Here is a 57,671-nt window from a genome sequence, read left to right as displayed (position 1 = left end):
TAACGAGGTAATAATAGGCTCAAAAGTTGTAGAAGTATGGGTAACGGTCATGTTACAGCCTTAAATACAAAAATGAAAAATCGCTAAACAAAGCCAGCGATAAAATAGGTGGACATCACGATATGTACTGCTGATGGAACAATTATAAGCGTTCGAGTATAACGAAATTTAGCGTATTTTTCAGAGTTGACTATCGATTGCAGCAAAATTACTACGAATCATTAGGCTAGCCACTACATTATTAACCGCATTAACCGCCTACCACCTACAAAAAAGACGCTAAGAATAGTCTTGGCGTCTTTTTATAAGGCTCCTAAACCATATTGTCTACTAAGGGTTTGCAGGTTTAATCAACTTTACGAGTGGCGCATAGCCTGACTGCGGCATCACACTGACAGGGATAAACTGCAATGCGCCGCCATTGATGCAATAACGCAGACCGCCGCGGTCCTTTGGACCATCAGGGAACACATGACCCAGATGCGAATCTGCGACCCGTGAACGAATCTCGGTACGTACCATGTTAAATGCCCTATCATCATGCTGCGTAATCACTTGCTTATCGATTGGCTTGGTAAAACTTGGCCAACCACAGCCTGAGGCATATTTATCAGTTGATAAGAATAATGGCTCACCGCTGACCACATCGACATAGACACCGGGTGCAAACAAGTTATCATATTCATGACTAAACGCCCGCTCAGTGCCGGCCTCTTGCGTAATATCATATTGTGCTTTGGTCAAGGTATTTTTTAGCGCGCCTTTATCAAACCCAGCATAACGCTTAGGATCTAAAGTCTCAGCGACCGTCTTTACCGGTGCAAGCTTAGTACGTGCTGTGTCTTCAGGCTTGTCATCAGCAAGGCTTAAATCAACATGACAATAGCCATTTGGATTTTTCGCTAGATAATCTTGATGGTACATCTCAGCCAAGTAAAAGTTGTCCAATACTTTGTTTTCAACGACTACCTTTTGCTTATATTGGCTTTGTACCCGCTTGAGTGCGGTATCAATTACCGCTTTATCTGCTTTGTCGGTGTAATAAACGCCAGATCGGTACTGAACGCCGCGGTCATTACCTTGTTTATTAACACTGGTTGGATCAATTACACGGAAATAATATTTTAAAATGGTATCAAGGTCGGTTTTATCCGCATCATAAGTGACTTTGACCGCTTCAGCATGCCCTGAACCACGGATGACTTGCTCATAGCTTGGATTAGCCGTATCGCCATTGGCATAGCCTGATACCGCATCGACAACACCTTCAACGCGCTCCATATAGGCTTCTACGCCCCAGAAACAGCCACCTGCCAGATAGATTGAGCGGGTATTAATCGCCTTACCTTGGTCATTATAATAAACGCCGTCTTTTTGCTTGATGGTTTCAATTTTACTGTTGTTATCCAATGCTTGCGCGTTTGCTGGTTTCGCGCTGCCAGCCTTTAGCTCGGCAAAATCATTATTGGCATTTTCAGCAAGGGCATAAGCTTGCTCTGCCGATATATTGCCTTTAACCAGATGTACCAAATTACCGTTTTTATCAAGTATGGCCCAGCTTGGATAAACCTGCACGCCAAGCTTATTAATCAGCTCGCCTGATGCATCAATCAATACGGGCAGCGTAGGATAATCGGCTTGCACGCCCGCATACCAAGTGCTGAACTCTCCATCTGCTTTTTCATTTAGATGACCGGGACTTGCTACAGTGACAACATTTAAATCAGCAAATTTAGGGTCCATGCGCCATGCTTCAGTTTCTGCTAGCGTCCCTAAACACAGTGGGCACCAGCTCGCCCAAAACTTAACCAAGGTAGGTTTATTAGGGCCAATCACCGCAGCGCCATTTTTACCCAGACCTTTAGTTAGCTGCGGCAATGCTTGCATAGTTTTGAGCATGTCGGATGGCAACATATCACGTGAGCTTTTCACGCCACTATTTTGCTTATTTGTGCTACTACTGACATTATTTCCTGCACTACTCACCTGCCCGCACGCGACCAATATACCGGCACTTAAGACCGTTGTGACACCCAACGCACTGATATTCTTGAGCCAACGTGATGCCTTATATGATGACTCTAATGCTGAATGGTTAGTATTTTTATTTGCCTGACTATTAGCATGATCATTATTGGTGTTATGAGAGCTTTTTTTATGTGGCATGAGCGATCCTTTTGACGAAGTCTTACGACCATAAGCTAGAGGTTATAAGGCAGCTTATGGTCTTCTTGCGCTATCAATTAAAGTGAATACGTAAAGGTTTTGGCGCGATAAACATACTATAAAAGGGGCAGCCAAACTTAGTAAAAGCCATCAGACAAAATATAAATAGAATGTGAAGATAAAGTGAAAACCCAATGCTGTATCTGTACCTATCATAGTGGCTTTAATTTAGGTAACTTTAACTTAGGTGGCTTTAACTTAGACAAGGTAGCTTTGGCTTAATAAAAATAAGGCATGCTTTAAGCATGACTACCATATTAGAGTATCTTAATAGTATATACCGTTAATGGAGTTTATTTTAATAGTAAAAGAGTGGCTGCTACACTTTTTTAACAGCATGGAAATAATATAGTGACAGAAGAATTTGGTAACGCTGTTTTTTGAATAAAATAATGATGATGATATAAGTCGCCATATAAACCTAATGCTTAACTATAGTGAATTCAGTATTAAAACGATACAGCGGGACGGGGATAAATTTTACGCAGCCTCTGTCGGCGTAGGCACAGCAAGCCAGAAAAATTCATCCCCGTCCCGCGTTACCATATGGCGTATCTATTTTATTTAGAATCGACTATATAGTAATGAAACCAAGCCCTTACACTTAGTACTTAAATCTAGCTCTTAGCACCCATAAATCTTGCAACATATTCGTCAGCGGGATTATGGCGTAAATCGCTTGGTGTACCTGTTTGCACCAAACGTCCACCATTCAAAATACTAATACGCTGACCTAGCTTGATAGCTTCATCAATATCGTGGGTGATAAACACAATCGTCTTATGCAATCGTGCTTGTAGCTCTAACAATTGATCCTGTAGTTGAGCGCGAATCAAAGGATCGAGCGCCGAAAATGCCTCATCCATAAGCAAGATAGGATTGTCCATTGCCAAAGCACGTGCCAGCCCAACGCGCTGCTGCATACCACCTGACAGCTCATCAGGATAGCTACGCTCTAGATTGGACAGACCAACTTCATTGAGCCAGTGCCGAGCTACCTCATGACGCGCTTTGAGACTCATTTTTCGTACCCGCAAGCCGTAGGCGACGTTTTGAATGACGGTCAGATGAGGTACCAGACCAAAATGCTGAAACACCATACTGACGGTTTGCTGACGATAGTGCTGCAGCTCTTTATCATTGAGCGCTAAGATATTGATAGCGGAAGCGGCTTTTCCCTTTTCTATCGGCAGTGCCTCATTGTTTTTAACCACTAAGCTAGGCGTTAGTTTGGCAGCAGATTCTTTAGCATTAATCGCCGTATCTACCCATATTTTGCCACTGGTTGGATCAATCAGACGATTGATATGACGTATCAAGGTTGATTTTCCGGAGCCTGACAATCCCATAATACAATGCAGCTCGCCCGCTTTGACCGCCAAATTAATATCATAAAGCCCGACCGAATAGCCTGTTTGCTCCTTTACCGCAATACTATCCATGCCCTCAGCCAGCAATGCCAATGCTGTTTTTGCTTGTGCGTGACTGGCGTTATATATCTTACTGATATTTTCAAGCTGAATATGATTCATGGTCGGTCTCTTTGTTGTTATTTTTAGAATGGCTATTTATTCAGATTAACTCATGTGGTTAAGTAGCGTTAAAACCGATATAAAACATTATTGCGCCCATCCATACTTACTTATTAACCAATCGGGCGTCTACCGGCTTCAATGGTTTTTTGACGCGCACGCTTACCTTGCCCAAACGCTTGAGTAATGCGGTCGATGATAATCGCCACGATGACAATCGCCGTACCCGCTTGTAGACCTTGACCAATATTGAGCGTCTGAATAGATTGTAATACGTCTTCACCCAGACCTGGCGCTCCAATCATGGATGCCAATACCACCATCGACAGCGACATCATGACGGCTTGATTTACCCCTGCCATGATACTGGGCAGCGCTTGTGGCAGCTTAATCCAAATGAGCAATTGCAGATGTGTACTGCCAAACGAGCGTCCGGCTTCTACCATTTCATGATTCACTTGCGTGATACCCAAGGTCGTCAGGCGAATCAGCGGCGGTAATGCATAGATAATCGTCGCAAACAGCGCTGGTACTTTGCCGATACCAAATAACATCAGTACGGGTATCAGATATACAAAGCTTGGCATGGTTTGCATCACATCTAATACAGGCGTCACAATCTTACGCAATAGCTTACTTCCTGACATAGCAATGCCGATAGGAATCCCAATCACCACCGTCACCCATACCGAAACGATGAGCAGTGCCAAGGTATCAATCAACGCACCCCATAAACCAAATGCCCCAACTAAAAACAGACCAGCACCGCAGGCTAAGGCAAACCAAATCTTGCGTACAGCAAACCATGCTAGCACCGTCACAAGTGCAATGATGAGCCATGGCGGTATGAGCGTTAATAAACGTTCAATAGGAAGCAATAAATAGGTTAAGGCGACGGTACTGATGGTGCGAAAGACATCGCCATGATTGCGAACGACGCGGGCTAAAGTGTTATTTAGGGGAGATTCTAGTGACCATGAAGGGAAGATAGATGATGCGCCTGCTAGGTTCGTACTAGAGGTTGTTGTATCCGTCGCAGCACCTGATAAGCCAATACCTAATTTGGCTGCAAGATTGGTAGCCGCCTCATCCGATAGCCACTTTTGCCAAACTTGAGGGTTATCGCGCAGAAAAATAAATGCTTGCTCATCCCCACTACGCTTGCTTTCTGTCATCTCTAAAATAGCACCATTCAGCTCAGCGGGGCTAAATTGCACCTTTTTAAAAACATTGGCAAGCTTAGGATTGGCATCGATAAATGGGGTAGATACGGCGATCCCCAAAGGCGATACAGGGAATCCAGAGACACAGTCTGATGTGCCATCAGCCAGTAATAAGTCTTGCCAGCAGGCATCATCATGAGCTGGAAACTCTAATGCGGCAAAATCGTATTTTGCCATCAGACCGGTCGGCTGCCAGTAATAAAATAAGAGCGGCTTGTGCTGCTCAAATGCAGAAGCAATCTCGGCATCGAGTGCGGCACCCGTGCCGGGATGGACATTATTAAATCTACTCTCTAAGCCCGTATTTTTGAGCAATCGCGTATTAAAAATCTCACATGTCCAACCAGATGGGCAGTTCATAAAGCGTGATTTACTGGGGTTTTCGGGGTCTTTAAACAGCTCAGCGTATTTAGGAAGATCTTGATAATGACGTAGACCTGGGTTTTCGTCCAGTACATATTTAGGTACATACCAGCCTTGGGTTGCACCGCCCTTAAGTGTATCACCGATGACAGCGACTTTATTTTGCTCAATAGCCTGTGTCATGATGGGCGAGCGCCCTATCCACTGCTCTCCAATGACTTGGATATCATCTTGCGACAATGCCGTTTCAAGTGCAGGACCTGCGCCTGGCACCTCCTCTACCTGACAACCGTAGCCGCTCTCAGTGATGTACTTTAAAACACCACTTGTAAACTGACCACTCTCCCATGTCAGTGCCCCAAATTTAATCGGTGCTTGGCAAGCTGGCACGGCAGCTGATACTGGCAGCGATACTAAGAGCGAGCTTATAAGCCATAAGCTCATTGCAATCCATTGGCGCACGGTATGCTCCTATTTATTATTTTTATGAAGACACTTGTCTTTTGGCTGCTATGAGCACGTAATAAACCCAACATCCATGGTGAGGTTATTATCCGTTGTCATCTAACACTTATAAAACTATTGTTTAACATTATTATAAAGTGTAGCGATTTATAGCACTGATAACAAATGATTCTTTGGACAAAAAAATAGCACCTACCCTAGTAGATGCTATTGATAAAAATCAGTAAATATTATCCATTGAGTACGGGCGTTATTTTAAGAATAGCGCCATCGCCTTTTTAAACAAACCACCATAGGGCGGTAATAATATGTTTAGCCCATTTAATTTGGACTGTACGAAGATAGGCTTCATATGACTTAAGCGATCAAAGCCAGCTTTACCATGGTAAGCACCTGTACCTGAATCGCCAACACCGCCAAACGGCAAGTCATGCTGCGCCACATGCATAATCACCTCGTTGATACATAGTCCGCCCGATACGGTATTGGTGCGAACTTTATCAATATCGCGGTTATTATCACCAAAGACATATAGCGCAAGCGGTCGTGGACGCCCATTGATAAATGCAATGGCTTGATCAAGAGTGTCATAGTGCATGAGTGGCAAAACAGGTGCAAATATCTCATTTTGCATCAAATCGCTCTCAGGCGCAGGCTCGCTAACAATAACCGGTGGCATAAGACGCGTTTCAACATTAGAGATCGCATCAGTGAGCCTATAGACGCCTTCACTGGATAAGTTCTCTAAATACCCTTTTACACGCTTAAACTGCTGAGCATTGATAATACGCGAGTAATCAGGATTGTTTTCGATATTGGGATAGTGCTTCTCCATCCACTCTCTTGCCAGACGCACAAACTCATCATGATGTTGACGCTGGATCAGTACATAGTCAGGGGCGATACACGTTTGGCCTGCGTTTAAAGTCTTGCCCATCATCACACGATTGACGGCATTTTCTAGGTTAGCTCCCTCCAATACTATGACTGGCGACTTACCGCCAAGCTCAAGGGTGACCGGGGTTAGATTGGGTGCTGCTGCTGCCATTACCTTTTTACCAACAGCCGTAGAGCCAGTATAAAGCAGGTGATCAAAAGGCAGCTCACTAAAAGCCGCTGCAATCTCAACTTCACCGATGACCACACAAACCATATCTGGTGAAAAATAACGTGAAATGGTTTCTGCAAACGTTTGCGCAAATTGCGGCGCTGCCTCACTCATTTTAATCATGATACGGTTGCCAGCGGTAATCGCGTCAATCATCGGTCCTATCGCCAAAAACAAAGGATAGTTCCACGGTACCATGATACCGACTACCCCTAATGGCTGTGGCAAAATCTCATTATGGGCTGGCATATATAGTGCCGAAATCGAGACACGCTGTGCCTTCATCCATCTTTTACCGTGTTTTTTGGCATGACTGATCCCTGTAAAACTCGGAAACAGCTCGGCAAACTGAGTTTCTGATTCACTACGATAGCCAAAATCTGCACTGATAGCATTAGCAAGCAGTTGTTGATTGTCACTTAGCATCAGCTCTAGATTCTCGAGTTGGTCTCTACGGGTTGCCCAGTCATTGATCGGCTGACTACGGCTGAGCTGTTGCATGCGCGCAAACTGTGACTGCATATCTGCCACATTCTTAATGATACTCAGACCTTCGTGCTCATCGTATCGAGTATGTATTGCTTGAACCTGAGTGTTTTGATCGCTGTCTGTCATATATCTTCCTTGTCATATACGTGAGAGTCAGCACGTTTTTTTAAATTTAAGACTCTATAGCTATTATTAGGCACTAAAAAACACTCTATTATCCTTATAAACGCATTATCTGTGCAATAAAGCCTAATAGCAAATACGACTAAAAATTATTTTCTTCGATATTACTTTTGTTTAGTACTAGTCAATGTAGCCCATTGATTCTTGAATGAACAGCTCCGTTAATGCACCCATGGGTTTGTATACGATACGTATCTGCCTAGGACGATATGGTCTTTTACGGTTACTTTATGCCTTTATTACTTTATGCCCTTATATAGCCAAGGCTACATAAGTTCATTCCAGATGCTCTATGCGTTCTTTATATTAAACTGACCATACCTTTATAGCTCAATATAATTAAAATTAAAATTTGGGCGACAATATGAAAACTGCTACACTCCATGACAATAATAGGAATAATAGACAGCCCTTTTTATATAACAAAAATATAAGACAGCCACTCTCATGCCAAATACTATACAGGCGCCTAATACGCAGCCTCTTAATGACACCCTCATCACAAAGTCAATCATTGCTGCTGACTACGTGCCTACCCTTGATGCCATGCTATCTCGCACCCTAGCGCGTATTGCTATTAAAAAAGAGCAAGGGCTGCGTACGCCTGACGAGTTATGGATTGTCGATCACAACGACGTTTACACCCTTGGGCAAGCAGGTAAAGAAGAGCATATCTTACAGCGTACCAACACCCCTATCATCAAAACGGATCGCGGTGGTCAGGTGACATGGCACGGACATGGTCAACTGGTCATGTACTGGCTGTTTGATCTAGACAGTATCGGCTGGAGCGTGCGCAATATGGTCTCTCACGCTGAGCAAGCGATTGAGGATGTGGTCAATGACTGTCTCAAGAGCCCAGCATCGACTGACGCCAACCTTATCAGCGCCCGTGCCCGCCGTGATGCCCCTGGTGTCTATCTATATGCTGATATGGTTACAGAACTGGATAGCGCTGATAATAGTGATGAGACAGAAGCTGATAATAGCATTATGATTGGTAAAATCGCATCACTTGGCTTTAAAATCAAACATGGTTTTAGCTATCATGGTATCGCTATCAATTTAGATTGTGACTTATCAGCATTTAATGCCATCAACCCTTGTGGTTATGCTGGCATGCAAATGTTGCGTTTGGCAGATTTTGTTCATATGAACCAAGCGACCCATATACAGCCCAATCACTTGCCGCTTGCCGCTGACCAAAAAACCCTGAGCTATGAGCAGTTTACCCAACAGCTCATCGACAATATCGCACAGCGTCATGCAGGACAGATACCCCTACGTGAATCAGCGCCAAAATAAGCATTTTTTGCATAATCTTTTTTTGCATAATATCGTGCGCGCTTAGACTTAAGCATTGTGAGAAAATTTGATTCAAACTTGTTATAATCGCACACGGCACAAATTGGGCGCAGTAACGAACCTTGGACGCCAATTTTAACCCTTTACGATTCAAACATTCATAACAAAAGCACATTGGAGTATTTTATGGCAGATTTTAATAAAATTTTGGACGCAGGCGACGTCGACGGCGGTATTATTAATGTCGTAGTAGAAATCCCAACCGGTAGTAGCCATAAAATTGAGTGGAATCGCGAGTTGGCCGTATTTGAGCTTGATCGTGTTGACCCACAGATCTTTGCCAAGCCTTGTAACTATGGCTTTATCCCTCAGACCCTTGATGAAGATGGCGATGAGTTAGATGCGCTTATTATCACTGAGCAGCCTTTGCCTACTGGTATTTTCTTAAAAGCAAAAGTCATCGGTGTGATGAAATTCGTTGATGATGGCGAAGTTGATGACAAAATCGTCGTGGTACCTGCTGACGACCGTGATACAGGCAATGCTTATAACAGCTTAGAAGATCTGCCAAAGCAGCTGATTAACCAGCTACAGTTCCATTTTAGCCACTATAAAGACCTCAAAAAAGCAGGTACGACAGTGGTTGAGTCTTGGGGTGACGTGGAAGAAGCCAAAGAAGTGATCAAAGAATCTATCCAACGCTGGAAAGATCTATAAGTTAATAAGAAGTACAATTGATAAAAATACCGCAGATATGATGATAACTGCGGTATTTTTTTGCTTGAATTTTGCCAGTATAACGAGGGTATAATACCCCCTCTACTTACTCATCATACTCAAATAGGGACAGTCATGTTTGATTCTGATTCAGGCTCAAAACCTGCCAAAGTAAAATTACCGAAGACGGTTATTATGATGGTCGAAAAAGGCAATCTGGTTATGGCTATTAAGACGTTAGCCGCTGATGAAAATATCAGTATGGATGCTGCAAAATCTCGCATCGATGCTTACGAGCTTGCTCTCAAAAACGAACAGCAGCAAAAACTTAACAGTATCGCCAATAAGCAAGGGATTCCTAGTAAAGCCTTTAGTTTCGATAGAGAGCAAGCTGAGGACGACACTGAACACTTAATCAAGCGTAAAGTCAAAAGTACACCGTCTGAACAAGGCTTTCAAACTTTGCAAGATGGTCTTAACAATCAGCTTAACGATTTGGGCTATAAAAAACCCTTACTGCCCTATTGGGTCAAGCGACTACTTATTATTGCTATCATTATGGCAGGGTTATTTTGGATAATGTGGCGCGTGTTTAGCTAGTCTGTATTAAGTGGTCTGTTAATAGGTTTGAAGGGTGAAACAGCTGGTTCTCTTGGGATATAACCAAACTTTCAAGCCCTTACTAGGATACCGTCATTATAATAGGAGTAAACCTAACGGCATATTCTGTTAACTTCTCTATATCCCTATTTTATATACTTTAAGTGCCAGATTATGAAGATGTTCACTACTTAGCCATCAACAACTCTACCGCAACCTCAAAAGCATACTTATCTTTAATGGTGATACTTACGTGACCTTTATGAGCATTAGCGATGGCCTGCACGATAGATAATCCTAACCCTGTACCTGCATACTGATGGCTAGTCTTATCATGCCGATAGAATCGCTCGAATAATTTATCAGCCTCACTCTGATCTAACGGCTTGTCTAAACGATTGGTGATGGTTATTCTTAACCACGATTGCCTTGAGGGTTGAATATGATCTTTGGCTACATGACGTGAGGTGGTTGAGGTAAGGACGCTAGCGGATATCATTATAGTGCTGTCACTAGCAGCATAATAAATGGCATTTGACATAAGATTGGCAAACAGCCGCTGCAATAAGCCTTCATCCCCTAGCACCATTTTGAAATCACCCGATTTCTCAAACGTTATCTCACGATCCTCAGCAATTATTTCATAATAGTCTACCAGCTTTGTGATCAAGCTCTCGGTATTAACAGGACTTATCTGCGAAGCACTCAGCTCTTTTTGGGTTTTTGCCAGTAACAGCATATTGTTAATCATAGCGGATAACTGCTCTAACGTGTCATGCTGATGGTGCAGTTGTTCAACATATTCACTGCTTGCTCTAGGCTTACTTAACATCACTTGGGTTTGAGTGCCAAGCGTCGCAAGCGGCGTGCGTAATTCGTGAGCGATATTGTCCGAAAAGCGTGATAGCGATTCAAAATTACTTTCCAGCTTCTCCATCATCAAGTTATAAGACTCAGCCAGTGGCCGTAGTTCTATGGGCATATGACCAACCACTACTCTTTCGTGTAGTTTTTCAGGATTAATGCTCTTCATTTTTTGGACGATAGTCGCTAATGGCGCAAAACCCCAATAAACACTTAATGCGGCGATTGATACCAGCAATAGTGTGATCGCAATCAGTATCATACTCAGATGACGGTTAAACTGCATAAGATACTGATGATGAACATCGATGGGCAGCGCAATAAGCGCTAAAACCTCATGATTTGCAATGATCATTGCTCGGTAATGTCTATTATTGATTTTGATCGTAAACTGCTGCTCGTGATAGTTCTGTTGTAATTGCAACAAACTAAAGTCACGGGGTAGATCATTGATGAAATTACTGGGATCGCTGGACAATAAATTGCCCTTTTTATCTGATATTAGGGTTTTTAAATCATAGTCTAACCAAGAAGAATGCAGATGATTGTCATCGATAATTGATTGAGACTTTGACACTGTAAAGGGCTCTACTTGCTCATTAAAATTCGCCATGCGTTTACGCAGGTTAAAAGCTGCATGGGTAATAATCTCTGAGTCCATTTGCTCAAAGTGCTCGTTAACAGAGCGCTGAACCCATATATAAATGACAACTTGAGAGACAACAACAAATATGGTCAGTAAAAAAACAGTACGCCATAACAAAGGCCAGCGTCGATTCTTAAATTTATCTCTCATTTTATTTTAGATCGTCTTTGTTGGTGTCAGCATCGCCCATGCTACTGTCTGCGCCGACATCGAGTGGCTCTAATCGGTAGCCCATACCGCGTACCGTATGAATAAGCTTGGTATCAAAACCATCATCGATTTTGATTCGTAGCCGTCTGATAGCGACGTCAATGACATTGGTATCACTGTCAAAATTTATGTCCCATACTTGTGAGGCAATCACAGTGCGTGGTAGTACTTCACCTTGACGCTCTAGGAACAGCTGCAATAAAGCAAATTCTTTGGCCGTTAACTTGATGGGGGTATCGCCTCTATATACACTACGTTTAGCAATATCCATTTTTAGATCCGCGATATGTATGACCGTGCTTTTATAGTCTGATTGATTAGCACGGCGCAGTAGGCTTTTTATTCTGACTATCAGCTCAGCAAAAGCAAAAGGCTTGGTCAAATAATCATCACCACCAATTTCAATGCCCTTAATCCGATCGCTTAAATCATCTTTAGCGGTTAAAAATAACACCGGCGTATGCTTGCCAGCGGCACGGTAGCGCTGCACTAGCTCAAAGCCACTGACATCAGGTAGCATTACATCCATCAGTACCACACTGAATTCCTCAGTCATTAGCGCATGATAGCCATCTAGACCGGTCATATAATGATCGACAATAAAGCCCGCCTCCGTTAAGCCTTACTTAATATATTCTCCAAGCTTTTCCTCGTCTTCTACTAACAGCACTTTCATCGTTACTCACCTTCTTCCTAGCATTATGGTTGTCAACAGCATAGCACTAACGTTATTAAATTATCATTTATATGGATAGCAAACGCCCCTCTTACTACAGCGCTCTATAAATAGATATGAGTGCTAATATTTGGCTCTCATGACAAGCAGATGACAATATTGTTGTATTTCAAACAAAAACGTCATGTCCGTGTCATCTAGCTGTCAGCCTCTATTTAGTATTCTAAATCAACGCCACATAGAAGCTTATGTCAGATACAGAGCACTTCTATGCGTTAAGCGATTGTCTTACTTAAATGGTTTATTCATCAATAATATGTAAAGGGTTTTAAATGAAAAAATATAGCAAATCAACAAAAGCAGCTTTACTGTCAGTATCAATGTTAGTTGGTATGTCGGCGGCCAATGCACACACCGAAAACCTAGATGCATCCGTTGTTAGTAATTGCGATGCGGTCACTACTTTTGCCAAGAACGCAGATCATAATGATGCACAGATGTCTGATGCCCAAATGAAAGTCTTTGTTGATGCTAGAGTTGCTTGTCAGGTTCAGCACCAAGACCAACATTTGCAGTCGGAAAAATATTTTGTAAAAAACTATAATAGTGAGAAGTAATACTAAAAGATTACTTGAGATATTGAAATCTTAATATTTGAAGATGACAATATTGTAATCTTAATGTCATGTGCCAGTCAGAATGAATAAGGTATCATTAAGACTGGCTTAACGGCTCTACCCTTAATAAACAGCTTTTAATCCAATCAATAGGAATGAATTATGTCAAATTTTAAATCACTGTCGAAATCAATCGCCATGACTGCCATCGCTCTTGTGGTATCAACGTCAGCTCTGGCACACGATCCTAAAATGCATGCTGAAAAAGATCAGATGAACTGTGAAAAAATGCAAAAGCATATGCAGATGATGCAAAAAATGGATCATAGCAAAATGGACATGAATGATCCTGCCATGAAAGCCATGATGACTAATATGAGTAAAATGAAACAGATGTATCAAAAGCATTGTGTGACTACTGAGACCAAGTCTTAGAAATCTTAGCTCTGTTAAATAATAGCGCTTCTCTGACAACAGAGATAAATTAACGGAAATAAGTTTTTAGGAAAGCATATGAAATTTTTATTGGGTGTGCTCTTTACTGTATTTGTGGCAATCGTTGGTATGTTTGCGGTTGTCAGCAGTGGTATTGTCAATGTGGGTGCAGATCAAGAGCATAGCCCAATGATGTATAGCCTTTTAGAAACTGCGCGCAATCGCTCCATAGAACATGCCAGTAAAGATATCAAAGTACCTGACTTAGAGCAGGTCGATATGATTAGCTCAGGTGGCGCTGATTACAAAGATATGTGTGCAGGCTGTCACTTGTCTCCCGGTGTAGAAAAAACCGATCTTAGCGCAAGCCTATATCCCAAGCCGCCTAACTTTACCAAGGCTGATATTGTCAAACGTTATCAAACTGAGGATGGGGCAAAGCAAAGTTTTTGGGTCATCAAACACGGGATTATGGCATCGGGAATGCCCGCATGGGGCGCCTCCCATGATGACGATAGAATGTGGGCGATGGTTGCCTTTATCAGATCGTTACCTGAACTTAATGAAAACCAATACACTATGTTAACGACGAGATTAGACGATGATATGTTGGACATGTCGTTTGATGGTGAGATGGATATGACAGGTGATGGGTCAGAAATGCAACATTGATTTTTCGTAAAAAAGGCAGTGCTAAATAGTGCTGCCTTTTACAATGTAAAGTGCAACAGCACCGCGGTATTCGATGGTCATGCTGAGACTTTTAGAATTTCTAATGAATAAACAGACGCTCAGGAGTGGTTTTATGAGACGCTATAGTAATAAATTTATTGATCAACGTAATCTGACATCTGGTCGAGCTCTCTCAGCGATTTTGCTATTGCCATTATCGCTAACGATCGCGGCTTGTAGTCAGCCTAACGCCACTGCTACTGACTCAAAGCCAGCTACTGAGCCAACTATTGCTACGCAGAACGTCGAAACCACGAAAACAGAGCAACCACAAACTGAAGTAAAGGCGGTCAGTACTCCTTTAGATACTCAGTCAGATACTCAATCAAACATCCTGAAAAATATCTCAGCCACGGTTTATAAAGATGCCAACTGCGGCTGCTGTAAAGAATGGGTAAGCTATGCTGAAGACCATGGCGTCAATGCAACCGCGCAAGATGTGGCAGATGTGTCTTTATTCAAGGATCGCTATGGCGTACCACAGCAGATGCGCTCTTGTCATACCACTGTGACCACTGACGGTTTTGTCTTTGAAGGACATGTTCCTGCTAAGCACATGGCTCAATTCTTAAAAAACCCTCCTGTACAAGCCATTGGTCTTGCCGTACCTAGTATGCCTGTCGGTAGCCCTGGTATGGAATATCAAGATAAATTCATGCCCTATAAAGTGATGCAGCTTAATAAGGATGGCACGACAGAAGCATACGCCGCTATTGAGTCGCCTCAGCAGCAACTATAGTGCTGACCTAGATGTGAATAGATTCTGTTAACTATCGAAAATATTATAACAATAAGCTTAAAAACCATTTCATCAATTAAATTAGGTCATCATTATGAATAAAAAGAACATATTGAACCGCCGACGTTTTTTAACCGGATCCTCCGCTGTCCTTGGCGCCTCTTTAATGCCGACCATTGCCAGTAGTGCATTGGGACATTCGAGTCGCTCAGGTGCTCAAGGCGCTACCATCAATAGTGATCAAAACGTTCATAAAGTACCTATATTGACTGGTAAAGAGTTTGATTTATACGTTAGTAAACAGTCCGCTATTGTCAACGGTAAAAAGAGCATGGCAACGCTCATCAATAATTCACTACCAGCGCCGACGTTAAAGATGCGTGAAGGTGATACGGTGGTGATACGTGTTCACAATCAGATGGATGAATCAACCTCTATTCATTGGCATGGACTACTAGTACCGTTTGAGATGGACGGGGTGCCGGGTATTAGCTTTGATGGCATTCCTGCAAACAGTACCTTTACCTATAAGTTTGAGCTCAAGCAGTCAGGCACCTATTGGTATCACTCACACAGTGGCTTCCAAGAACAAACCGGCATGCTAGGCGCTATTGTCATTGAACCCAAAGGTCGTGAGCGTCATCCTATCGATGAAGACCACGTGATCGTGCTTAGTGACTGGACCAGTCGCAACCCGCACAATCTCTTAAAGCTGCTCAAACAGCGCGCCGACTTTGACAACTATCATCTGCCAGACTTCAAGAAGCTACTGTCTGATATCGCTGAAACGGATATGAAAACCGCGTTTGATAAACGCAAAATGTGGAATCAGATGCGCATGATGCCCACTGATTTTACTGACTTGTCGGGTGAGACTACCTTTACCTATCTTATCAATGGCAAAACCACCGCGGCTAATTGGGCACAAATCGTTAAAGCAGGACAGCGCGTTAAGTTACGCTTTATCAATGCCTCAGCGCAAACCATCTTTGATGTGCGTATACCCGGTCTCAAAATGGCTGTGGTGGCAACTGATGGCATTGATGTCGCACCCGTTGCGATTGATGATTTTCGTATTGGCGTGGCTGAGACCTACGATGTCATCGTTACCCCGACCAAAGAGGCGCATACCATATTTGCCCAAAACATAGACCGTTCAGGCTATGTCGCCGCAATGCTTGCCACCAAAGAAGGCGCTCGTGCCCCAACGCCTTCTATGGACAAAATCGAGTGGCTCACCATGGCAGATATGATGGGCGCTATGGGTGCGAATGGTTATAAGGCCAAGCATGCCAAAACAGAATACGATTTTAAGAGTGATATGCGTGTGGACAGTCCACGTATGAACCTTGATGATCCCGGTATCAACCTGCGCAATATCAATAGGGATGTACTGAATTATAGTCAGCTGCGCTCTGTCGATGAGGCTATATTTGCAGAGCAGCGCAAACCTACCCGAGAGATCGAGCTACATTTAACTGGTAATATGGAGCGCTATATCTGGGCGTTTGATGGGGTTAAATTTAGCGATGCGACACCGGTCAATATTAAGCCGGGTGAGCGCGTGCGCATTACCTTAGTTAATGACACGATGATGAATCACCCGATGCATTTACATGGTATGTGGAGCGATTTGCGCATGCCTAACGGTGAGTTTCAGGTGCGCAAGCATACTATTATGGTGCAACCAGCACAAAAAATCAGCTTTGATGTCACAGGAGAAGCGGGTCGATGGGCATGGCATTGTCATCTGCTCTATCACATGGAAGCCGGTATGTTTAGAGAAGTGGCGGTCATTTAAGCAAATCTTTGATTGATAGGTGAGAGATGAGATGAAAATACATAAAGTAGGTTTACGGTTCGCTGGGGCATCATCATTGGTATTGCTAGCATCATTTGCTAATGCTGCTGATCCGTCCACTACTAAAAAAGCCATGACTATGCCAAGTATGGATCATAGTAATATGGATATGTCGGACATGGATCATAGCGGTATGGATATGTCAGGTATGGATCATAGCAGTATGAACATGTCAGATATGGATCACAGCGGTATGGATATGTCTGGCATGAACCATAGCAATATGGATATGTCCGGTATGGATCACAGCAGTATGGATATGTCAGGCATGGATCATAGCAATATGGATATGTCGGGTATGGATCACAGCGGTATGGATATGTCAGGCATGGATCACAGCGGCATGGATCATGGCAGTATGGACATGTCAGGTATGCAAGGTGGTAAGGCTCCAGCTGATGCTCGTAGTGCTGACTATTCAAATGGTGTCCCCTATGGACAGTATGGTAAGCCTATGATGATGGGTGATATGCCATTATGGGGCGTTTCTGTAGATGATTTAGGCTATCAGTTTGATGACGATCAGATTAATTATGAGGTTAGTGCTTGGTATGGCGTAGATGAGCGCCGTCTTTCTTTGCGTAGTGAAGGTAGTATTCAGACCGAAGGTGATAAAGAAATCGATAGCCTGACCTCACTATCTTACTGGAAGCCGCTAAGCATTTTCTGGAATGGATTGGCCGGAGTGGCTTACGATACCGAGAATGATAAGCCTGCCATTATGGCGGGTATTGAGGGCACAGCACCTTATTTTATTGAAACCGATGCAATGGCTTATCTGTATTCTGATGGACAAGTCCGATTGGACCTTGGCGCAGAATACGAGTGGCGTTTGAGCCAGCACTGGGTTGTGATACCGGAAGTTGGTCTGTCAGCTTTTAGTAAAGACGATATTGACAACCATATTACTAAGGGTTTCAATGAATTAGAGACTGAAGTTAGGTTGACTTATGAAACCTTAAGTCGCCAACTTGCGCCTTATGTGGGTGTGAGCTATGAGACAGCGCTTGGCAGTGCGCGTGGTCAACGACGTCAGCATAATGAATCAGTTGATAGCAGTAGTTTGACTGCGGGGGTTAAATTCTGGTTCTAATATTATTAATATAATAGGAGATATACTATGAATGCTTCAGATCAAAACAACATGAATCATCAACAGGGCATGAACCCGTATGTCAAGTTCACCTTGATGATTGTGACGTCTACGGTTGTGATGTACATCATGATGTATTTCAATACTTATGAGTGGGATCATATTTACTTTAGTGAAACCCGAGCTTATATGGCGCTCTACATGGGTGCGGGTATGGCGGTCATTATGCTGGCCTTTATGGGTAATATGTATAAAAAAACCAAAGTTAACTTGATGGTTTATGGGCTAAGTGTGCTGATGTTCGCCATCGGTATTTGGGGCGTACGCTCTCAAGCAACCGTCGATCAAGTCGATTGGATGCAAGCGATGATACCGCATCACTCGATTGCTATTTTGACCAGTTCTAGAGCAGATATTGAAGACCCACGTGTGCAACAGCTCGCTGACGATATTATTAAAGCGCAAAAGCGTGAGATCGCTGAGATGCAGGCGCTTATTAAAGATCTAGAATAAACAATAAACAATAAACAATAAACAATAAACAATAAACAATAAAACAACTAAAGGATGAGAGATTAGACGGGAGGGGTCGTTATGAAAACAGCAATGGTTTATCGTATGGTCAAACCTGATCATGTTTGTCCATTTGGTTTAAAAGCACTCGATCTTTTAGAGCGCAATGGGTATCAGATCGAAGACAAGCATTTGACTAATGATGCTGAAACCCAAGCGCTAAAAGACAAATTCAATGTCAAAACCACACCGCAGATTTTTATCAATGATGAGCGCATCGGTGGCTATGATGATTTGCAAGCGTTTTTTGGCAAAGAGGTTTCTCAAAGCGCTGAGGTAAGCTATACGCCGGTGATTGCGATATTTGCCACTACCGCGCTCGCTAGTATTGCACTCACTTGGGGTTTTAGCGGCACATTGTTTTCGCCTCAAACCCTAATCTGGTTTATTGCCTTATCCATGCTCGTACTTGCTATCCAAAAACTGCAAGACTTAGAGAGCTTTACCAATCAGTTTTTGGGCTATGACTTATTAGCGCGTAAGGTCGTTCGTTACGCTTACGTCTATCCTTTTGCTGAGGCTTTTGTCGGTATCGCGATGTTGGCTGGTGTTGCATGGCTAAGTTTGGTAGCGGCTGTGGTCGCGATATTTATAGGTACTGTCAACGGTGTGTCAGTATTTAAAGCCGTCTATATAGATAAGCGTGAGCTAAAATGCGCCTGCGTTGGGGGCAACTCAAATGTACCGCTTGGTTTTGTGTCTTTGACTGAAAACATCATGATGGTTGGTATGGGTATCTATATGCTGATTAGATTTTCAGGCCTATTATAGTTCTGATAGCAACTTACTTTAGGGCATAAATAACTGTAGAGATAAATCACACTATATTGTTAATTTGGCTATATAATTGATGCTATCAACAGTCAGTAGAACAAAGCCATGGCACCGCTTAAATCTTCTATCGTAAATAAAGCAATCATTTTTTTAACAGTGGCGATGTGCTCTATGTCAGCCATGTCTTTAGAGGTTTACCAAACAAAACGGTTGGCTTATCAAGGTTATGCTATACCGCAGTCAACCCCTGAGGTAACTTCCTATCAAGAACAGGGCACACGTGATGTTGAACGAGGTCAATCTTATCAAAGAAATTTTGACAAGGGTGAGGTTCGATCTCACACGGTCTTTGCAATAAACATAACCATAGACAAAATATGCGTCAAAATTATATCAAGAAAAGCGAGTTGTATTAAAAATTAGCCTTTAAAGCATCAAAAAAGGATACCGAGGTATCCTTTTTGCTTATAAATAATAACTACTAATAGCTATCGTCTAGTGATGCTCACCCGGTAAGATTCTGGCAAAGGCGCGCTGAGCAAGATTTGGTTTTTTATCGGTAGTCTGAGCGATGCGAGTGCTTGGAAAAATACGATAACCCATTGATTGGATACCAACGTTAATCGCTGGTGCTAATGAGTAAGTAGCCGATGCAAATTTTCCCATACCGCTGGCAATGCTGTTTGGCTTATGAACAATTGCTTTGGCGACCATCATAGCCGCCTCATCTGGCATAAGCGCTGGCATATAACGATACAGCTTGGTTGGCTCAATCATCGGCGTGCGTACCAATGGCATAAAGATATTGGTGATTGTCACATTGTCGCCTTTGACTTCGGCAGCGAGGCAACGACTAAAGGCATCCAAGGCCGATTTTGAGGCGACATAGGCGGCAAAACGCGGACTGTTTGCCAAAACACCAATCGATGAGATATTTACTATTTGACCTGTTTTACGCTCAATCATCGTTGGCAAAACCCCAAGGATAATTTTGACCGCGCCAAAGTAATTGATGTCCATGGTGCGCTCAAAATCATGGAAACGCTCTGTAGATTCGTGAACTGAGCGACGAATCGAGCGCCCAGCATTATTGACCAATACATCAACGTGACCAAAGTCTGCCAAAATTTGCGTGCTGACGTTTTCAATAGCTTCCATATCAGTCAAGTCACAAGGATAATAACTTGCCTTGCCGCCTAGCTCTTCGATACTTTCTTTAACCGCTTTTAGCTTCTCTTCAGTACGTGCCAACAAAATAACATGAGCACCGCATTCACTAAGCAAAAAAGCAGTGCGCTCACCAATACCGCTTGATGCCCCTGTTATAATAATATTCTTGTTTTGAACTGCTTTGCTGATTGCTTTTTTTGAGGGGTTGGCCATGAAACGTCCTTTTAAAAATTAGACTTCCGTTAATATTTCCCTAAATCATAGCAAAGAAATATGCTTTAAAGGAAATAAATCCGCAATAAAGCCAGTTTAACGGCATATCGCTGATTATTAGATAAAAGATCGATTACTTTGTGCTTAGCATATGCTCTTTGTTCTTTACTGCTTATTCATGAGCATGCAAAAACGCTTCTACCACTCGGAACTGTCCGGCGGTACTTTCTTCACCATACATGGCTTGGCGAAACGCGTTAGAGTTCGGAATACCGGTGGTATACCAAGCGATATGCTTGCGAGCAATTCGGCAGCCTGAGTATTCCCCATAAAAACCGTATAGCTCTTCTAAATGCGCCAGTACAATCTTTTTGATATCGCTCACTGTAGGTGCATCAAGGCTCTGACCAGTACGTAAAAAATGCTCGATATCACGAAATATCCATGGCTGTCCTTGAGCGGCGCGTCCAATCATCACCGCATCACAGCCCGTCAGCTCATAGACACGCTGCGCTTTTTCTGCGCTATCGATATCGCCATTGGCAATCACTGGGATACTGATGCTTTCTTTGACCTCACGGATGAGCTCATAACGTGCCTCGCCAGTATACATGTCCTCACGCGTACGTCCATGGATAGCAATAGCAGCTATGCCCGCCTGCTCTGCTCGCTTTGCCACACGCAGAATATTCTCGCGCCCATTCTCATAGCCCAAGCGCGTTTTTAAAGTGACAGGCGCATTAACACTATTTACCGCAGCATCTAAAAGACGCGCAACCAAATCTTCATCTTGCAGTAATGCTGAGCCTGCCAGCTTACGGCAGACCTTTTTGGCAGGGCAGCCCATATTAATATCAATAATCTGCGCGCCGTTATCAATCTGGTACTGTGCCGCTTGCGCCAATTTATCCGGTTCAGCACCGGCAATTTGTGCTGAAATGGGTGCGATTTCGTTATCAAAATTGGCGCGATACAAAGATTTTTTGCGCGCATAAAGGGCGGTATCGGCGATAATCATCTCACTGACGGCGTGACCTGCGCCAAAGGATTTGCATAACCTGCGAAAAGGATTGTCTGTCACGCCAGCCATCGGCGCCACCATCAGACGGTTTTCAATCGTCAAGCCACCAATCATAAGAGGCTGTAATAAAGGATGGTCATTAGCAATTTGTGCTGACGACTCAGAAGCAACTGGATTATTTATAGGCATAAAAAACGGCTTGATTCATGGTAAAAACAAGCCGTTATTCTAAGGGTTCGTGCGCATATTGCAAGTTATTCACGTGAATAACTTGCCCTAATACATATTAAATATTCATAGCCAAACCGTCTATTTATCAAACACACTACCCTGCTCCAAGGTAATATCTTCATCATGCTCTTGCATACGCCAAGGCAAGCTATTAGGTGATTCATCTAAAAAGTATAGATATTTTTCGAATTGATCGATGATATCGTTAATGACTGACTCAGATTGATAGCCGTACAAGTCATAAGTTTGACCGCCCCGGCGCAGATACACTTGCGCGCGGTAAGAATGTTCCTGCGCTGTATTGGTAGTTGTGCCTTTTTTATAGTAGTCAGGGGTATCGCGATGCGTTAAGCGTACCTCATACCAGAATTCTACGTCATCGCCACGTTGTAGCTCCAATACCGCACGGTTATTGGTGACATCATAGTTTACTTCAGGTAGCCAGCCTGTCTCTTTAAACTTTTCGGCCACTTCAGTCATCGACGACATAACCGTGCCTTTAATATAGCCTAAAACATCCTCACGGCTCGGCTGCTCAGTGATGTAATCGATTCGATCACGCCAAGCATCAAGCTTAAGCAGATGCGGCGGCAAATGATTTTCGTTCGCCAAACTCTCATTACGGTGACCTTCGATACGTAGCGCGCGCCACATACCAAACATCGCTATAAGTATGATCATCGTAAACGGCAAGGCGCTGACGATAGCGGCGGTTTGTAGCGCCTGTAGCCCCCCTGCTAGCAACAGCACAGAAGCAACAACGCCTAGTATCACCACCCAAAACGTGCGCTGCCATGCTGGCGTATCACTGCGCCCACCAGCTGCCAATGAGTCAATAACCAGCGACCCTGAATCAGATGAAGTAATAAAAAAGGTAATAATAAGCACCACTGCCAGTGCCGACACCACTTGCGTAAAAGGCAGATTCTCAAGTAACTTAAATAATGCAATGGCTTGATTGTTCTGTACTTCGCTAATTAATGATTCATAGCCTTGTACCATAATCATATGCAGCGCCGTATCACCGAACACAGCGAACCAAAAGAAAGTAAAAATTGTCGGTACTAGCATCACGCCCGCAATAAACTCACGAATGGTGCGACCACGACTGATTTTAGCAATAAATATGCCGACAAACGGTGACCACGAAATCGTCCACGCAAATATAAACAGCGTCCAACTGGTAATCCAATCGCCATGTTGATAGGCCTGCAAGCTAAAGGTACGCTCAACGATATTGCCCAGATAGCTACCAGTATTTTCCATAAAGGCATTTAAGATAAATACTGAAGGTCCAACGACAAACACAAATAGCATCAGCGCTGTGGCTAGTATCATATTCAAGATAGACAGTCTTTTTACCCCTTTGTCCATCCCGGCCAATACTGATATCAGTGCCAAACCCGTAATCAAAGTAATGGCAATGACCTGTACGGTGCTATTGACTGGGATACTAGGGACTAAGTAATTTAAGCCGGTGTTAATTTGTGAGACTGAAATACCCAAACTGGTTGCCAGTCCAAACAAGGTGCCCAAGATGGCGAACACATCAACCGCGTGCCCGATAGGGCCATATATTTTGTCACCGATCATAGGATAAAGTGTGGAGCGCATTGATAAAGGCAAACCTTGACGATAAGCAAAGTAAGCCAATGTTAAGGCAACAACGCCGTTGATTGCCCAAATATGAAATCCCCAGTGAAAATAAGCAATCTGCATCGCTTCTTTGGCAGCAGCAATGGTTTGAGGCTCTGACAGCGGCGGTGTTGCAAAATGTAGGACTGGTTCAGCGACACCATAAAACAGCAACGCAATGCCGTACCCTGCCGAAAATAGCATCGCAAACCATTCAATGAAGTTGTATTGCGCAGCGCCATGATCAGGACCAAGTTTGATACTGCCATAAGAAGAAAACGCCAGCACTACGATAAATATCAAAAATAGCGCTGTTGCCAGCATATAAAACCAACCAAACGTCTCAGTGGTAAAATTCAATACTTGCTCGAACAGACTACTGGCCAGTTGTGGGTTGACTGAAGCGCCTATCACTAGCAATATCATGACAATTGCCGTCGGTATAAATACTGGCATCAAGATGGTAGAGCGAGATAACTTACTCATGGGAAGTGATATCCTCAAAAGATTAACAAGACACAATAACAGTGCGGCAGTGCATTGTAGGATTAGTATGTTTACCGCTAAAGGCTAAAAGCATTTAGATAGAGTTGGATAACCATGATATTTATCACAGTCCTTGCCAAAATCCTAGATAATCGCTGATTTTGTAACACTACTTTAACGATTATTACATGACTATTACCAAGCAATAAAAAAGGCAGCTTGTTAGCTGCCTTTTTACCATTTCATAAATAGAGTTGACCCACTATAAAGTAACGCTTATTTGCAAGATTAACCTTCGATCACTGCTGCTAGTTGCTTAGCCATTGCAGCAAGCTCCTCATGATCCGCTTGCGTCACTGCATGGCGACCAAGCTCATGGATACTCGATGGGATCAGGTGCACATGATAGTGAAATACTGTCTGCCCCGCTTCTGCGCCGTTTAGCTGCATTTGGATAATGCCTTCACGCTTAAATACCTGACGCTGGGCTTGCATCACCTTTTTAGCCGTCATCAATACCGCTGCAGCGTATTCAGGCTCAAGCTCAGCCAAATCCACCGCTTTTTGCTTAGGAATGACCAAAACATGTCCCTTTGCTTGTGGCATGATATCCATAAAGGCGAGAGTTTTGTCATCTTCATAAACCTTATGATATGGAATGTCACCAGTTAGCATTTTGGCAAAGATATTATTGTCGTCATAAGAGGTTTGCTGATTGGCGTGGCTCATTGTTTGATTCCTTAAACGCTTATTATTAAATAAATTTCAGTATTATGGGGTTGCTTGTATCATGAAATATAGTGGACGAAATTTGGCTTAAGTACAAGTGCCGGATAATCACTGATTGATCTTCATAAACCGACCTAGCGCTCTCGTTTTGATTAATTTATTGGCAGCTCATACGCGATAAATGTTATATTAATCTACTCTATTAACGACCCTATCATAATGGATTTGACTGCCTTGCCAACTCAATTATCTCATAATACTGACACTGATACACAGTCTGCTATAGACGCTAGCCTAAACCATGAGGCAGGCGAGCAAGCGCTTGAGGTGAATAATCTGCCAGTCATTGACCCCAATGCTATTATCTTAGCGCATGCATTGACTGACAAGACCATCAGCTGGCGTATTCATAACTGTAAGGTTAGCAAAAACACAGTAACGCAAGATTTACCGCTGCCGTTTTTATACCATTATGACAGTTTGGACGATGCTGTTAAGCAGACATACCCCTTGACCCCAAAGCTACTGGCACAGTTCAACACCCCAATGAGTGTTCATGATGCTGCTAAACTTATGGGTATTGACGAAGCACTCATACCCAATCCATGGCATGTCAAAGTGATTGGCTCATTGGTGGTGTTTAGTGAAGCATTACAACTCGCTGTGCGCTTGCACTGGACCAATACTGGCAAAGAGACGCAGCAGATTTATACCCAAAATAAAGAGGACGCTATCTTTGCCGCTTTTAAAGATTGGCAGTTTTTTGGTCGTATTGATGTACTGTATAAAAACGACAAACAGGCGCTGATTAGTGTAGATGAACAAAGCATCGATACAGAAACCCATAAACCGCTACCGCTGGTGATAGAATCCCATACTGAATATCAACACTTGCCAGCAACTCACGCTTTGGTGGTCATTGCCAAGCTTGAAGCCGACAAGTCTGAACTTCCTTGGTTTGAAACCGCTATTTTGGAGTGGCTTGCATAAATGATTGACTTTCAAGTCTTAAACATGATGGGTTAATTGTTTTCAGTTACCCATATCTAATGGTATGGTAACGCCTTAGTATTATTCACTAGTACTCACCCTGCATAAAAAGCACACTATCAATATCGCAGCGGTGTCTGCACACATTAATAAATCTCGCTCATTTGTAAGGAAATATCACATGGATTATCGCTCAAAAACTTCTACTGGCGGTCGTAATATGGCAGGCGCTCGTGCCCTATGGCGTGCTACAGGTATGACTGATAGCGACTTTGGCAAACCGATTATCGCCATTGCCAACTCCTTTACTCAGTTTGTACCGGGTCATGTGCATCTAAAAGATTTGGGCCAAATGGTTGCTCGTGAGATTGAAAAAGCGGGCGGCGTTGCAAAAGAGTTTAATACCATTGCTGTCGATGATGGTATTGCTATGGGCCATAGCGGTATGCTGTACTCATTACCGAGTCGCGATTTGATTGCAGATTCTGTTGAATACATGGTCAATGCCCACTGTGCCGATGCGCTAGTCTGTATTTCTAACTGCGATAAAATCACCCCAGGTATGCTCATGGCAGCCATGCGCCTCAATATCCCAGTGGTCTTTATTTCAGGTGGCCCAATGGAGGCGGGTAAAATTATTGCCAGCACGGTTGCACACAGTCATAATAATGACGGTGGTAGCGATGTCCATAGCACTGATAGTAAAGGCAATGCCATTCGCAAGCTTGACCTTGTTGATGCGATGATGGATGCTGCTGATGATAGCATTAGTGATGAAGATGTTGCCGCGATTGAAGCCTCAGCATGCCCTACTTGTGGTTCGTGCTCTGGTATGTTTACTGCCAACTCAATGAACTGCTTGACCGAAGCTTTAGGATTGGCTTTACCGGGTAATGGCTCGTTATTAGCAACCCATTCACTGCGCCGCGAGCTATTCTTAGAAGCAGGTCGTACGATTGTGTCATTGGCCAAACGTCGCTATGAGCAAGATGATGATTCGGTACTACCGCGCTCTATCGCCACCAAGGCAGCCTTTGAAAATGCCATGACCCTAGATATTGCGATGGGCGGCTCAACCAATACGATTTTGCATCTACTAGCTGCCGCTAATGAAGCCGAAGTTGACTTTAAAATGCATGATATCGACCGTCTAAGTCGCGGCGTGCCTTGCCTATCGAAAGTTGCTCCTGCGTCACAAAAATATCATATGGAAGATGTGCATCGTGCGGGCGGTGTCTTTGCACTATTAGCCGAGCTTGATCGTGCTGGTTTGCTGCATACTGACTTGCCAACCATTCATAGTGCCACGATGAAAGAAGCCATCGATAAATGGGATATTATGAATCCTGACAATCTTGAAGCGCGTGCACGCTTTATCGCAGCCCCTGGTGGCGTACGTACTACTGAGGCCTTCTCACAATCAAAAGAATGGTCAAATCTGGACGTCAACCGAGAATCCGGCTGTATCCGTAGTGCCCAGAATGCCTATTCAGCTGACGGCGGCTTAGCAGTACTATATGGCAATATTGCTGAGCGGGGCTGCGTGGTCAAAACGGCTGGCGTTGATGACAGCATTTTGGTTTTCACTGGACGTGCGCGCATATTTGAATCACAAGATGACGCGGTAGCAGCGGTACTTGATGATCAAATCGTCGCAGGCGATGTGGTTATCATCCGCTATGAAGGTCCAAAAGGCGGACCGGGTATGCAAGAGATGCTGTATCCAACCACCTACCTAAAGTCTAAAGGCCTAGGTAAAGAGTGTGCGCTACTTACAGATGGTCGATTCTCTGGTGGTACATCCGGCTTGTCGATCGGTCATGCCAGCCCTGAAGCCGCTGAAGGCGGTGCGATTGGTTTAGTGATGGAGGGTGATACTATCCATATCGATATCCCAAACCGTACCATCAATATGCAGGTAAGTGATGCAGAGCTAGCTGCTCGCCGTGAGGAGATGGAAAGCCGCGGCAGTAAAGCGTGGAAACCTGTGAGCCGTGAGCGGTTTGTGACCCCTGCTCTACGTGCCTATGCCGCCATGACCACCAGTGCTGATACTGGCGCTGTACGCGATGTCAGTCAAGTTGAGCGTTAAACGTCACACTTAACCTAACGTTTTCCAGTGATATGAAGCCTGCGCAATGCAGGCTTTTTTTTCACCAAAAAACAACGTATCTGTCTATTTAAACACCATCTGATAACGATTTTTTGCGATATTTAAATGTTTTTACCGTCATTATAAACAGCTATTGAATGTGACTTTTTAAACTTTAAATGAAACATAACAGCGTGCACCAACCTCATGATTGAAAATTACAACTTATTCTTATTGGTTTGCGGCATTGCCTTCGTATTCGGTGCGTTATTTCCTATTATCTTTAAACGCACACCTATCTCCTTGCCGATGCTGCAACTAAGCTTCGGTCTACTGATGGGCTATTTTTGGACAAGTTTGACCTTTTTAAACCCTATCGATAATGGGGTCATTATCGAAAAACTGACTGAAATCGTGGTGCTGGTATCTTTGGTCGGTGCGGGTATCAAGATTGATACCGATCTATCTTGGCGCTTATGGCGTCCAACGATGCGCTTACTTTTGATTACCATGCCCATCGGTATTTTTGCGATGGCAGTCTTAGGTTATTATGCCTTTGGTATGACAGTAGGTGCTGCGATTTTATTGGGTGCTGTTCTAGCCCCGACAGATCCTGTACTGGCTTCTAGCATTCAAGTTGGACCGCCCAATACCGGAGGCGAAGATACACCACGCTTTACATTAACATCAGAGGCAGGGCTAAATGATGGTCTGGCATTCCCTTTTGTATATCTTGCGATTAAAATCGCAGAAGCCTATAGCGAAGGCGAGCGTTTTACGGGAGAGATGCTGTGGTCTTGGTTTACCCATGATGTACTTTGGAAGATTGGCGCAGGCTTAGTGGTCGGTATCCTTGTTGGCAAATTGATGGCAAAGCTGGTGTTCTCACAATATAGCCGTGAGACAACGATGTCCCAAGGCTATGTCGTCATTGCCCTAACTTTAGTGGCATATGGTTTAGCAGAGTACGTCGATAGCTACGGCTTTATCGCCGTGTTTGTGGCAGCATTTGCCTTTAGGCGCTCAGAATGTGAGCACAGCTACCATCACAAATTGCATGATTTCGCCGAGCAATCAGAAGGCTTACTGATGTCACTGGTGCTGGTCATCTTTGGTATGTTCTTAGGTCAAGGTTTGCAAGCAGGCGTTGAGCTGACATGGCGTGTCTATATTGTCAGCTTTACTTTCTTATTGCTGATTCGTCCGCTTGGCGGCTTTATTGCTTTATCAGGACTCAATTTACCCCGTACTGAAAAATACGCCATATCAGCCTTGGGTATCCGCGGCATTGGGACATTATATTATTTGTCCTATGCGCTTAACCAAGGGTTTTTTAATGATGAAGACGCCCTAAAGCTTTGGATAGTATGCTCCATTGTGATTTTAGCCTCTATTTTTATCCACGGTTTAACGGCAAAGCAGCTGCTTAAAATGACGCCAAAGCAAGTGCAATAATAGGCCAAAATAATAGGCTAAATAGCCTTTTTCTCATTAACAGCTAACGCTCACAAAGCATTAAGTCTGATTAACGCTCAGCATCAATCAGACTTAATACTGCTTCGGTCAGCGCAAACTGGCGGATATCATTGAGCATAGTCACATCAAAGTTATGAATAAAGGCAAACGATAGCTGCCGCTCAGGATCGCACCACGCAACTGAGCCGTTATAGCCCATATGACCAAAAGCTTGTGGCATATCATCTGGTGTAGTATCGGCAGTTATATCAATACGATTATTTTGACATATACTAAAACGGCGATGATACCCCAGGCGCCAATCCATATGAGCTGGCATCACCGCATCCATACCAGTGACCTGCGGCGTTGATAGCTGTTTAAAAGTTGCCTCATCAATAAGCGTCTTTCCTTGCCACACGCCCCCACTGGCAAGCATCGCATAAATCGTTGCCAATGCCTGGGCTGATGCAACGCCATTAGCAGCAGGAATAGAGGCTTGCAAGGTCTGCGGATGATAATAGTCGATCGGCTCTTTGCTCGCGAGTAGCAAGGCTGCTTTATAATTTTTAAGATTCAGCTGACTGTTATCAAAGTACAAACGATTGATTTGTGCTGTATCCAATGCTGGCAATGTTTCAGCTGCTGCATTATTATTATCGGCTGCTTTTAATTGGCTTACAGATTGATTGGCAGCTTGTTGTTGCCAGCAGCCGTAGCTTGGTAAATGACGATAAGTCTGCAACGTATCTACTGAATCTGGTTTTAAAACAGGTTTATGACGGCGAGAGCGTGGCTGCGGTTGGGCATTTTCTTGTACGTTCTCGATTGTATCTTCTGCTGAGTGAAAATTTTTGACCAATCGCGCCACTTTGTCGATTTGATTGTCTGGCACCCCAAAATAACAACTATCCGCAATACCTAATGGCTCCGTTAGATAATAACGCAGCGCCTCAGCTAGCGTCATATCAGTAACCGCTTCTATCACACCGCCCAATACCCAACCATAAACCAAAGCGCTGTACGCACTGTCATATAAATCAGCTTGCTCGGGGGCAGTCACGGGCATTGCGGCAATTTTTTCTAGCATCATATTCCAATCAAGGACGTTTTGATTATCGATATCGATACTTTGAATCGAGAATAGATCGGCTTGATGTGACATCACGCTTCGTAAAGTGATGTTATCTTTATTGTGAGCCGCGAATGCCGGCCAGTAATGAGCAATCGGTAGGTCATAATCCAGTTTTTTTTGTGAAACCAACACATGAACCAGTGTTGCCAAGATACCCTTTCCAGTTGAGAAGTTCAAAGATAATGTATCTGTACCCCATGCCAAATCCGCACGCGCCAGTCCCACACTTGCTTGCGCGATACATTTTCCAGCCTGATAGACCACCAGTGCCCCACCAGCTGGCGCATCATCAAGCTGCAAATCTTTTAGCAACTGCTGCAGGCGAGATTGAAGATGATTGTCATTATCTTGGCTGTGATTTTGATGAGTGATTTGAGAGTTATATTCTTTATTATTTATCATCTGTGCTCTACTTGGTTTTATAGGTGTGAAATTATTTATATCAAACATAATAAATTGTGCTATTCGTCTGTAGCCTAACGGGTGTCCATAAGACCGCAAATATTATGTCAGTTGAAAGCCAACTTTAAATGGTTAGCAATAAAAAAGGCAACTCTTTGGTCGCCTTTTTTATTAGATTGATAGGAGTTAACGCGGCACTAACAATCGATTATGAACCTCTTCTGCAAGTTTAGTCAAACCATGACTACGCCCGCGCTCCATAGCCGTATCCATTTTACGTCCGCGTAACCAACCAGCCCGCAAAGCAATGGCAGCACCAACACGATTGCCAGAGCCGCAATGCATGGCGATTTTTTTACCATGATGCTGACGTAGTATGTTATCAAATGCCAGCATCTTTAGCTGTTTCAAATCATTAGCGCCACTAATGGGTAGCTGCTCATAATCCATACCGGCACTCTCAACAGCAGCTTTTTCATCGAAGCTTAGCTCATCATCAGCTTGCAAGTTAATCACTACCTCAACCGCAGCTGCAGCCAACGCTGCCACTTTATCCTCATCAAGCGCCCCGCATACAATGGTATTCTCATCAGGACGAAAATATGGCTCAAATATGGTGGCAAGATTGATGCCATTATCGGTAGCGCTTTCAGCATTGTTATCTGTACTGATGTCTGTACTGACATTCGCCTTAACATCTGTATTTTGAGCATGATCAACAGAGTTTGTTGCCGCCGCTAGATTATCAGAAGGAGCCGTGCTTGTCGCATTTTTATGTAAAGTCATAAGGATACATGTATTCGTTAGCAATGGTATTAATATAGAAATAAGAGATTATTTATCTGTATCTTGTGTAATCACACCGGCAAGATGCGGCTTGTCATTTTTAGCACTAAACAAGCCAAACTGACAAGTATCTGCTTTGTCTGCTAACTGAGTCAATGGTTCAGCGATAAGCTCTACTTCAGATGGTAAGAAAATAGGCAGCTTAAATGATACCTCAACTGTGCAAGCATCGGGCAGCTCGCCCATCATCGCCAAACATTTTGCTTTTGACCACATACCATGGGCAATAGCTTTTGGGAAACCAAAGGCACGCGCAGACAATGGATGCAAATGAATCAGGTTAAAATCCCCAGAGACAAAGGCATAACGGCGACCGATATCCTCTGGTACTTCAAAAATACTGTGCACGCCCTCTTCGTTGACCGCAGGCTTAGTCGTTACTGGACGAGGTGCGCTCTTTTTATCCTTACTACTGGCAGGTTTTTTACTGCGTGATAGATAGGTAGATGTGCCTTCCCAAAGGATTTCGTCTGCTGATGTTACTGTGGTGACAAAATCAAACTGCTGACCTTGGGCATGGTCACGCAAATTATCAAACTTTACTGCCATGGCAACCGTTTCATTCTGCTCAATAGCACGGTACTGGGTCACGCTGTTATCGACATGTACTAGCCCTAGCATAGCAAACGGAAATGGCTCTTTGACCATCATATTCATCTGTAACGCTTGTGACAGTACCGAAAAGTAGGTGATTGGCACATGACCATTGTCTACAAAACCACAAATCTTACGATAGTCATCAAGATTACTTTGGTCAATATGCAAGTCATCTACATAATAAGTCGCTTGTGGCAACTCATCGCGGCTGACTTTACCACTGTTACCGATAGGCAACAGGCTTTTGACAATATTGGCATAGGTAGTATGGGCTTTTGGCAACGCGTCATAATGTTTGTCTGACATAATAGATCCTAAGTAGGGCTTGAGCAGTTTTTTGGTGATAGTAAATATACTATGAATGGATGAGTTAACATATAGGGTAAGCGCATAAAACAGACGCAACGTTCTTTAACTTATTATTACTGTGTTTTTATCATAAAAAAGCCACCCTTGGGCAGCTTTATTACAATTTATCAGCAATTTTTCGTAAGCATATGTGAGCTAATTTTAATACCTTGTTGAATCAAGACTATGAACGACCAGCTTTATAGCTCACGCAGCCATCACTCTTATTTGTATTTTTAGCCAATAGCAGGGCAATTATGCACCCAATAAGCTTTGACCACAAACGCGGACGACGTTACCATTTAGACCACCAGAGGCAGGTGATGCAAACCAAGCGATGGTTTCTGCAACGTCAACTGGCAAGCCACCTTGGCTCATCGAGTTCATACGGCGACCTGCTTCACGGATAGCAAATGGAATCGCTTCAGTCATTTGCGTTTCGATAAATCCAGGCGCAACCGCATTAATGGTCATGCCCTTGGCATTGTCTTCTAACTGTTTGGCAGTTGCATTGACCAAGCCAATGACCCCAGCTTTTGAGGTCGCATAGTTGGTTTGACCCAAGTTACCAGCGATACCTGAGATTGAAGACACACAGACGATACGCGCATCATTTTTTAATACATCGTTATCTAGTAAATAACGGTTTAACTTGGCGATACTACCCAAGTTAATATTGAGCACCATATCCCACTGCTTCTCATCCATATTTGCCAGTGTTTTATCACGGGTAATACCAGCATTATGAATCACGGCATCCAAACCACCTCGTTTTTGCGCCGCTTCTGCGATTTCTTTACCAGCGTCATCGCTAGTGATATCTACTGTCAAAGCCGAGCCACTGATTTCACTTGCTACTTTTTGCAAGTCAGCTTGCTGCTGCGGTACATCTAAACAGATCACATGGGTGCCTTCACGAGCCAATACACGGGCGATTGCCTCACCAATACCGCGGCTTGCACCAGTGACGAGCATGGTTTTGCCGCCCAATGGCTGGTTCCAATCGACATCGACATTAGCGCCGTTACTGACACGTACTACCTGTCCTGATACATAGGCTGAACGCGCTGAAGTGAAAAAGCGTAGCGTTGAGTCTAAGTTTTGTTCAGCACCTTCTGCCACATAGATAAGCTGTGCGGTAATACCACGCTTGAACTCTTTACCGACAGACTTCACAAAACCTTCAAGGGCACGCTGAGCCAATGCCGCTTCGATATCCGTCAACGCTTCTGGTGGACGACCGATGACAATCACTCGACCTGATTTTTCGACACGGCGCGCCACACTATGAAAGAACTCATATACTTGTTTGAGTTCTTCAGCATTACTGATATTACTGGCATCAAATAATAAAACTTTGAACTTATCATCACTACCTGAATTGACTTTGGCTTTAATGCCTGTCTCCGTTAGGATATCTTTTACAGCATCACCACTGTTTACAAACACTTCCGTATGTAGCTCTGACAAGATACGCGCTACTGACGCACTAACTGCATTATCGCCACCATTAGCACGTCCAACTAGGACGCTGCCACGTACCAAAGGCTGTCCACTATCAAAGCGGTCAAGATCTACAGGCATTGGTAAACCTAGGTTCTTTGCGACCTTTTTACCAATAGACGACTGAACAAAATCACCATAACGGTCTGACATAATATAATCCTTTAATTGATGAGTAAAATAATAGTAAATAAGAATAAGATGTATCTATGATGAAATGCACGCTATTAAAGTGCCTGTAGCATAAAGGTACGTGTACAAAGCGGCATTTACATCAGCATTTATAAATAATATGTGCTTATAAAATAGGTTAAAAACGCTCTTAACTATACACATTCATAGGGAATAAGTCCAAAAGCCACTAATGTCCATAGCAATATGTAGACAAGCCAGTATACAGGAGGGTCTGTTTTTCTGCCGTTAAAGGATTTTAATATATGCTAAAATAAGACCTATAAGTTATAGCAAACCCATTTATCGATAACAATATATTATCAAAATTGCGATTATGCAATGTTTTTAATCGATACCAGTCAGTTTATAAACCCTGTATTTGTCCTTGCAAACACTGTCATATCCGAGGTTAAGCGTCACATCGTTTGCTAAAGAGATACAGTAAGGTTATAAAAAACGTCTTATGCTGTATGGCAATAATGTGTAATATATAGCGCAATAAATGGTAATACGCATTCAAGTACGTTCAGAAAAAAGACTGTTATTATTTAATGACTTCCCTTTCCTACTTCTACCCATATTTTTTAAGGATAATATTATGAGTAACAAAAACAATCACCCAGATAGCCCTGTTGTTGAAACCTCTGTGGTAAAAGCCAGTGATACAAAAAGCAGCGAGACTGCTGTAAAATCAGACGCCACTGATGCTAAAAAAACCGACACAAAAGCAGCAGAACCAAAAGCTGATAGCGCTAAGAAAGAATCTTCAGTAAAAGACAGTGTCACTGCTGCTACAAAAGAGGATAACGCCTCTAAAGAAAGTGCCACGAGCCATAACAACGATAAAAAAGAGACGGCTAAAAAGCCTGATACAGCTCCTACCAAAAAAGCAAACAGTGTGGCAAGTAAAGCCAATACAGTAAAGCTTAGCTCAGGTCAGAACCGTGTGGCTATCTTAGGTGGCAACCGTATTCCATTTGCTCGCTCAAATGGTGCGTATGCTGATGTTAGTAACACTGACATGCTAACGGCTGCGTTAGATGGTTTGGTTGAGCGTTTTAACTTACAAGACGAAAAAATCGGTGAAGTGGTTGCAGGTGCGGTCATGAAACTGAGCCGCGACATCAATCTTACTCGTGAAGCGACATTAAATACGGCGCTTAACCCACATACCCCAACCTATGATATCTCTCAAGCCTGCGGTACTGGCTTGCAGGCGACCTTTGCTTCTGCCAATAAAATCGCCCTTGGCATCATCGATTCAGCCATTACGGGCGGGGTTGATACGACCTCTGATGCGCCTATCGCTGTTGGTGATGGCTTACGTAAAGTATTGATTAAATTGGGCGCAGCTAAAGACAATAAACAACGCTTAAAAGCACTCATGGATTTAAATCCAAAAGACTTACTTGATACGCCGCAAAATGGCGAGCCACGTACCGGTTTATCTATGGGCGATCATCAAGCGATCACCACCCTTGAATGGAACATCAGCCGTGAAGCGCAAGATGAGCTTGCTTTTAATAGCCATCAAAACCTAGCACGCGCTTATGACGAAGGTTTCTTTGATGATTTAATCACGCCATATAAAGGTCTGACTCGCGATAACAACTTGCGCCCAGATACCACTTTAGAAAAACTTGCTAAACTCAAACCTGTCTTTGGCAAAAAGAATGCCAAGCCAACCATGACCGCTGCTAACTCTACGCCATTAACAGATGGCGCCTCTTGTATCTTATTAGGTACTGACGAGTGGGCTGCCGCACATGGTCTAAAACCATTGGCTTATATTACTCATCAAGAAACAGCGGCGGTTGATTTTATCGGCAAATCTGGTGATACAGAAGGTCTATTGATGGCACCTGCTTATGCCGTACCGCGTATGCTTGAGCGTGCTGGCTTGACGCTACAAGATTTCGATTTTTATGAAATCCATGAAGCTTTTGCGTCACAAGTCTTGTCAACGCTAGCTGCGTGGGAAGATGAGAAGTTCTGTGAAGAACGTCTAGGTCTTGATGCGCCACTAGGCTCTATCGATCGTAGCAAATTAAACGTCAACGGCTCATCACTTGCCGCAGGTCATCCATTTGCTGCAACTGGCGGTCGTATCTTAGCTACGGCTGCTAAGCTGCTAAATCAAAAAGGTTCAGGTCGTGCACTTATCTCTATCTGCGCCGCCGGTGGTCAAGGTGTGACTTGTATCCTAGAAAAATAACAGCATAGCTCGTAGAATTTATCAAGTCGTCACACCTACCCTTTAATCTATCGATTAAAGGGTATTTTTTTATCTAGACAATCTTAGATACTGTATTAGAACAATAATGAAGCCTGCGCGACTCATTAGATTGCAGCATGCTGTGCTAAAGTAAGTCTCTGTTTAAAACATAATAAAAATATCTATCAGGAGCGCATCATGGGTAAAAACCCCTCAATAATTAACCCAACCTCTTTAACTGAGCAAGAACGCAGTAAATTAACCTCATCTGAACAAGCAACTTATATCAAACGTATGGATAAAGATCTCTTAAATGATGAGCTAAAACGTAAGATGCACTTAGACTTAATTGACAGCTATGATGAAGAGCTTGAGAACGAGATAGACGATTATGTACGTGACTTTCGTTTTGATGGTCGCGAAATGAGCGAGCAAGAACGGTTAGATCGGCGTACTTACTTTCAGGAACTGGTGCGTCTGCAACGGGAGCTGATCAAACTGCAAGATTGGGTCGTTGATTGCGGCGAGCGCATTGTGGTGATATTTGAAGGGCGTGATTCTGCGGGTAAAGGTGGGGCGATTAAACGTATCACCCAACGACTAAACCCGCGTGTTTGCCGAGTGGCAGCACTACCTGCACCGACCGAACGTGAGCAGTCACAATGGTATTTTCAGCGTTATGTGGCGCATCTACCTGCTGCTGGTGAAATCGTCTTATTTGATCGTAGTTGGTATAACCGTGTGGGCGTTGAGCGGGTCATGGGGTTTTGTACAGACGCGCAATATGAAGAATTTTTCCAATCGGTGCCAGAGTTTGAGCGGATGCTGGTACGTTCAGGCATTCGCTTGGTAAAATATTGGTTTTCGATTACTGATGATGAACAGCATTCTCGCTTTATGAGCCGGATTCATGACCCTCTTAAACAGTGGAAGCTGTCGGCGATGGATTTGCAATCACGGCGGCGCTGGGAAGATTATACCAAAGCAAAAGAGACCATGTTTGAACGTACGCATATTCCTGAAGCGCCTTGGTGGGTGGTTGAGGGCAATAATAAAAAACGTGCTAGGCTCAACTGTATTGCCCATTTACTTGAGCAAATCCCTTATAAAGAAGTGCCACGCGATGAGGTAGAGCTACCTGATCGTAAGCGTGATGATGAATATTATCGCGAGCCTATTCCTGATGACATGTATGTGCCGCCGCGCTATTAGTATTGTTCTAATCTTTAAAATATCACTCATAACAAAGCAGCCTGACAAGAATATCAGGCTACTTTTTTATCTCATACTAAAAATGAACTCTACATCGTATAAGTAGCTTGCAAGCTATCAATCTTACCTGCTAATAGACGCTCAACCTCGTTTTTAATCCTAAGCCCAGCGACATCCGTGCCCATTTGCACCGCAAAACCTACTGGTCGACCACTTTGGGCTTTGGAATTGATCCAAACCACCTTACCGTTCATGGGCAAACGCTCGCTAGAATTGGGCAAAGTGACAGCGATAAAGACTTCATCGCCCAGCTTTTGCACTCGATCAGACGGCACAAACAATGCCCCATTGGTAACAAAAGACAGATAGCTTGCATATAGCATATCTATGTTTTCAATATGACAGGTTAAAATCCCACCACGTCCTGGCATTGCCATAGTCAGCTTCCTTTATCCATGAGGTTTATAGTAATTTTGACACAGGGTGATGTTGCATGGTGTCAGAGCATAAATACTGACAATAATTTTAGTAGTATGCACTGACATACAAACGTATTTTTAAGCTTTATTAGCGATTATAAGTAAGCCAACTCTTGCATCAGCTTATCATAGGCAAATTTTTCTTGCACGTTTTGTTGCAGCGCAGTTTTTGTCTGCTGTAAGCTATGTACAAACGCCTCTAGAGCATCATCAGTAGGTTGATGTTCCGTTAAATTGATTGGAAAATGAATGTCTTTTTGCTGCGCATCAAAGCCCAATCCAACACGGCGGATATCGAGTATCATAAGTTCAGACAGCTGGATAAATTCGGCAATATCAAGCTGGGTTTGCCAATAGTCACTTGCCGCCACACTACTGCGCTTACCACTACGCAAAGCCTGCCATGTCGTCAGCCATAGTGCGCGTTTGCTATACCATGGCGCCTGAGCCAGTGTCACAGCAGCTAAAGGCGCGCCATTTGCCAGCTGGATAAGCTGCTCAATAGCACTCGTACCAACCGCTTCACGATGGATAGTACTGCCCAAGGCTTGAGTCACATAAGTCACTGCGATAGCAGGGTCAATCGTCTGTAATGCCAGCTGCTGAACACGGCTCTTAATCGTTGGCAATAGCTGCGCAGGGGCATCACTAATCAGAAATAAATGGACTTGTGCTTGGGGCTCCTCCAAAGTTTTAAGTAGCGCATTGGCAGCGGCAATGGTCATCTTTTCAGCATGATCGAGTACGCAAATACGCATCCCCTGCCCGCCTTGATAAATAAAAGGCTGTAGAGCACGGATATCGTCTATTTTTATTTTTAGTGAGGCGTTACTAGCAGTCTTCGTAGGTTTTTTATCTTTTGCCGTGCTATTCGCAGCCTCATTATTATTAGCATTATCGGCACTGACTGGCAGGCTCACTAGCGGTAATGTCTGCAAGCTTGGATGCGTACCTGATCTGAGCCATTGACAGCTCTCACAATGACCACAAGCACCAAGTGGATGCTCATCGCGCGCGCGGCACAATAGCCATGCTACCAAGCGCCATACAAAAGCGCGCTTGCCCATCCCTTGCATACCAGCCGCTAACAGTGCATGTGGTAATGATTGCTGCGGTGCCAATACACGCTGCGTCAGCTGTGACCAAAGCGTCTGTTGCCATGGCAGTAGCGGCGCAAAATAAATATCATCAGTCATATTTGTCCGCTCACTCATGGCAATCGTTGAATTCTTTCATTAAGAATTAGTTTGAAGCATATAGCATTTTTTGCTTAGGCTATTTTAAGGCGCTTATATTAAAAGTCAGATCTACTCATAGCATTTAGACGATCTAAATCCTCTTGTGTATCGACACCTGCCGGTAATGGGCAAGCCGCTTCTGCGATAGCAATTTTCCCTCCATTTTCTAGTATTCGTAACTGCTCTAAGCTCTCTAATATCTCAAGTGGCGTCTGTGGCCAGTGAACAAACTGCTGTAGTAGACTAACGCGATACGCATATAAGCCCAAATGACGATAGGCATTTTTTGGCGGCTGTTTATCATTTTCACTAGTTAATATCACATCACGATCACAAGGAATCGGGGCGCGGCTAAAATACAGTGCCCGCTGTTGCTCACTTGACGTCTGACTGACCACTTTGACAACGGATGGGCGCATAAAAGTATCAAAATCATCAATCGGCTCACATAAAGTTGCCATCACACTCTTTGCGTCTTGCACCAATAATGTTTTAACTTGCTCTAACAACAATGGCGGTACTAGTGGCTCATCGCCTTGCATATTAATCACTATATCTTGGGCAGCCCAGCCTTTGATGGCAGCCACTTCAGCCAAACGATCCGTGCCCGAAGCATGCTCGCTACTTGTCATCACTACATCAAAGCCTGCATCTAGGCAAACTTTTGCAATCGATTCATCGTCAGTGGCAATACACATATCATCAGCAAAATCTGCCAATTGTGCTTTTTCAGCCACCCACAGTATCATAGGCTTACCGTGAATCGGCAACAATGGCTTATTAGGTAAGCGTGTACTTTTTAGACGCGCAGGAATGACGATATGCGTTTTGATGGGGCTAACGGCTAATGACATGATCTGTTCCTATAAAACCTTTTAAATCTTTATATGATAAATGCTATGAGTTTACTTTCTTAGACTCTTTGCTGCCAACGATGTTTAAGGTTTGCAATTGCTGTTGTAACTGCTCATAACAACTATCTGACAATACTGCCGTCACTGGCAATACCCATAATCTGCTGATCAGCTTATCATATTTGCTACTCAGCGCTTGATGGATGGTCGCCTGCGTGATCAAAGCTCGTATTTTCACCGCATCTTTACTGGTCACGATAATAGGATGGTCAGCATACTGTAATAGCTCATCCAGACTAAAGTCATAATGGTCAGGATAAGGATGCGAGATAACCTCAAGACCAAGAGCATTTAATGTATCAAAAAAACGTTGAGGGTAGCCAATGCCGCTGACCGCATGTACCTGACTGCCTTTCTTAGGTGCTATCGCTCTTACTACCTCTAAGTCATCTATGTAATTATTAGATGACCACAACAGCTCTAAGTTATCCGGTTGTAAATGCATGGTTAACTGCCCAGTTAGAGGCGTACTAGGGTCAGCTTTATTGTCTATTGAGCATGTATCCGGCTTTTGATGATAAATGACATTTGCATCCTTTAAGCGTGATATGGGTTCGCGCAAAAACCCTGTCGGTAGCAACTGTTTATTCCCAAACCCTCGCGCCGCATCTACGACTACCCATTCGACATCACGTTGTAGCACATAATGCTGCAGGCCATCATCAGCGATGATCAACTGCAGATCTGGATGAGCGTCTAGCAAAATAGCAATTGCTTGCTGACGGTTGGGAGACACTGCCATCGCAGCACCTGTCATATTGACAATGAGGCATGGCTCATCACCCACGATACTAGGCAAGCTCTCTGCATGAACCAATGCTGGCATCTGACTGCTATCACCGCCATAACCGCGACTGATAACGCCAACTTTTATACCTTGCTGCTGCAAATGATGAACCAAGGCAATAATCAATGGGGTCTTGCCACTGCCCCCCACCGTGATATTACCAATAACCATGACTGGAATAGGCGCCCGATAACTGGCAAAAATACCTGCTTTATAAGCTTGACGGCGCAGTACCATCAGCAGTGCATATAGCCAGCTTACGGGTAACAGTAGCCAAAGCCAAGCGGCTTTACGTTGCCATGCACCTGTTATTATGGTTTCAATATTCATAACTATTCAAAATCACGCGCATACATTTGCGCATAATGACCTTGCAGCTGCATTAGCTCAGCATGGGTACCAAGCTCAACTATCTGACCTGCGTCTAGTACAGCAATACGATCAGCAGATTCAATCGTGGTCAATCGGTGTGCAATGACCAGCGTTGTGCGATTTTTCATAATATTATCAAGGGCCTTTTGGATATAGTACTCTGACTCGTTATCCAAAGCACTGGTCGCCTCATCCAATATCAAGATTGGTGCATCTTTTAAAAGGGCACGGGCAATCGATAGGCGCTGACGCTGACCGCCAGAGAGCTGCAAACCTTCAGCGCCGATTTCACTTTGATAGCCATTTGGCATTTGCATAATAAAATCGTGAGCAAAAGCATCTTTTGCTGCCTGCTCAACTTCAGCTGGGGTTTTATGAGCCAAACTGCCATAAGCAATATTATTAAAGACCGTCGTATTAAACAACACCACTTGCTGATTGACCATAGCAATTTGGGCGCGTAAGCTCTCAAGCTTAATGTCTTCAATAGGCATGCCGTCTAGTGTAATCTGTCCTGACGACGTCGATAAGGTACGGGTCAGCAGATTAACTAAAGAGGACTTGCCTGCGCCGCTTCGCCCAACGAACGCCACTGTCTCGCCTGCACGCACATCCAAATTAAAGTCATGTAGTGCCACAGTTGAGTCTGGATAAACCAAACTGACATTATGCAGTTTAATCTCACCTGCCAAGCTAGGGCTCAGTACACCAGTATCCACTTCTTCCGGCTCATCCAGTAAGGCAAATATCGACTCACCAGCTGCAAGCCCTCTTTGCAGCTGTTGATTGACATCTGTTAGTGAGCGTACTGGCTTACTCAAAAGACCTGCTGCTGCGATATAAGAGATAAACTCACCTGCTGAGATATCATCTATCACCGCAGGACGCAATGCCAGCCAAACCACCACCGCCATTGCCATCGCCATCAATAACTGTACCGCCGGGGTATTGATACTATTGGTCACAACGACCTTCATGCCTTGGCGTAGGTTCTTCTTAGACGTCACATCAAAGCGCTTGGACTCGTATGCTTGTCCGCCATAATTTTTGACCACCTGATAACCATTGATGACTTCATTGGTAATATGACTGACATCCCCCATCGTTTCTTGAATACCTTTTGAAAGCTTCAGATAACGCTTTGATGCCACACGGATAAGCCACAAGATAGGCGGCAGTACCACGAATAAAATCAACGTCAAACGCCAATTGCTATAAAGCAAAAATCCCATCAAGGCAATCACGGTCAAACCGTCACGTAATAACGTTTTCATCGAATCAGTGCTGGCAGCAGTGACCTGCTCAACATCAAAGATAAGCTTGGATGAAATCGTCCCTGCTGGATTTGCCAAATAGAACGAGCTTGGCAAACGTAGCAGCTTATTAAACACCTCTACGCGTAACTTATAGACCAAGTTTCGTGACACCAATGCCGTATAGTAATTACCCAAAAAGCTGCCCACACCGCGCACGAAAAATAGCAATACAATGATAAAAGGGAACAAATCCTGCTTACTTTGATCGTTCTGATTGATAGCATCAGTGATATATTGTAAGAGTTTGGCAATCCAAATCTCGGTAGCAGCATTAATGGCAAAACCAATAATGGTAAGCAATATTGCCCACCAGTATGGTTTTAAATACGCCAATAAACGCATGAGAGTTTTGCTTTTAGGCGGATGCAATGTCACCGCTGGTGGTGCTATTAGCGTTTTAGCAGAAGTTTTTGTAGAGTCAGATTCATAAGCTTGGCTCATAAAAGCCTCAATGTAGGTATAAAATAAGAGTAAATGGCACTGATAAAGCCCTAACATATAATGATGTATGAACTATGTCGCCATAAAAAAGGGTGATAACGCTTAAAGCATTTTATAAGCTTATTCAGGTTTATTGTGGTAACGCTTGACCCAGTGGTACAACGGTACTGATGTTTATATTTAAAAAACCCAACTTGCCAGCGATATCCATCACCCTTACCACTGATTGATGAGTGGCATTGGCATCAGCAGCGATCACAAAGAGCATATCACGATTACTACCTGCCTCTTGCTGTAACATACTGGTGAGCTCAGCTTCATTGCTACTAGCGAGGGTAATACCATTGACCAAATAGCTGCCATCTTCTTGTACAGCTACCTCGATACTGTTTTTCTCTTCAGTCAGCGCCACACCTTCTGCTTCAGGTAAAATAATATTCAAGCGGCTAAAGTGATTGAACGAGGTTGCCAAAAGCAAAAATACAATTAAAAATAATAAACAATCAATCATCGGAGTCAGATTGATTTCGAGTGGCTCAACGGTCGGTTTTCTAAAGCGCATATTACTCTCTTCAATAGACTTGATAGTCGATACTTACCACTAATATACTCGATGCATAATGTCCACAATGCCAAGACTTTTAGCCCAAAGATGCTCGAAAAATCGCTATAAAGTCGCCGTCGCCGTTTTATCTAGATCAAATCCTTCATTTAAAGGCTGATCTCTTATGCTAGCATCTACTGCAGCATAAGTAACTTGCTTAGATGTCTGAGTGTTCTCTAACAACTGATAATCATACAACTCTTGAATCATCAATCCCGCTTGGGTTTCAAACTGCGCATTGATGTCGATGATACGGCGCTGAAAATAGCGGTAAGCGACCAGCGCTGGAATCGCAACGATCATACCAGCCGCAGTGGTAATCAGTGCTTGCGATACCCCGGCAGCAAGCATGGTTGGGTCTTGCATGGCACCATCGGTAATGGCGAGAAATGATGAGATAATACCTAATACCGTACCCAGCAGACCAAGTAAAGGGGCAATCGCCCCAATAGTACCGAGCATATTAATGTTTTTTTCCAGCTCATGCACTTGTACGCTGGCACGGTTTTGCATATGCATCGTCATCGACTCTAAGCCGTACTGACGATAAAGCAAGCCCGTCGCCAAGATGTCACCTAGCGCCGTCTTTTCTTTGACGTTCATGAGCTGCGTGCGACCAATATCACCATTTTCACGAAGACGAGTGATCAGCTGCTCACGCAATCTATTTGGCGCAACTTTATTAAACTGTAACGTATGGCTGCGCTCAATAATAATCACCAATGCTAAAATAGAGCACAATATAATAGGTGTCATCAGCCAACCACCCGCTTTTACCAACTCCCACATATCCACTCTCTTTTATATTTGCTAAGGATAGCTGTCATCAACATGGTTTGGACAAGCATAAAAACGTATTCTATTTTTAAGCCTGTGCTTCCATATACTTAATTAAAGCGGCTAATTGATCTTGACTGTGGAAGAATATCTCAACGCTACCCTGCCCGTCTTTTTTATGTTTTAGCTTCACTTCAGCACCGAGCATATCTGTCAATCTTTGCGTCAAACGTTCAACATCACGAGACTGCACTTGTTCGCTGCGACTCGCTTTTGGCGCTGGATGCAAGATTGATTTAACGAGCTTTTCCGCTTCCCGTACGGTCATAGCGCCATCGATAATCTTTTGAGCAATGATAGGCTGCTGCTCAGACGATAAGGCCAAAAGTGTGCGCGCATGACCCATATCCAAAGCACTGGTCGCTAAATGGTCTTTGACGGTATCATGCAATTGATTTAAGCGTAGAAGGTTTGATACGGTCGTACGGGCTTTACCGACGACCTCAGCAATCATAGCGTGGCTCATACCAAATTCAGTATGAAAACGCTGTAACGCGGCGGCTTGCTCAATCACCGATAGATCTTCACGCTGGATGTTCTCAATCAATGCCAGAGCAATCGCAAGCTCATCTGACAACGCACGCTCAATCGCTGGAATAACAGATTTGCCTGCCATTTTTGCCGCACGCCAGCGGCGCTCACCGGCGATAATCTCGTGAGTAACAAAGGCTTCGCTTTTATCTTCTGTGGCGAGTAAAGGACGAATGACAATCGGCTGCATAATACCATGCTGTTCGATAGAAGATGCCAACTCTGCTAATGCCGTCTCACTCATATCACGGCGCGGCTGGTATTTACCCGCTTGCAAACGAGCAACATCGATTTGTACCAAACTGATTTGGTCTTCAGAGCCGTTAGTCTCGCTCACGCGGTTGCCGTTGGCAGTATTTTTATTTATGGTACGTGCTGGTCGAGCTTTACGCTGACTGGCATCTTTTGGCTCAGAAGCGGCAGTGGATGTGGCATTAGCACCCGTGTTGCCCGTCGCTTTTGTCTCTATGGGATCAGCTACAGACTGATCGCGCACAGCCATATCGTCTTGCAAGGCAGAGGCGGTAATTTGCTTTTCTTTTTTGATTGACCCTAGTAAGGCATCTAAACCTCGATTGGCAGCCAACCCTCTTTTCTTCGCCATGATTACCTATCCTATAACGCTCAAATAAAAGCCAAATGTTTTTAAATTCAGTGATGAATACGATGTTCAATGTTTTATTATTTAGCCGACTAACCTTATGATTCATTGCTTTTTTATCATCAGTTATTTTGTCTTATCTTAAGACAACTATCGACTTTGTTTCATGACTTCCGCGGCCAATTTCTGATAAGCACGTGCGCCCTTTGACCATCTCTCATAGGCAATGACCGGTAACCCATGCGCAGGCGCTTCTGCCAAACGGATATTTCTTGGAATAATTGTGTTGTACATAACTTCACCAAAGTGCGCTTCTAGCTCCGCTGACACATCACGAGCGAGTGTATTGCGCGCATCAAACAAGGTTCTGACCACGCCGCGAATATATAATTTAGGGTTTAACTCTGTTAAACGCTCTATCGTTTGCGATAAGTCCGCTAAGCCTTCTAACGCATAATACTCGCACTGCATCGGAATAATAACGTTATCTGTTGCCACCAATGCATTAATCGTCAATAAGTTTAAGCTTGGCGCGCAGTCTATAATCACATAGTCATAGGCAGGTTTCTGCGCTGCTGCTTGAGCCTCAATCAAATCTGCCATTGCCGTTCTAAATAACTCATGGCTATTGTTTTTACTCATCAAGGTGATGTCCATACCGGCCAAGTCACGATTGGCACCGATGACATCGAAACCAGCAGGGCTACGAACAATAGCGTCAGATAAAGACACACCATCCAACAGCACATCGGCTATCGTCAATGCTAGCTCATTCTTATCGACACCCGTACCGCTGGTCGCATTGCCTTGTGGGTCTAAGTCAATGAGCAGTACGTGCTTGCGTTTGGCAGCCAAACTGGCGGTCAAATTTACCGCCGTTGTGGTCTTACCCACACCGCCTTTTTGATTCGCAATCGCTATGATTTCCATACACTCACTCAATTTATTTAAGATCTGTTACCAATTTTATTAATACGCTCTTGCGCTAAAAACATAAACACGAGCACAGCACTGACCATAATCAAGACAGTTTTATGATCAGTGCTGTGCTCATAGCTTAGACATTTTTATAAGACAATTCAATTAAATGACGACTATCGTGTAAACGTGGCACCTCTAATTTGATGGTCTTAAATTGCCAATCGCGGCTCAAGGCATGCAGCTCTTCATCACTTGGCGCTTTGCCTTTCATCGCACATAGATAGCCATGAGCTGCCAATCGCGGCTCGGCAACGGCAACAAAATCTATTAAGCTGGCAAACGCTCTAGAGGTAACCACATCATAGCTTGCCTCATGCGCCTCAATGCGCGATGCGATAGGCTGCATATTACTCAAACCAAGCTCACTGCTGACTTGCTTAATAAAGCGGATTTTTTTCTGATTGCTATCAAGCGCTGTACATGAGCGCTCGGGCTGACAAATAGCAATAATTACTGCCGGCAAACCAGCACCTGTACCAATATCAAGCAGCGAGCCTGACGGTAAATGGGTTATAATAGCCAAACAATCGATGACATGTTTGATGAGCGCGTCTTTTGGATCAGTGATCGCGGTCAGATTATACGCTTTATTCCATAATAAAAGCTGGTCTAAATATAATAATAGCGTGCGCTGCTGCTGGGCACTCAAGGTTAGCCCTAACTCGTCTATTGCTTGTGCTAAGATATTCGCCAATGTCGGTAATTGCGCGCCAAGCTTTACAAAGCCTGTCGGATCAACATAGATATTGCCCGTGTTAGCAGAGGATAAAGAAGATTGAGTAGAGTCTGACATACAGGGGTTTATCCATTTTTGACATGTGAACCGACTATTTTATCATGCAGGCTGTCTATTGAATAGTTGCAGATTGCGCCAATGTGCGCCATCTTATACTATCTGCGCCTATGTTGAGCCGTTATTCTTCTTTTACTGTTCTGTTATTATCGTTTTATAAGTACCATTAGTAAACTTTTATTCGCTAAGATATATTCGCCCATGATACAAAATTGCGTTTAATGACTGCTTTAAAAGATAGCAATATCTTGTAAGATGATCTATTTATATAAACGCCAATATATCCATTACCAGATCAAAAAACCAAAATTAATCACCATCTAATACTTTTAAGCGACTGACCTTATCCCTATGACAGAACAGCCAAACATCCCCCTGAATAAAGACCAAAAAGACGTTAACGATAATACCGCAGAGGCTATGATGCCTATGAGTGACTCAAGTGACAAGCAGCCCGCTCAAGACCAAGCACCCGATAAAGAACTGTTGAATAAAGCTTCCTTAGATAGGAAGCGGTTCAATAAAAACGTAAAACGCAAAAGAATGGCTCGCACGCCGGCAGAAAAAGTCAACACTTCTGATTCGGCAGCCACCAGTATGACAGCTCACCCTATATTTACCGACGTCAGTCAGCGCTGCCTTGTCGCGGCAAATCAGCTTAAGCGCTATAGTAAACCCAGTCTGCTGCCAGCCGATACCCGCAGCGCACCAGATTTAGATATTGGTTTTGGACAACAGCGGGCACTTAAAGCATTGCATACGGCACTCGATATCCATGCCAGTGGCTATCATGTGTTTGCGGCGGGCGAAAATGGCTTGGGTAAACGGACGGTGATCAGTCGCTTGCTCAGTCTTATCGCAGCCGATGCTCCAACGCCGGATGATTGGGTATATGTACACAATTTTACTGATCCTCGTACACCATTAGCCCTGCGTTTACCTGCTGGTCAGGCCACTGTCTTACAACATCAAGTCAACACGCTATGGCAACAAGCTAAGAAACGACTGAGCCAGCGCTTTCGCAGCGATCAGTATCAAAGCAAGATAGAAGCCATCAAAAATGACACCCATCAAAAAGAAAGTCATGCCTATGATGTGCTCAATGCTGAGGGCAAACAATACGATTTAGCCTTAACATTCCGCCCATTTGATAATAAAGCTGTTTTTGTTCATCCAAGCCAGCTGTCAACAGACAGCGGGGAACCGGCTGATAAAGATAAAAGCGTATCGAATCGCGATAAGACAGCGGATATTACTCTTGAGACTATGGATACTAAAGCTGACAATAGCGCTTACGGTAGCGAATATGAAACTGAGCTGAATAATTTTGCGCAAAAAAACCACATGCAAAAACGGCTCAGTCAGCTGACGATTGCTTTGGAGCAGTTAGAAGATGCGGCCAATGATGCTATCGAGTCGCTACATCGCAATATCGCTAAGCGAGCCCTACAACCACTCTTTGCCCCTATTTATGAGCAGTTCAGTGCTCAACCACCGGTCGTTGAATACCTAAAGACGGTATTTGCTGATATGGTGACTCATGTTGAGCGTATCGTTAATGGAGATGATGAAGAGTTTGTGACGGCACTCCTTGCCACAACCCCTAGTCGTTATGCGGTCAATGTGATTAGCAGCCATGAGCCTGATAGTGGTGCGCCCGTTATCTTTGAAGATCTGCCGACTCACTTAAACCTTTTAGGTCATGTAGAGCAGATCACTCAATTAGGTACGGTGACGACCGATGTCAGCATGATTCGTGCCGGCGCCTTACACCGTGCTAATGGTGGTTACTTATTACTCGAGGCCAGTCACCTACTTGAGCATCCTTATGCGTGGCAAGGTCTTAAGCGGGCTCTGCAGTCTCGCAAAATCAAACTGTCCAGTCTTGAGCAAATGCTGACCTTAACAGGCAGCTTATCCTTGTCGCCTGCGCCCATCGATCTTGATATAAAAGTTATTTTGTTGGGTGAAGCTGATTTATATTACGAATTATTGGAGCTTGAGCCGGAGTTTGATGCGGTATTTAAAGTGCGTGCTGATTTCCATGATGACGTGGTTCGTACTCATGAGCATGAGCTAGCGCTGGTTGGCAAAATGGCAGATATTATCGATTATGCCAATCTTTATCCGTTTGATAGAAGAGCGCAAGCTGCCCTGCTTGAGCACTTAAGCTTGCAAGCAGAGGACCAAGACCGTCTGAGCCTGCACAGTGATTTACTGATCAAACTTTTGCATGAGTCCAACCGTCATGCGCGTTTGGGCGGACAAGATATCGTCAGTGCCAAGCATGTGCTACAAGCTATTGAGGATATGGATGAGCGCTCAGGATACTTGCGCGACCTGTATTGGGATGAGCTCAAAAATGGGCAACAGCTTATCCAGACCCAAGGAGAAGCAGTTGGGCAAGTCAATGCGTTAACCGTAGTGAGCTATGCCGATAGTGAGTTTGGTATGCCCGCCCGCCTTACCGCGGTCATTCAACCAAATATCGGTACGGGTGAAATCCTAGATATCGAACGTGATGTTGATTTGGGCGGTAGCTTGCACGCCAAAGGCATGCTGATTATGACCAGCTACTTACGGGCATTGTTTAGTCAGCACCATGCGCTAAATTTTAGTGCGTCTTTGGCTTTTGAGCAAAGCTATGCGCATATCGATGGTGATAGCGCAACCGTCAGTGAAGGCTGTGCGCTATTATCTGCCCTAGCAGACGTCCCTATCAACCAATCCCTTGCGATTACAGGCTCTATGAATCAGCTCGGTGAAGTGCAAGCTGTCGGTGGCATCAACGCCAAGATAGCAGGTTTCTTTGATGCCTGCCGCGAGCAAGCATTGACCGGACAGCAAGGCGTGGTCATTCCTATGGCAAATGTAAAGCAGCTTATGCTGCGTGACGATATCATTGCCGCTGTCAAAGCTGGCAGCTTTCATATCTATGGCGTCAATACTTTGAATGAAGCCCTTACCTTGATGACGGGCTTACCTATCGATACCATGAATAAAAAAGGTCGCTACCGTAAAGAAACGCTGTTTGGTAAAGTATTAAGTCGTTTAATGCTCTGGGATGAAAACCAAAACACAGATGACGACATTGATGATAAACAATCAAAAAAGAAAGCCAAAAAAAAGCGTAAAGCCAAGCGCCAAAAGGATGAAGATAAAAAGAAAGCCGCTAAGAAAGAAAAGACTATCAAAGAACCGCTAAGTAAAGAGGACAATGACATTATCGTAGAAGAAATTGCTATAGATGAAGCATACTAGATATTAGGGTGCTTTCTGCAATGCTCTATCATAATCACCAGCTGATGCTCATACTAATATGAATAATCCGCTGACTTTATAATCGTGACATTACAAAGGTTATCTTTTCATGACTGTATCTCATACTGACATTGCTCATACCGACATTGCTCGTATCAATGATCTCGGTAATCAGCAGCCCGCTAATGAGCAAGCAAACGCTGTTGCAGCCTCAGACAGCAAAGCCTCTGATGATGCAGCCGATAGCCGTCATGGCGCTGCAACGACGGCGCGGCAGTGGCAGGTGTTGTCGCAATTACAGCGTAATCGCTGGGTCGGTACCACCCATGTCTATGAGCAGCTGATATTGTCAGGTTTTGATATCAGTCTGCGCACGGTACAGCGCGATCTAAACGCCCTTGCCAAACGTTTTCCTATCGAAAAAAATAATGCCAATCCACAAGGCTGGCGCTGGAAAGATGATGCACCATTACAAAGCTTACCGCATATGAATTTATCACAAGCGGTTGCCTTTAATATGGTGGAAGCCAATTTAAGTCAACTGCTGCCGCCAGTGATTTTGGATGAATTATTTCCTTGGTTTGATTTGGCACGTCGCCAACTTAAAAACAGCAAAGTGACTCACTCATGGATTGATAGAGTTCGTATTGAGCCTGCAACTCAGCCTTTGATCGCGCCGCATATCGATTTGGACAGTAAAGACAATATCTATCATGCTTTATTTTATCAATTACAAATCAAAGCCTGTTATACCCGTAGCAACAAATCCCAAGCCAGCGAATATACTCTAAATCCTATCGCCATCATCCAGCGCGGCGTGATTATTTATCTGCTCGCAACCCGCACTGATGATAGCGAAACCATCATCCGCACCTTTGCCTTACATCGATTTGCCAGTGTAGAGATATTAGATAGCGCAGCAAAAACCCCTGATAATTTCCAACTCGATAACTATCTAGATGCGGGGGGCATGGGCTTTAGCCACCCGTTATTTAGCCAGCTGCCCAATCATGGCAAATATACCGCGATTGAGCTACAATTTACCAAACAAGCCGGCAAAAGCTTAACGGAGAGTAAGCTTAGTGACGATCAAGTGGTTATTATCAATAGTAATGAGACTTTGACCATACAAGCAACGGTAAATCTCACCTCACAGCTGGTTTGGTGGTTGCGAGGTTTTGGTAATGGTCTACTGGATGCTAAGCCAGACCTACTTTATCAAGCGGTGTTAGATAAAACTTTGGGTGATTATTAATCTTCCACACCGCCTTTACAAACATCTCTATAGCTACCTGACCATTTACAAACCCCTAGCATCAAAAGGATTACTATGTCGATCACCACCCCATCGCCCCTACTTTCAGATAGCTTAAGAGGGTTGGGTTTAGACGCAGGTACTTTATTTTTTGGTCTCAATTATGAATTTACCAAGGTTGAGCGCACAGGCTTATTTAAAAAGTTAAAAAAGCGCTTTAATAAAAACGCAAATTCCATGGATCTTGATTTGGCTTGTGTGTTATATGATGACAACTGTACCATCAACGATATGGTCTGGTTTAAGCAGCTGCGCGACAAAGCCGAATCGGTATGCCATCAAGGCGACAGTCTCAATGGTAAAGACCGCGGCGAGCAAGCAATGTATCTTGCACCGCTTGATCAAGAACAAATCAGGCTATATCTGGATGAAATACCTACTCATATCACCCATATTGCTTTGATTGCCAACTCCTATTACGGACAGCCCTTTACCAGAATTGAGAAGGGTGAGATTCATCTTAGCGATGATGAAGGCAATCGCTCTTTTGAGGTCAACCTAAAACAATTACCGCGTGACTGCGTGACACTGTGGGTCGCACATTTGCGCCGAGAAGTAGATGACTGGCATTTAACCCTACAGAATCTGCCCCTTCCTGCCAAAGACTTGAGCATGGCGGCGCAGCAAGTGGCGCATGAATTAGCCCGCGCCCTGCCCATTCCGCAAGCGCTTTATAGTTAAAGCTCTATAATTAAAAATTAATGCCGCGCCTAATTAAAAATGGTCAATTGCTTTATAAAGCAATTGACCATTTTTATTTGGTATAGTGAATTCAGGCTTAAAACAATACAGCGGGACTGGGATGAATATTACGCCGCCTCTGTCGGTGTAGGCGCAGCACGCCAGAAACATTTATACCAGTTCTGCGTTGCAATATAACGTAACGATTTTATTGAGAATCGACTATAGATAGTAGCCTTTTATTACAAGCGCTCACCGCAGTGCGGACAAAAATTCTTTTGCTGCACCTCTCTTTCACGGCGCTCAAGCTCTTGTTCGCGCAGTACTTGTAACACAATATCCTGTGCTTGCTCTTTGTCTAAGCCAAGCTCGCGGCGGATTTTATCAATCATCATCTGATTTTGCACCAAGTCAAAATCACTATCTATCAGCTGCCCTCGAAAGTCTTGTTCAAGCTCTTCACGGCGCTGACTGAGCTCGTTTGCCAAGCCCGTTGCCAAAATACCAGCAGGCAATGCTGCCAAACCAACGCCCAAGATAGTAATGATGGCCCCTAGTATTTTGCCAGCATTGGTAATCGGTGTCACATCACCATAGCCCACTGTCGTTAGGGTGACTACCGCCCACCACATGGCTTTTGGTATCGATTCAAACTCTTCTGGCTGTGCATGGTTTTCTACCAAATAAATACCACTAGAGGCGGTCACAATCATGATTATTAAGATAAAAATAACCGCTTGAAATGAGCCTTTTTCTTTACTAATCACCACCAGTAAAATACGCAATGAAGCAAAATAACGGGTGAGCTTAAGAATACGAAACAGACGCAAAATACGTAAGAAACGCAAGTCTATACTGACAAAGAAGTTCAAAAACGCAGGAACAATGGCAATTAAATCAATCAATGCAGAGGGGCTTTTTAGCCACTCCCAGCGCTGTCGCCATGTGGTATTGCTTGGCTTAGCTTCAGCGACGCTCCATAGGCGAAGCAGGTATTCAATAGAAAATACCACAATAGAAAAATTCTCAAACCACGTAAAGTATGCTTGATAAGGGTAATACCAATTATCGACAGATTCTGCAATCACTGCCGTGACGTTTGCCATAATCAGTAAAATAAGAAAATAATCAACATAGCGACTAAAGAGCGTGTCATGCTCATCGTTTTGCAAAACATTGTAGACAAAAAGACGCAAGCGCCGTATAGATTGGAATAGCATGCCGTCCCTATGCGGTGTAACACCGAGCTTAGATGAACAAAAAAGCCGTTATGAGAGTCTGATTATACTAACTTTGTATAGTAAATGTGGGTAACCACTATCAAGATTATCGCCACTGCGAAAAAAGCCATGCGTAATAACCGCTCTTCAGCACGCAGCTTATGACTCCGTTTTTGGGCAGGCAACAAGGACAAGCCACAGCTTGGGCAACAAGCATCTATCTGATCTAATACTATCAATGAGCGCGCGTTTTCACAGCGCAGTGGAGAATTACTACAGTAACCAAGCATGATAGATAACCGATCCCTTTATAAAATAATGGCGCATCAATAATAGCAAAAACCGACGATCAAAATAGCTTATACCATCAGCCTTAAGGTATCTATATCTTTCTCATTGTAACTTTACGCTGCAATCCCTTAACATTTCACTTAAAACCTTACTAATAGTATGGCTTTTGTATTATAATAGATTGGAGATGTTACAAGTTAGTCTCAAGTCTAACACTCTATGTCGCTACTTTATGCCATCCCTCATAGAGTAACGATCATCACTTAAATGTTGAGGAATTAAACAATGAAACTATCATCCCTAGTTTTAGCCGCTGCGACTGCCCTTACTATGACAACAGCTTTTGCTGTACCTGCGGGTACTTGGACCGTTGCCGCGGGCGCACATTATGTCGATCCTAAAAATGATAATGGTGATGTCACTATAAATAGCACAAACTACGCTGTAGATGTTGATGGCGATGTCCGTCCAACGATCAGTGGTGAATACTTTATCGCCAATAACATTGGTGTTGAGCTACTAGCTGCCATCCCTTTTCATCATGACTTTACCTTAACGGATGCGTCTGATAATGAAATCACAGGCAGAACTCAGCATTTACCACCGACGCTGTCATTACAATATCACTTCGATGATTATAACTTGCCTATGAATGTCAAACCGTTTGTGGGCGTTGGTGTAAACTACACAATGTTTTTTAAAGAAAAAGCAAATGCTGTCGGTAATGAGTTAAAGCTTGATGACAGCGTTGGTGTTGCTGGTCATATCGGTCTTGATATCCCATTTGCAGCTACTGAGTCTTTCCGTATTGATGCGCGTTATATGGACATCAAAACTGACGCGACTTTAAATGGTGATGCTATCGGCGAAATCGACATCAGCCCTTGGGTATACGGCATTGCCTTTGTTAAACAGTTTTAATTTAGCAACATGCTAAGCTAACTATTAAAAACAGAAAAGCCAGCTTAGTTGCTGGCTTTTTTATATCTATTATCTATTAATTGCTGAAATAAAAAATATAAAAAAGACCATCCGCAGACAGTCTTTTTATTATTCATTTAACGGTTAAATAGTGATTGAGCCTATAGCAACATACGACGCGGATCTGCAAGCAATGTTGCGACATAACGGGTAAATACTGCCGCATCAGCGCCATTAATCACACGGTGATCATAGGATAATGACAATGGCAACATGAGGCGCGGCTCAAAGGTTTGCTTGGCAGCATTCCACTTTGGTTGCATAGTCGCTTCTGATGCACCCAAAATACCAACTTGTGGCCAGTTAACCAGTGGCGTAAACGCGGTGCCACCCAAAATACCTTGACTTGAGATGGTAAAGCTTGCGCCTTGCAAATCCTTGGTGCTCAGTTTTTTATCACGGGCTTTGATCGCCAGCTCGCCGATTTCAATGGCAATTTGCTTGATACCCTTTTCGTGCGCATTTTTAATCACTGGTACGATTAGACCATCATCTGTGGCTACCGCGATACCCATATTGACGCTTTTACGTAGGATAATTTGGGTATTGTCATCGCTTAAGTGACTGTTAAAGCGTGGATGCTGGGTCAATGCATAAGCCGTTGCTTTGACGATAAAGGCTAAAATAGTCAGCCCAATACCTTCAGCTTTCATGCCACCTTTCAGCTCATTACGCAGATTTTCTGTTTCAGTGATATCAGACAAATCAAACTGTGTTACTTGTGGCAAATAAGTATTGTAGTTTAGCTGCGGTATCGACACCTTTTGCAGGCGACTCAAATCTTGGGTCTCTGTTTCGCCCCAGATATCAACGTTACTCATATCAGGCAAGCTTGGCAAGCTAGCTCTAGAAGTGCCAGCTCCAGTAGCTGGCGCAGCTTGTTTAGTCGTCAAGCTTTGCTTCACGTGGGCAAACAAGTCTTCTTTTAAGATACGCGCATTTAATGCTGAACCTTTTACTTCACTGATATCCACACCCAACTGGCGGGCAAGTTTACGTACCGCAGGACCAGCATAAACATCAACCATCTTTTCATTGACTTGGGCTTCGGTAAGCTTATTATCTTCGTTTGTCGTTGCACTGGTTGCAGGTTTAGAAGCTTGCTTGTCCACTTTCTGACTTGACTCAGCTTTTTTATCGGTAGCAGCAGGTTTTGCCTCTTGCTCTTGCGATTTCGTCTCTTCTACTTTGGCTTCACTTGCAGTATTGGCATTGTCTGAGCTTTGAGCAATGATGACAATAAAGTCTTGACCATTGGCAACCATATCGCCCGTTTGTACCAGTATTTTCTCAACCTTACCAGATTGCGGCGCTGGTACTTCAACCGACGCTTTATCTGACTCAATCAGCAAGATAGACTGATCGGTAGTGACCATATCGCCGACACTGACCATAATCTCAGATACTTGTGCTTCATCAACGCCTAAATCTGGTAGCGCATGCGTGGTCGCTGTGGCTGCTTGTGCAGCAGGTTGAGCAGTATTTGACTCAGCTGTTGCCTTATCATCCTGCACATCTTTTAGCGGCTCTTCTTGCTGGGCATCAAAAGACTTATCTTGCGCATCAGCAGCAGGGGCTTCTGTACTTTGACTGTCGTCTTGACTATCAGTCTCGCTTTCAAGCTCGATCAGTACCATACCTTCACTGACTTGATCACCAATCGCAACACTGATTTTAGTAACTTTGCCAGCAGCAGAGCTTGGTACTTCCACTGAAGCCTTGTCAGACTCTAGTAAAACTATATTGTCGTCTTTTGCAATGACATCGCCAACTGCAACCATAATCTCACTGACTTCGGCGCTATCGACACCCAAATCGGGGGCTTTAATGTCCATGTTTCATTTCCTTGTCTTATGGTTATTTTTCTTCGACGTCATCATCATTCAGTAAAGTTGCATCGGCTTGATCTTCGGCGCGACCTTCACTACTTATCTCTTCATCGTCTTCAGCAATAAACTCAGGTACAGGAGTCGGATTGACCTTACCAGGGGCTGGAGCGTCTGGAGAATGGTCATAATAAGGCTGTTGTTGCCATGCAGGCGGATGATCGATATCAATATTCAAGCTTGAGATGGCGTCCTTAACCAGACGCATTTCTACTTCGCCTTCATCAGCCAAGCGTTTTAGAGTCGCGACAACGATA

47 protein-coding genes and 2 pseudogenes (1 of these 49 running past the window's edge) are annotated in these 57,671 nt (G+C 43.8%); 21 read left to right on the top strand and 28 right to left on the bottom strand.

The features are described 5' to 3' along the window. The 5 genes from pncB to ABYU67_RS04105 form a co-directional block, all read right to left on the bottom strand. Positions 1-51, bottom strand: partial view of a nicotinate phosphoribosyltransferase gene (gene pncB, locus ABYU67_RS04125; RefSeq protein ID WP_372843742.1) — the beginning only. 1,191 nt of this gene lie to the left of the window's left edge; only the first 51 of its 1,242 coding nucleotides appear in the window; its start codon is at positions 49-51; the stop codon falls past the left edge of the window. Positions 52-330: 279 nt separating this feature from the next. After that, the gene (msrAB, locus tag ABYU67_RS04120) at positions 331-2,166 is read right to left on the bottom strand and encodes a bifunctional peptide-methionine (S)-S-oxide reductase MsrA/peptide-methionine (R)-S-oxide reductase MsrB (RefSeq protein WP_372843741.1); all 1,836 of its coding nucleotides are present in this window, start codon (positions 2,164-2,166) and stop codon (positions 331-333) included. Positions 2,167-2,843: 677 nt separating this feature from the next. Further along, positions 2,844-3,758, bottom strand: a complete 915-nt coding sequence (locus ABYU67_RS04115) for an ATP-binding cassette domain-containing protein (protein ID WP_372843740.1) — start codon at positions 3,756-3,758, stop codon at positions 2,844-2,846. A 113-nt stretch (positions 3,759-3,871) separates the two neighbouring features. Further along, a complete protein-coding gene (locus tag ABYU67_RS04110) occupies positions 3,872-5,806 on the bottom strand; it encodes a glycine betaine ABC transporter substrate-binding protein (protein ID WP_372843739.1) in 1,935 nt (644 codons plus the stop codon). A gap of 253 nt (positions 5,807-6,059) precedes the next feature. Then, a complete protein-coding gene (locus ABYU67_RS04105) occupies positions 6,060-7,532 on the bottom strand; it encodes a coniferyl aldehyde dehydrogenase (RefSeq protein WP_372843738.1) in 1,473 nt (490 codons plus the stop codon). A gap of 504 nt (positions 7,533-8,036) precedes the next feature. Here ABYU67_RS04105 and lipB point away from each other — a divergent pair. From lipB to ABYU67_RS04090, 3 genes are all read left to right on the top strand, one after another. Then, a complete protein-coding gene (lipB, locus tag ABYU67_RS04100; RefSeq protein ID WP_372843737.1) occupies positions 8,037-8,894 on the top strand; it encodes a lipoyl(octanoyl) transferase LipB in 858 nt (285 codons plus the stop codon). Positions 8,895-9,080: 186 nt separating this feature from the next. Further along, positions 9,081-9,611, top strand: a complete 531-nt coding sequence (locus ABYU67_RS04095; protein WP_372843736.1) for an inorganic diphosphatase — start codon at positions 9,081-9,083, stop codon at positions 9,609-9,611. Positions 9,612-9,746: 135 nt separating this feature from the next. Then, positions 9,747-10,211, top strand: coding sequence for a hypothetical protein (locus ABYU67_RS04090; RefSeq protein WP_372843735.1), 465 nt, complete (start codon positions 9,747-9,749; stop codon positions 10,209-10,211). A gap of 187 nt (positions 10,212-10,398) precedes the next feature. Here ABYU67_RS04090 and ABYU67_RS04085 read toward each other — a convergent pair whose 3' ends face one another. Both ABYU67_RS04085 and ABYU67_RS04080 read right to left on the bottom strand, forming a co-directional pair. Then, positions 10,399-11,871: an ATP-binding protein gene (locus ABYU67_RS04085; protein WP_372843734.1), complete on the bottom strand. Its 1,473-nt coding sequence runs from the start codon at positions 11,869-11,871 to the stop codon at positions 10,399-10,401. A gap of 1 nt (position 11,872) precedes the next feature. Continuing rightward, a pseudogene (locus tag ABYU67_RS04080) lies at positions 11,873-12,607 on the bottom strand (heavy metal response regulator transcription factor). 332 nt (positions 12,608-12,939) lie between these two features. On the opposite strand from ABYU67_RS04080, the gene ABYU67_RS04075 reads away from it, so the two are divergent. From ABYU67_RS04075 to ABYU67_RS04035, 9 genes are all read left to right on the top strand, one after another. Further along, on the top strand, positions 12,940-13,224 hold the full coding sequence (locus ABYU67_RS04075) for a hypothetical protein (protein ID WP_372843733.1): 285 nt from the start codon (positions 12,940-12,942) through the stop codon (positions 13,222-13,224). A 162-nt stretch (positions 13,225-13,386) separates the two neighbouring features. Beyond that, a complete protein-coding gene (locus tag ABYU67_RS04070; RefSeq protein ID WP_372843732.1) occupies positions 13,387-13,659 on the top strand; it encodes a hypothetical protein in 273 nt (90 codons plus the stop codon). 78 nt (positions 13,660-13,737) lie between these two features. Beyond that, positions 13,738-14,331 carry a cytochrome c gene (locus ABYU67_RS04065; protein ID WP_372843731.1) on the top strand — a complete coding sequence of 198 codons (594 nt, stop codon included), beginning with the start codon at positions 13,738-13,740 and terminating at the stop codon, positions 14,329-14,331. Positions 14,332-14,464: 133 nt separating this feature from the next. Further along, positions 14,465-15,130 (top strand): DUF411 domain-containing protein, encoded by a 666-nt coding sequence (locus tag ABYU67_RS04060; protein WP_372843730.1) that lies wholly within the window; start codon positions 14,465-14,467, stop codon positions 15,128-15,130. 94 nt (positions 15,131-15,224) lie between these two features. Beyond that, positions 15,225-16,931 (top strand): copper resistance system multicopper oxidase, encoded by a 1,707-nt coding sequence (locus ABYU67_RS04055; RefSeq protein ID WP_372843729.1) that lies wholly within the window; start codon positions 15,225-15,227, stop codon positions 16,929-16,931. A 31-nt stretch (positions 16,932-16,962) separates the two neighbouring features. Further along, complete coding sequence (locus tag ABYU67_RS04050) at positions 16,963-18,084, top strand: copper resistance protein B (RefSeq protein WP_372843728.1); 1,122 nt, start codon at positions 16,963-16,965, stop codon at positions 18,082-18,084. A 27-nt stretch (positions 18,085-18,111) separates the two neighbouring features. Then, entirely contained in the window at positions 18,112-18,597 is a 486-nt protein-coding gene (locus ABYU67_RS04045; RefSeq protein ID WP_372843727.1) for a DUF305 domain-containing protein, read from the top strand. A gap of 81 nt (positions 18,598-18,678) precedes the next feature. Continuing rightward, complete coding sequence (locus ABYU67_RS04040) at positions 18,679-19,428, top strand: MauE/DoxX family redox-associated membrane protein (protein WP_372843726.1); 750 nt, start codon at positions 18,679-18,681, stop codon at positions 19,426-19,428. Between the two features lie 108 nt (positions 19,429-19,536). Further along, on the top strand, positions 19,537-19,854 hold the full coding sequence (locus ABYU67_RS04035) for a hypothetical protein (RefSeq protein ID WP_372843725.1): 318 nt from the start codon (positions 19,537-19,539) through the stop codon (positions 19,852-19,854). A 72-nt stretch (positions 19,855-19,926) separates the two neighbouring features. On the opposite strand, the gene ABYU67_RS04030 is transcribed toward ABYU67_RS04035, so the two are convergent. The 4 genes from ABYU67_RS04030 to ABYU67_RS04015 all read right to left on the bottom strand — a co-directional run bounded on the left by ABYU67_RS04030 (position 19,927) and on the right by ABYU67_RS04015 (position 24,916). Then, entirely contained in the window at positions 19,927-20,814 is an 888-nt protein-coding gene (locus ABYU67_RS04030; protein ID WP_372843724.1) for an SDR family NAD(P)-dependent oxidoreductase, read from the bottom strand. A 172-nt stretch (positions 20,815-20,986) separates the two neighbouring features. Next, complete coding sequence (gene dusB / locus ABYU67_RS04025; protein WP_372843723.1) at positions 20,987-22,024, bottom strand: tRNA dihydrouridine synthase DusB; 1,038 nt, start codon at positions 22,022-22,024, stop codon at positions 20,987-20,989. A gap of 120 nt (positions 22,025-22,144) precedes the next feature. After that, positions 22,145-24,187, bottom strand: a complete 2,043-nt coding sequence (locus ABYU67_RS04020) for a BCCT family transporter (protein WP_372843722.1) — start codon at positions 24,185-24,187, stop codon at positions 22,145-22,147. A 288-nt stretch (positions 24,188-24,475) separates the two neighbouring features. Continuing rightward, positions 24,476-24,916: an HIT family protein gene (locus ABYU67_RS04015; protein ID WP_372843721.1), complete on the bottom strand. Its 441-nt coding sequence runs from the start codon at positions 24,914-24,916 to the stop codon at positions 24,476-24,478. Between the two features lie 234 nt (positions 24,917-25,150). On the opposite strand from ABYU67_RS04015, the gene ABYU67_RS04010 reads away from it, so the two are divergent. From ABYU67_RS04010 to ABYU67_RS04000, 3 genes are all read left to right on the top strand, one after another. After that, on the top strand, positions 25,151-25,906 hold the full coding sequence (locus ABYU67_RS04010) for a hypothetical protein (protein ID WP_372843720.1): 756 nt from the start codon (positions 25,151-25,153) through the stop codon (positions 25,904-25,906). Between the two features lie 181 nt (positions 25,907-26,087). Continuing rightward, the gene (gene ilvD / locus ABYU67_RS04005) at positions 26,088-27,998 is read left to right on the top strand and encodes a dihydroxy-acid dehydratase (RefSeq protein WP_372843719.1); all 1,911 of its coding nucleotides are present in this window, start codon (positions 26,088-26,090) and stop codon (positions 27,996-27,998) included. A gap of 207 nt (positions 27,999-28,205) precedes the next feature. After that, complete coding sequence (locus ABYU67_RS04000; RefSeq protein ID WP_372843718.1) at positions 28,206-29,453, top strand: cation:proton antiporter; 1,248 nt, start codon at positions 28,206-28,208, stop codon at positions 29,451-29,453. 70 nt (positions 29,454-29,523) lie between these two features. Here the strand turns inward: ABYU67_RS04000 and ABYU67_RS03995 are convergent, their stop codons facing one another. From ABYU67_RS03995 to ABYU67_RS03980, 4 genes are all read right to left on the bottom strand, one after another. Continuing rightward, the gene (locus tag ABYU67_RS03995) at positions 29,524-30,990 is read right to left on the bottom strand and encodes a serine hydrolase domain-containing protein (RefSeq protein WP_372843717.1); all 1,467 of its coding nucleotides are present in this window, start codon (positions 30,988-30,990) and stop codon (positions 29,524-29,526) included. A gap of 186 nt (positions 30,991-31,176) precedes the next feature. Beyond that, positions 31,177-31,776 carry a serine/threonine protein phosphatase gene (locus ABYU67_RS03990; protein ID WP_372843716.1) on the bottom strand — a complete coding sequence of 200 codons (600 nt, stop codon included), beginning with the start codon at positions 31,774-31,776 and terminating at the stop codon, positions 31,177-31,179. Between the two features lie 48 nt (positions 31,777-31,824). After that, complete coding sequence (locus ABYU67_RS03985) at positions 31,825-32,739, bottom strand: MaoC family dehydratase (RefSeq protein ID WP_372843715.1); 915 nt, start codon at positions 32,737-32,739, stop codon at positions 31,825-31,827. A 297-nt stretch (positions 32,740-33,036) separates the two neighbouring features. Next, positions 33,037-34,437 (bottom strand): 3-oxoacyl-ACP reductase, encoded by a 1,401-nt coding sequence (locus ABYU67_RS03980; protein ID WP_372843714.1) that lies wholly within the window; start codon positions 34,435-34,437, stop codon positions 33,037-33,039. Between the two features lie 619 nt (positions 34,438-35,056). Between ABYU67_RS03980 and ABYU67_RS03975 the strand changes: the two genes are divergently transcribed. Together ABYU67_RS03975 and ppk2 are read left to right on the top strand one after the other, a co-directional pair. Continuing rightward, positions 35,057-36,673, top strand: a complete 1,617-nt coding sequence (locus ABYU67_RS03975) for an acetyl-CoA C-acetyltransferase (protein ID WP_372843713.1) — start codon at positions 35,057-35,059, stop codon at positions 36,671-36,673. 198 nt (positions 36,674-36,871) lie between these two features. Continuing rightward, positions 36,872-37,885, top strand: coding sequence for a polyphosphate kinase 2 (gene ppk2, locus ABYU67_RS03970; protein ID WP_372843712.1), 1,014 nt, complete (start codon positions 36,872-36,874; stop codon positions 37,883-37,885). An 89-nt stretch (positions 37,886-37,974) separates the two neighbouring features. On the opposite strand, the gene ABYU67_RS03965 is transcribed toward ppk2, so the two are convergent. The 10 genes from ABYU67_RS03965 to rsmG form a co-directional block, all read right to left on the bottom strand. Further along, the gene (locus ABYU67_RS03965) at positions 37,975-38,322 is read right to left on the bottom strand and encodes a PilZ domain-containing protein (RefSeq protein WP_372843711.1); all 348 of its coding nucleotides are present in this window, start codon (positions 38,320-38,322) and stop codon (positions 37,975-37,977) included. A gap of 137 nt (positions 38,323-38,459) precedes the next feature. Continuing rightward, positions 38,460-39,560 carry a DNA polymerase III subunit delta' gene (locus tag ABYU67_RS03960; RefSeq protein WP_372843710.1) on the bottom strand — a complete coding sequence of 367 codons (1,101 nt, stop codon included), beginning with the start codon at positions 39,558-39,560 and terminating at the stop codon, positions 38,460-38,462. Between the two features lie 98 nt (positions 39,561-39,658). Continuing rightward, positions 39,659-40,456: a 3-deoxy-manno-octulosonate cytidylyltransferase gene (gene kdsB, locus ABYU67_RS03955; protein WP_372843709.1), complete on the bottom strand. Its 798-nt coding sequence runs from the start codon at positions 40,454-40,456 to the stop codon at positions 39,659-39,661. 43 nt (positions 40,457-40,499) lie between these two features. Next, a complete protein-coding gene (gene lpxK / locus ABYU67_RS03950) occupies positions 40,500-41,633 on the bottom strand; it encodes a tetraacyldisaccharide 4'-kinase (RefSeq protein ID WP_372843708.1) in 1,134 nt (377 codons plus the stop codon). A 2-nt stretch (positions 41,634-41,635) separates the two neighbouring features. Continuing rightward, positions 41,636-43,432, bottom strand: coding sequence for a lipid A export permease/ATP-binding protein MsbA (gene msbA, locus ABYU67_RS03945; protein ID WP_372843707.1), 1,797 nt, complete (start codon positions 43,430-43,432; stop codon positions 41,636-41,638). 130 nt (positions 43,433-43,562) lie between these two features. Next, positions 43,563-43,994, bottom strand: coding sequence for a biopolymer transporter ExbD (locus ABYU67_RS03940; RefSeq protein WP_263240125.1), 432 nt, complete (start codon positions 43,992-43,994; stop codon positions 43,563-43,565). Between the two features lie 105 nt (positions 43,995-44,099). Next, positions 44,100-44,825, bottom strand: coding sequence for a MotA/TolQ/ExbB proton channel family protein (locus ABYU67_RS03935; protein WP_372843706.1), 726 nt, complete (start codon positions 44,823-44,825; stop codon positions 44,100-44,102). A gap of 76 nt (positions 44,826-44,901) precedes the next feature. Then, positions 44,902-46,008, bottom strand: coding sequence for a ParB/RepB/Spo0J family partition protein (locus tag ABYU67_RS03930; RefSeq protein ID WP_372843705.1), 1,107 nt, complete (start codon positions 46,006-46,008; stop codon positions 44,902-44,904). Positions 46,009-46,155: 147 nt separating this feature from the next. Continuing rightward, on the bottom strand, positions 46,156-46,935 hold the full coding sequence (locus ABYU67_RS03925) for a ParA family protein (RefSeq protein WP_372843704.1): 780 nt from the start codon (positions 46,933-46,935) through the stop codon (positions 46,156-46,158). Positions 46,936-47,062: 127 nt separating this feature from the next. Next, positions 47,063-47,779: a 16S rRNA (guanine(527)-N(7))-methyltransferase RsmG gene (gene rsmG, locus ABYU67_RS03920; RefSeq protein ID WP_372843703.1), complete on the bottom strand. Its 717-nt coding sequence runs from the start codon at positions 47,777-47,779 to the stop codon at positions 47,063-47,065. A 351-nt stretch (positions 47,780-48,130) separates the two neighbouring features. On the opposite strand from rsmG, the gene ABYU67_RS03915 reads away from it, so the two are divergent. The 3 genes from ABYU67_RS03915 (at position 48,131) to ABYU67_RS03905 (ending at position 53,036) form a co-directional block, all read left to right on the top strand. After that, entirely contained in the window at positions 48,131-51,040 is a 2,910-nt protein-coding gene (locus ABYU67_RS03915; RefSeq protein ID WP_372843702.1) for an AAA family ATPase, read from the top strand. 109 nt (positions 51,041-51,149) lie between these two features. Continuing rightward, a complete protein-coding gene (locus tag ABYU67_RS03910; protein ID WP_372843701.1) occupies positions 51,150-52,295 on the top strand; it encodes a helix-turn-helix transcriptional regulator in 1,146 nt (381 codons plus the stop codon). A gap of 75 nt (positions 52,296-52,370) precedes the next feature. Further along, positions 52,371-53,036, top strand: a complete 666-nt coding sequence (locus tag ABYU67_RS03905; protein ID WP_372843700.1) for a TerD family protein — start codon at positions 52,371-52,373, stop codon at positions 53,034-53,036. A gap of 242 nt (positions 53,037-53,278) precedes the next feature. On the opposite strand, the gene ABYU67_RS03900 is transcribed toward ABYU67_RS03905, so the two are convergent. Continuing rightward, positions 53,279-54,256: an ion transporter gene (locus ABYU67_RS03900; RefSeq protein WP_372843699.1), complete on the bottom strand. Its 978-nt coding sequence runs from the start codon at positions 54,254-54,256 to the stop codon at positions 53,279-53,281. A 576-nt stretch (positions 54,257-54,832) separates the two neighbouring features. Here ABYU67_RS03900 and ABYU67_RS03895 point away from each other — a divergent pair. Next, positions 54,833-55,468, top strand: coding sequence for an OmpW family protein (locus ABYU67_RS03895; protein ID WP_372843698.1), 636 nt, complete (start codon positions 54,833-54,835; stop codon positions 55,466-55,468). 161 nt (positions 55,469-55,629) lie between these two features. On the opposite strand, the gene ABYU67_RS03890 is transcribed toward ABYU67_RS03895, so the two are convergent. Both ABYU67_RS03890 and aceE read right to left on the bottom strand, forming a co-directional pair. Further along, a complete protein-coding gene (locus ABYU67_RS03890; protein ID WP_372843697.1) occupies positions 55,630-57,363 on the bottom strand; it encodes a 2-oxo acid dehydrogenase subunit E2 in 1,734 nt (577 codons plus the stop codon). 22 nt (positions 57,364-57,385) lie between these two features. After that, positions 57,386-57,671, bottom strand: a pseudogene (gene aceE, locus ABYU67_RS03885) (pyruvate dehydrogenase (acetyl-transferring), homodimeric type); the annotation flags it as partial.

The organism is Psychrobacter sp. (genome assembly GCF_041554015.1).
Lineage (GTDB): Bacteria > Pseudomonadota > Gammaproteobacteria > Pseudomonadales > Moraxellaceae > Psychrobacter.
Note: the sequence above shows the minus strand (reverse complement) of the source record. Positions and strands in the feature narration are given on the sequence as shown.

What these genes read in the sequence shown, in the direction of transcription:
- ilvD (WP_372843719.1), top strand. Translation starts at nt 26,088, where the DNA reads ATGGATTATCGCTCAAAAACTTCTACTGGCGGTCGTAATATGGCAGGC.
- ABYU67_RS03930 (WP_372843705.1), bottom strand. Translation starts at nt 46,008, where the DNA reads ATGGCGAAGAAAAGAGGGTTGGCTGCCAATCGAGGTTTAGATGCCTTA.
- ABYU67_RS03915 (WP_372843702.1), top strand. Translation starts at nt 48,131, where the DNA reads ATGACAGAACAGCCAAACATCCCCCTGAATAAAGACCAAAAAGACGTT.
- ABYU67_RS04095 (WP_372843736.1), top strand. Translation starts at nt 9,081, where the DNA reads ATGGCAGATTTTAATAAAATTTTGGACGCAGGCGACGTCGACGGCGGT.
- ABYU67_RS04045 (WP_372843727.1), top strand. Translation starts at nt 18,112, where the DNA reads ATGAATGCTTCAGATCAAAACAACATGAATCATCAACAGGGCATGAAC.
- ABYU67_RS03925 (WP_372843704.1), bottom strand. Translation starts at nt 46,935, where the DNA reads ATGGAAATCATAGCGATTGCGAATCAAAAAGGCGGTGTGGGTAAGACC.
- msbA (WP_372843707.1), bottom strand. Translation starts at nt 43,432, where the DNA reads ATGAGCCAAGCTTATGAATCTGACTCTACAAAAACTTCTGCTAAAACG.
- ABYU67_RS03900 (WP_372843699.1), bottom strand. Translation starts at nt 54,256, where the DNA reads ATGCTATTCCAATCTATACGGCGCTTGCGTCTTTTTGTCTACAATGTT.
- ABYU67_RS03905 (WP_372843700.1), top strand. Translation starts at nt 52,371, where the DNA reads ATGTCGATCACCACCCCATCGCCCCTACTTTCAGATAGCTTAAGAGGG.
- ABYU67_RS04050 (WP_372843728.1), top strand. Translation starts at nt 16,963, where the DNA reads ATGAAAATACATAAAGTAGGTTTACGGTTCGCTGGGGCATCATCATTG.
- ABYU67_RS03910 (WP_372843701.1), top strand. Translation starts at nt 51,150, where the DNA reads ATGACTGTATCTCATACTGACATTGCTCATACCGACATTGCTCGTATC.
- ABYU67_RS04115 (WP_372843740.1), bottom strand. Translation starts at nt 3,758, where the DNA reads ATGAATCATATTCAGCTTGAAAATATCAGTAAGATATATAACGCCAGT.
- ABYU67_RS04020 (WP_372843722.1), bottom strand. Translation starts at nt 24,187, where the DNA reads ATGAGTAAGTTATCTCGCTCTACCATCTTGATGCCAGTATTTATACCG.
- dusB (WP_372843723.1), bottom strand. Translation starts at nt 22,024, where the DNA reads ATGCCTATAAATAATCCAGTTGCTTCTGAGTCGTCAGCACAAATTGCT.
- ABYU67_RS04035 (WP_372843725.1), top strand. Translation starts at nt 19,537, where the DNA reads ATGGCACCGCTTAAATCTTCTATCGTAAATAAAGCAATCATTTTTTTA.
- ABYU67_RS04075 (WP_372843733.1), top strand. Translation starts at nt 12,940, where the DNA reads ATGAAAAAATATAGCAAATCAACAAAAGCAGCTTTACTGTCAGTATCA.
- ABYU67_RS04070 (WP_372843732.1), top strand. Translation starts at nt 13,387, where the DNA reads ATGTCAAATTTTAAATCACTGTCGAAATCAATCGCCATGACTGCCATC.
- ABYU67_RS03980 (WP_372843714.1), bottom strand. Translation starts at nt 34,437, where the DNA reads ATGTCAGACCGTTATGGTGATTTTGTTCAGTCGTCTATTGGTAAAAAG.
- ABYU67_RS04000 (WP_372843718.1), top strand. Translation starts at nt 28,206, where the DNA reads ATGATTGAAAATTACAACTTATTCTTATTGGTTTGCGGCATTGCCTTC.
- lipB (WP_372843737.1), top strand. Translation starts at nt 8,037, where the DNA reads ATGCCAAATACTATACAGGCGCCTAATACGCAGCCTCTTAATGACACC.
- ABYU67_RS04040 (WP_372843726.1), top strand. Translation starts at nt 18,679, where the DNA reads ATGAAAACAGCAATGGTTTATCGTATGGTCAAACCTGATCATGTTTGT.
- ABYU67_RS03975 (WP_372843713.1), top strand. Translation starts at nt 35,057, where the DNA reads ATGAGTAACAAAAACAATCACCCAGATAGCCCTGTTGTTGAAACCTCT.
- ABYU67_RS04055 (WP_372843729.1), top strand. Translation starts at nt 15,225, where the DNA reads ATGAATAAAAAGAACATATTGAACCGCCGACGTTTTTTAACCGGATCC.
- ABYU67_RS03995 (WP_372843717.1), bottom strand. Translation starts at nt 30,990, where the DNA reads ATGATAAATAATAAAGAATATAACTCTCAAATCACTCATCAAAATCAC.
- ABYU67_RS03890 (WP_372843697.1), bottom strand. Translation starts at nt 57,363, where the DNA reads ATGGACATTAAAGCCCCCGATTTGGGTGTCGATAGCGCCGAAGTCAGT.
- ABYU67_RS03960 (WP_372843710.1), bottom strand. Translation starts at nt 39,560, where the DNA reads ATGACTGATGATATTTATTTTGCGCCGCTACTGCCATGGCAACAGACG.
- ABYU67_RS03935 (WP_372843706.1), bottom strand. Translation starts at nt 44,825, where the DNA reads ATGTGGGAGTTGGTAAAAGCGGGTGGTTGGCTGATGACACCTATTATA.
- ABYU67_RS04090 (WP_372843735.1), top strand. Translation starts at nt 9,747, where the DNA reads ATGTTTGATTCTGATTCAGGCTCAAAACCTGCCAAAGTAAAATTACCG.
- ABYU67_RS04030 (WP_372843724.1), bottom strand. Translation starts at nt 20,814, where the DNA reads ATGGCCAACCCCTCAAAAAAAGCAATCAGCAAAGCAGTTCAAAACAAG.
- ABYU67_RS03940 (WP_263240125.1), bottom strand. Translation starts at nt 43,994, where the DNA reads ATGCGCTTTAGAAAACCGACCGTTGAGCCACTCGAAATCAATCTGACT.
- rsmG (WP_372843703.1), bottom strand. Translation starts at nt 47,779, where the DNA reads ATGTCAGACTCTACTCAATCTTCTTTATCCTCTGCTAACACGGGCAAT.
- lpxK (WP_372843708.1), bottom strand. Translation starts at nt 41,633, where the DNA reads ATGAATATTGAAACCATAATAACAGGTGCATGGCAACGTAAAGCCGCT.
- ABYU67_RS03990 (WP_372843716.1), bottom strand. Translation starts at nt 31,776, where the DNA reads ATGACTTTACATAAAAATGCGACAAGCACGGCTCCTTCTGATAATCTA.
- msrAB (WP_372843741.1), bottom strand. Translation starts at nt 2,166, where the DNA reads ATGCCACATAAAAAAAGCTCTCATAACACCAATAATGATCATGCTAAT.
- ABYU67_RS04065 (WP_372843731.1), top strand. Translation starts at nt 13,738, where the DNA reads ATGAAATTTTTATTGGGTGTGCTCTTTACTGTATTTGTGGCAATCGTT.
- ABYU67_RS04085 (WP_372843734.1), bottom strand. Translation starts at nt 11,871, where the DNA reads ATGAGAGATAAATTTAAGAATCGACGCTGGCCTTTGTTATGGCGTACT.
- ABYU67_RS03895 (WP_372843698.1), top strand. Translation starts at nt 54,833, where the DNA reads ATGAAACTATCATCCCTAGTTTTAGCCGCTGCGACTGCCCTTACTATG.
- ABYU67_RS04105 (WP_372843738.1), bottom strand. Translation starts at nt 7,532, where the DNA reads ATGACAGACAGCGATCAAAACACTCAGGTTCAAGCAATACATACTCGA.
- ABYU67_RS03965 (WP_372843711.1), bottom strand. Translation starts at nt 38,322, where the DNA reads ATGGCAATGCCAGGACGTGGTGGGATTTTAACCTGTCATATTGAAAAC.
- ppk2 (WP_372843712.1), top strand. Translation starts at nt 36,872, where the DNA reads ATGGGTAAAAACCCCTCAATAATTAACCCAACCTCTTTAACTGAGCAA.
- ABYU67_RS03985 (WP_372843715.1), bottom strand. Translation starts at nt 32,739, where the DNA reads ATGTCAGACAAACATTATGACGCGTTGCCAAAAGCCCATACTACCTAT.
- ABYU67_RS04060 (WP_372843730.1), top strand. Translation starts at nt 14,465, where the DNA reads ATGAGACGCTATAGTAATAAATTTATTGATCAACGTAATCTGACATCT.
- ABYU67_RS04015 (WP_372843721.1), bottom strand. Translation starts at nt 24,916, where the DNA reads ATGAGCCACGCCAATCAGCAAACCTCTTATGACGACAATAATATCTTT.
- kdsB (WP_372843709.1), bottom strand. Translation starts at nt 40,456, where the DNA reads ATGTCATTAGCCGTTAGCCCCATCAAAACGCATATCGTCATTCCTGCG.